The sequence below is a fragment of the uncultured Oceanisphaera sp. genome (assembly GCF_947495715.1).
Classification (GTDB): Bacteria; Pseudomonadota; Gammaproteobacteria; order Enterobacterales; family Aeromonadaceae; genus Oceanimonas; species Oceanimonas sediminis.
In genome coordinates this window covers 55,189-111,710 of the sequence record NZ_CANLZU010000003.1, presented here as the reverse complement: position 1 = coordinate 111,710, position 56,522 = coordinate 55,189, and the positions used below count along the sequence as shown (strand labels likewise).

Genomic DNA, 56,522 nt, shown 5'->3' with positions numbered 1-56,522 from the left:
TCCCTGGAGGCTCGGCCACGCCATCCGTGGCGCGGATGGTCGGCTGAGCAGATCCCTTCGTCCTCCTTGAAGCTCCGGCGTTGCCTGTAGGCGCCACCTGCGGGCAACTCGGTGTTCCAGAAGAGGCAACAGAGATTGACTCCCACGATCGTGAAATGCCAGGGACGGCATTTCCGAGCCCCCATGGATGGGTTTATGGCGTGTCGAGGGAGGCGGCTGTGTTGCCTCTGAGCTGAGGCCTTATATGACCAGATCATTACTGGGATTGGTATTAGCCACCTAACCGAGAATGATGTGGGGCAGATAGCGGGACAGATCCTGGGTGATGAGGCCGGTATCTTCCCGTACCGCGATGCCGGCGGGTTGATCGTCCACCAGCCAGCTACCGATCAGGGCATGGTTGTCGCCGAATTTCGGCAGCGGATGCCAGGCCTGCACGATAAAGCCTTCCTCGCCATAGGGGCCGTCCACTTCCGCAACCAGCTTGCCGTGACGCACCACACTGATGTTGGCGCCTTCGCGGGAAAACAGCGGTTTTTGCACATATTCCTGCAACGCGCTGCGTTTGGGGTCGTCGCCGAAATAAGCGGGCAACAGGTTGGGATGGTCGGGAAAATGCTGCCAGAGCAGGGGCAGCAGCGCCTTGTTGGACAGCACCGACTTCCATAACGGCTCCAGCCAGTTGACCCGGCTGGTCACCAGGTGGTCCGCATACTGTTCCCGGAACATGAACTCCCAGGGGTACAGCTTGAACATCCAGTCGATGGTATGGCTGTCGGTATCGGTCAGCCAGCCGCCTTCACCCAGACCGATGTCTTCGATATGCACGAAGGCGGTGTCCAGCCCCGCCTCCTGGGCACAGTCTTCCAGGTACTGCACCGTGCCCCTGTCTTCGATCGATTCCTTGCAGCAGGAAAAATGCAGCCGCTGGCCCGGATAACGGGCTGCCATGCTCGCAAAACGGGCCACCAGCCGTTCCTGCAGCAGGTTGAACTGATCCGCGTCCCGGCGCAGCCGGCCGGCATCCACATTGTCTTCCAGCCACAGCCATTGCCAGAAGGCGGTTTCAAACAGGCTGGTGGGGGTGTCGGCGTTGTTTTCGAGCAGCTTGGCGGGTCCCCGGCCGTTATAGGCCAGATCCAGCCGGGAATAGAGGCTGGGATCGCGCCGCTGCCAGGAGTCATGTATTCCCTGCCATTGGGCCTCGGGGATGCAAAAACGCCGTAGCCATTGTTCGTCACGCACCACCTTGTCTACCACTTCCAGGCACATCTGGTGCAGCTCGGCGGTGGGATCTTCGATATCCCGTTCTATCTGCGCCAGGGTGAACTGGTAATAGGCGGTTTCGTCCCAGTAGGGCTCGCCATACATGGTATGAAAACCAAACCCCAGCTGTTCGGCCTGAGTGCGCCAGTGCGGGCGTTCCCGGTGGCTGAGTCGCAGCATCAGCCGCCCCAGCCTCGGGAGCGGCTAGTACTTTTGCTGCTTTTCCAGCTGCTCTTGGCCTGGGCGGTCGAGCCGAAGCCGCCACGGGAAATGGTGCGGGTCACCTTGGGCTTGGGCGCCAGCGCCTCTTTGCCGACCGATATTCGCTTGCCGTAGCCGGCCTTGCCCAGTCGGTAGCCGTTGGCGGTGCTCCACTGGCCATAATAGGGCGAGTAGGGGTTGCGGGAGGTATAAACGGGAGTATGAGAGTAGCGGTTGCCGTCCAGCAGGCGGCCGAACATGAAGCCCGCCATCGCCGGCATGAACCAGTTGTTACCCTGATATTGATAGGGGGTGCAACTGCCGCCGCCGAAGTCGGCTTCACAATCGTTGCGGCTGTCGTACTTGGGCGCTGTTTCTGCCGACTCGGCCAGCGCCTGCTGATAGGCGGCCCGGCATTGTTCGGCCAGTTCGGGGTTGCTGTTGCGACAATCATCCTGCGATTGATAAACCTGCACTTCGGTTTCGTTCTGGCCGCAGGCACTGAGCATCACCGAGCCGGCAATGGCGGCACCCACCGGTTTGCCGATGCGATCGGCCATGCGGCTCAGCAACTGACGTTTGGAGCGTTTCATAAGGCCTCCTCAGTAGGTGATGCAGGCGGCGTTGAGCAGCCCCACGGCGACCGACAGACCACCGACCACGGCACCGGCCGAGACCTGACCGTCGTTGATGCGGGCGGCAATTTTGGGCAAAAACACCAGTCGCACCAGGGCAAAGGCCAGCAGCTGGGCCACCAGAGCGATAAGGCCCCAGACCGCAAAGTCGAGCAAGGATACCGAGTTGGCGGCGGCGCTGGCCACGGCCAGCGAGAAGCCGACAAAGGCACCGACCAGCGCGATGGCGGCGGCCAGGTTCTGCTCTTCCTTGATCAGTTTCCATTCGTCGTAGGGGGTGACCAGCACATAGAGCCACTTGAACAGCAGCAGCATCAGGATGGACAGGGAGAAATACAACAAAAAGGGCCCGAGGCCCGACAGTGAGGTAATTAAGGCTTCCATAGCTTTCCTTACGTTTGGTTCAGTATTCAGCATCGAGTGTGAGACAGGAGTCAGAATCCGATAAACAGACCCTCCGCGCCATGGATGGCGCGGCGGAGCCCCCATGGATGGGTTTACGGCGTGTCTGTGTTCGGAGCTGACTCCTGTCGGGCATCCTGGCTACTTGCACGCTAGCTGATAAATTTGAAGTCGGTGGGGCTGAGATCGACCCCGGTGCCGAGTATCAGGCTGTGTTCGGCGCGGTTATGCAGGATTTTTTCTTCCGCCGCCACCATCAGCACTTCCACGTCATCGGTGTCTGCCAGCGGCCGCTCGTAGATCATCACGAACTGATCGGTCTCGCTGCGGCTGTCATCGTGAAGCCAGGTGGTTTCGGTCATGGCCACCGGCCGGGTGTTATCCCAGGCCTTGGTGAAGATCTGACCATCCAGATCCCACTCCGGCTGCACCAGCTCACGGTCGAGCAGCCGGTTCCAGGCGGCATCGCCGTCTACCGGACGGGTCTGGTAAAAATACCAGAGCTTGACCTCGGCCACGCAGTCGTCGGAGGTGCCGCCGTCCAGCAAGACCTGTATAAAGCCGTCGTCGTCGGTGTAGAAGCGCAGCAGTTGATGGCTTTCATCGAGGATGATGCGGCCCACCGCCTGGATGAACTGGGTGCTGGCCGCGCCTTCGAAGGTAACCTGCCCCTCGAGCAGCGACAGCTTGAGTGCATCCAGCTCGAAGCCGCCGCCCAGCCGCAGCCCCAGTATTTCCGGGGCCGGCTCGGCCTGAACGGACGGCGGCTGCATTTTCTTCTTCAGCCAGTCGAACATGTTATTTACCCAGAATTCGGGCCAGTTCATCTTCGGCGCCGGCAGACTGGCTACCGGTAATGCCGGCGGACTTCAACTTTTGCTCCAGGGCATCCCCGCTCTCGCTGGCGGCACGCTCGGCGGCCACGTCCAGTTCGGCCTGGCGCTGGGTTTGCTTCTGCTTGATGCGATCCAGCGATTCCACCGCGGTTTTCATCTTGGTGTTGGCGCCGCTGTGACGGGACGACACCGCCGACTGGGCCTTTTGCACGCTCTCGGTGGCCTGTACCACGTCCAGCTGTTGCTCCAGCTGGCGCAACCGGCTCTTGGCGGTGCTGATGTTGTTTTTCAGGCTCTGCTCGGAGGCGGAAAACTGGTCGACGTAGCTTTGCTCGCCGTCTTGCTCGCCTTTCAGCTCGGCCACCCGCTGGGCACATTCCAGCGCCAGCTCCTTGTTGTCTTTGGTCATGGCGGCGCGGGCGTGGGCTTCGTATTCCTTGATGCTGGTCGCGATGGCATCCACTTTCTGCTGGGCCAGCTTGCGCTTGGCCATGATGCCGGTAAGGGCTTCATCGGAACGGCGCAGCTCCTGTTTGGCTTCGCGAATTTCCTGCTCCAGAATGCGCAGCGCCTGGCTGTCAGCCACGGCTTCGGCGGCTTCGGTCGCGCCACCCTTGATGGCGGTCACCAGTTTTTTCCATACGCTCATGCGGTTACTCCTTGCAGGTGATCCTGATACAGGTCGAGAAAGGCTTCGGTGTTGCGGAACAGGGTTTCCACTTCGATCTGCACGCTTTCTTCCTTCGAGCCGGCAGCCAGCGAGCCGAAGGCGATGTAATAGTCGTCACCGTTGATCTTGCTGATGGCAACCGTGGTCAGCGGAAACAGCTGATGGGTACGCAATATGGTGTCGTTCAGTGCGGTGCTGTCGGTCACCTGGGTGGCGGGAAACAGCAGGGTTTCGACGATGATTTGTTCGCCGGCCACTGCCAGATAGGCTTCCAGCCCCTCGGCATTGGTGATCAACAGGGAGTCGTCTTCGAGCTTGCATTGCCAGCCTTCGCGGCCGGAAAGCAGGCCATGCAGCTGTTCTAAAGTCCAGGACATGCGTGTACTCCAGTTGTATGAGGAAGAGTGTGAATGGGCAATAACTGCAGACAAGATAGAACAGAGTTGGTTGTGAAAGCCACCCTCATTCGCCCATCGAGTGTACAACTGAGTTCTAATTGGCACCACTTGATGAATGAATGAGCGGCTATGAGGCGCTCAGTCGCTCCCGGATGGGCGCCAGCAACAGGGGACTCAAATCGATGGCGTTGGAAGCATGGGCAATGGCGTTGGTGGTGATCAGCCGGCGCAGCCCGTTTTCGATCAGCTGTTGCTCTATATGGTCGGCAAAGAGGCCGTGAATGGCGGCGCAGTCGATCTTGTTCAGGCCCTGGGCGCGCAATGTCTGCAGGCAGCGCAGCACCGTCTGGCCGCTGGAGATCACATCGTCGATGATCACGGCGGTGTGCTGGTGCCAGGCGGACAAGTCAGGCAGCCGGACTGTCACCTCGCGGTCGCCACTGCGCACCTTGCTGCCCACCACATAATCGTGACCGCTTCGGGCGGCGATCTGTGCCACCCATTGTTCGCTCTCGGCATCCGGCCCCACCAGCAGCAGCGGCTCCTGCCGCTCTCCCAGCCAGTCGGCCAGCAAGGGGGCGGCCTGCACCACGGTGCTTGGCACGGTATAGATTTCGTCCAGGCGGTGATAACGATGCAGGTGCGGATCCACAGTGACCAGCCAGTCGACCTGCTGCGACAGCAGCCGGGCGAAGGTGCGCGACGTTATCGCCTCACCGGGATGAAAGCGACAGTCCTGGCGCATGTAACAGAGATAGGGGGCGATCAGGCCAATCTGGCTGGCGCCCAACTCTTTCAGGGTGTCACACAAAAAGCTCAGAGGCAGGAACTTGTCGTCGGGGTGGGACAGCTCTGCCAGCACCAGCACCGGGCGGTCTTTTACCTCGGCGTGAATGCGCAGGTAGCTTTCGCCATCCGGAAAGCGACGCCGTTCCAGCCGACCGGGGGCGGCGTGCAGTTCCCGACACAGAGGAGCGCGCAGCGGATGCTGGTCATCCAGAGAAAAGAGCAGGGGCGTCATGAGGATTCTCCAATCATGAACATATCGTGATTGTCGGCGTAATAGGCCGCCGCATAGTCCAGCTCGCCCCGGCTGTCGGCATACAGGGTCAGTAAGGGCTGTTTCTGCGCCAGCGCCTGTCCCAGCTTGATATGCAGGCGCAGACCGGCGGCCGGAGATATGGGGGCGCCGGCCAGCTTGGCCAGACGCGACAGGCGGCGATTATCCATGGCCAGCAGGGTGCCGCTGTGTCGGGCCCCCAGCTCGAGCTGGTGGGCGGCCTGTGGAATCTGCTTCATTCCGCCCTGGGCCTCGCAAATGCGCTTGAACTGTTCCCAGGCCTGACCCGAGGCCAGCAGATCTTGCGCCCGAGCCTGAGCGACCTCCAGGGTGCCGCCGCCCGCCAGATTCAGCAGGTTGGCGGCAAGAAACAAGGCCCGCTCGCGCAGGTCGGCGGGGGCCTGGGGCTCGTTGTTGAGCACGGCAAGAATGTCTTGCGCTTCCTGGGCCGGCCCTATGCCATAACCGATGGCTTCGGCACCGTCGGTGATCAGGCAACGCATCTTGAGTCCCAGCGCCTGGCCAACGGTGTCGAACAGTCCGGCCAGATGTTTGGCTTCGTGCTGGCTGCGTACCTTGGCGGTGGGCCCTACCGGAATATCGATCAGCGCATGGGTGGAGCCGGCGGCCAGCTTCTTGGACAGCACCGAGGCCACCAGCTGGCCGACACCGTCGATGTCCAGCGCGTGCTCGATGCGGATCAGCATGTCGTCGGCGGGGCTGAGGTTGACGGCACCGCCCCAGGCCAGGCAGGCATTGACCTGGCGCACCGTTTGCTGAATCTGCTCCAGGCTCAGGCGCACCCGGGTCAGTACTTCCATGGTATCGGCGGTACCCGAAGGGGAGGTGATGGCCCGGGACGAGGTCTTGGGCATGATCAGGCCGGCGGCGCTGGCAATGGCCACCACTATGGGCGTGGTTCTGTTGCCGGGCACGCCGCCGATGCAGTGCTTGTCGACCAGTTGCAGGGTGTCGGGCCAGCTCAGCCGTTTGCCGCTGGCCACCATGGCCTGGGTGAGGGCGATGATTTCCTGGGTGTTGAGACAGTCGACTCCGGCGGTGATGAAGCTGGCAATCTGCATGTCCGAATAACGGTGGGCGGTAATGTCCGCCACTATGTCGTGAATTTCCCGGGATGACAGGGTATGACCGTATATTTTCTTGCGTACCGCGCTCATGGAATGGAGCAGGGGCGCATGACTGATCTGCACCCGTTCCCCTCCCTTCAGCGCCATGCGTTGCCAGGCGATGTGAGAGAAGCCGATATGGTCGGGCGGCAGCACCTTTTCGGTGACCACGTTGAGGGTGGCGATGAGGGTGTTGTCTTCAAAGCCGATCTGGATACGGGTATTGGCGTTGAAGCCTTCGGCCCGACACACCTCGCAGTCGGCGCGCATGAACACCACCGGCTCCTGGTGGGTATCGATGCCCATTTCCATGGCAATCAGCGTATGTGAGGCAGGCATGGCACTGGTTTCCTGTTGTTGATGGGGCGCCGGATTGGCGGTTGGGAACCATTCAAGCTTAGCGCGTTCTGGCGGCACCTTCTGGCGACGTAACGGGATAGCACTTAGGCTTTTGTTACACCGCCGCCATGCACGAGTAGCCCGATGAATGAACCACTGGATGTTCGACTGCCCGCCTTTCGTACTCGGGATCTCACCCGGGTCTATGGCGAGGGGGCGGCGGTGGTGCATGCACTGCGCGGAGTAAACCTGGAGATTCCGTCCGGTGAGCTGGTGGTGCTGCTGGGGCCGTCCGGCAGCGGCAAGTCGACCCTGCTCAATCTGCTGGGCGGTCTGGATCGGGCCAGCGGCGGCCAGTTGTGGTTTTTCGACCGGGAATTGAGCGCCATGAACGAGGCGCAATTGACCCGTTATCGACGCCATCATGTCGGCTTTGTGTTTCAGTCCTACAACCTGATGCCCAGCCTCACCGCCCGTGAGAACGTGGAACTGGTGACCGAGCTGGCCGCCGAGCCGATGGCGGCAGACGAGGCGCTGGCGTTGATGGGGCTGGCCGAACGGGGCCATCATTTTCCTGCCCAGCTGTCCGGTGGCGAGCAGCAGCGGGTGGCCATCGCCCGCGCCATTGCCAAACGGCCCACCGTGCTGTTCTGCGACGAGCCGACCGGTGCGCTGGACAGCCACACCGGCCGTGGCGTGCTGCGGGCGCTTCAGGACGTCAATCGGCAACTGAATACCACGGTACTGATTGTCACCCACGCGGCGGCCACCGCCGCCATGGCTCACAGGGTGATCCACTTTGCCGATGGCCGCATTCGCGAGGTGGTGACGCACGACCACCGGCTCGATGCCGAGGCCATCGAATGGTAGGGGGAGCGCCATGACAAGCATGCTGAATCGCAAGTTGGCGCGGGATCTGTGGCGAGTAAAGGGGCAGGCGCTGGCCATCGGCCTGGTGATCGCCCTGGGGGTGATGCTGCTGGTGATGATGGACGGCCTGGTCAATTCGCTGAGTGACACCCGGCACAGTTATTATCAGCGTTACCGGCTGGCGGACATCTTCGTGCCGGTCAAGCGGGCGCCGGGTCGACTGCTGGCCGAGGTGGCGGCCCTGAATGGCGTCGCGGTGGCCGAAGGGCGCATCAACGGCGGCGCCCTGCTCAATCTGCCGGGGGTGGCGGCACCGATACGTGCCCGCATGTTGTCGTTGCCGGTGCGGCTGAATCAGCTGGCGTTATCGGCGGGGCGACTGCCCGATCCGACCCGGGGCGACGAAATTCTGCTGCTGAAGGGCTTCGCCCGGGCGCGCGGGCTGGCACCCGGCGATACCCTGCCGGCAACCATCAACGGCGGGCGCCAGCGCCTGACCATAGCGGGGCTGGTGCAGGCGCCGGAGTTTCTGTACACCACGGCCCCGGGCGAGCTGGTACCCGACGATGGCCGCTTTGCGGTGATCTGGATGCAGGAGTCGGTGCTGGCGGCGGCTTTCGACCTGGACGGTGCCGTCAACGAGATACTGATCACCCGGAGCCGGGGCGCTCGCGAGGCTGAGCTGATTGCCGCCCTGGATCGGCTGCTGGCGCCCTATGGTGCCCTGGGTGCCTATGGCCTGGCCGATCACCTCTCCAACCGCTTTATCGAGGAGGAAATCGCCGGACTGCGCGTGTCCAGCCGTACCGTACCGCCGGTGTTTCTGGGGGTGGCCGCCTTTTTGCTGTACATGGTGCTGTCGCGCATGGTGCAGGCGGAACGCGAGCAAATAGGCCTGCTCAAGGCCTTCGGTCATACCGGGTCCGAAGTGGCGGTCCACTATCTGAAGTTTGTGCTGGTGATCGCCCTGGGCGGCGCCTTGGTGGGGGTTGGGTTGGGTGTGTTGGCCGGACGGAGCATGAGCGGCCTCTATCAGCTGTATTACAAATTCCCGTATTTGCTGTTTCGGCTCGACCCGGCCGCCCTGATTATCGGAGTCACGATCAGCGTGCTGGCCGCTACCGCCGGTGCCTTGCTGGTGTTACGGCGGGTGCTGGCACTGGCGCCCGCCACCGCCATGCGCCCCCCTGCACCGCCGGACTTCAGCCATGGTCTGCGTCTTGGCCCCCGGCTCAACCGCTGGCTGGATCAACCCAGCCGCATGGTGTTGCGTAATCTGGTGCGGCGGCCCGGGCGAGCGTTGCTGACGGTGCTGGGCATCGGCCTGGGCATGGCGCTGCCGGTGGCCATGCTGAGCGTGATGAGCGGTTTCGATCGTGCGCTGGCGCTCAATTTCAACCACATCGACCGCAGCGATGCGACGGTCAGCTTTACCGAACCCAGAGGATCCCGCAGTCTGTTCGCCCTGGGGCAGCTGGACGGTGTGCTGGCGCTGGAGCCGTTTCGGTCGGTGCCGGTGATACTGCGCCATGGCCGGTATGACTATCGCGGCGCCATTACCGCCTTGGTGAGCGAGCCTCAACTTTACCGGGCGCTGGATCGGCAACGTCAGCCCCTGATGCTGCGTGCCGAGGGCATCATTCTGGCGCGGGCGCTGGCCGGTAAGCTGTCGATAGTGCCGGGCGAGATGCTGCGCGTCGAGGTGCGCGAAGGGCGCCGCCCGGTACTGAACATTCCGGTGGTGGGGCTGGCGGATACCCTGCTGGGGGCCCCCGCCTTCATGCAATTGGATGCGTTGAACCGGGCAATGAGGGAGCCGGGGCGGGTATCGGGCGTCCATCTGCGTATCGACGCGACCCGTAGCACCGAGCTGTACCAGAAGATGAAACTGATGCCGGTGGTGGCGGGCGTCAGCCTGCGACAGGAGCGCCGTGAAGCCTTTCGCAAGGTGATGGACAGCGGCGCCGGGGCCACCCGCTACCTGATGGCGGCCATTGCCGGCGTCATTACCTTCGGCATCGTCTATAACGGGGCGCGCATCGCCTTTGCCGAACGGGCACGGGAACTGGCGGGCCTGCGGATCCTGGGGTTGACCCGAGCCGAGGTAGGCTTTGTGCTGCTGGGCGAGCTGGGGCTGCTTACCCTGCTGGCGCTGCCGTTGGGCTCCCTGCTGGGATACGGGCTGTCGCTGGCGGTGGCGGCCGGCTTCAGTACCGACCTGTATCAGGTGCCGGTCGAACTGGTGCCCGCCAGCCATGGTCAGGCGGTACTGGCGGTGCTGGCGGCGGCCTTGCTGTCCGGCATCGAGGTGCAGCGCGATATTCAGCGGCTGGATCTGGTGGCGGCCCTCAACATTCGAGAATAACGAGATGGCATCGAGACAGTCACGCAAGGGAATCTTGCTCGTCGTTACGCTGTTACTGGCGGGCTTGTTCGGCTATGCCTTCTGGCCCCGGTCTATTCCGGTAGACACCGGCCTGGTGCGGCGGGGCAGCATGATGGTCACCATCGATGAAGAGGCGCGTACCCGGGTGCGCCAGCGCTATATGGTCAGCGCCCCGGTGGCCGGGCGCTTGTTGCGGGTGACGCTGGAGGCGGGCGATGCGGTGGCGGCGGGCGAAACCGAGCTGGCCCGGCTGGTGCCGGCACTGGTCTCACTGCTGGATGCTCGCGCGCGCGAGCAGGCCCAGGCGGCGGTAAAGGCGGCGGAGGCGGCACTTCAGTTCGCCCGGGCCGACGTGAACCGTGTCGAGGCCGCCAGTCAACTGGCCGATGCCGAGTGGGTGCGTAATCAGCGGCTGTATCGGCAAGGACATGTATCCGCCTCGGTGCGGGATCAGGCACGGCAATCGGCCCAGGCGGCCACCGCCACGCTGAAAGCGGCCAACGCCGCCGTGGTGCAGCGCCAGGCCGAGCTGGCCGCCGCCCGGGCACAACTGGGGCAGGGAACACCCGGTAGCGGGGAGGTCGGTATTCCGCTGCTGGCGCCGGTGTCGGGGCGGGTGTTGCAGCGGCTGGTGCAGAGCGAAACCGTGGTAGCTGCCGGCACGCCGATCATGGAGATTGGCGATCCCGAACGGGATCTGGAGGTGCTGGTCGAACTGCCTTCTGCCGAGGCGGTGCGGGTGGCGCCCGGCAACCGGGTGTTGATCGACCACTGGGGCGGGCCGCAAGCACTGGCCGGGGTGGTGGAACGGATTGAGCCACGCGGTTTCACCAAGTTTTCCGCCCTGGGAGTAGAAGAGCAGCGGGTCAATGTGCTGATCCGCTTCGATGGTGAGCCCGCAGCCCGGCGCGGCCTGGGCCACGGCTATCGGGTGGAAGTGCGGATTATTGTGTGGCAAGACGATAATGCGCTGATGGCGCCGTCCAGCGCCCTGTTTCGGGAAGGGGAGCAATGGGCGGTATTGGTCGTGCAAGGCAACCGGGCCCGGCTGACCCCGGTCATAGTCGGGCACGACAACGGCCGGCAGGCGCAGATACTGGCCGGGCTGAACGAGGGGCAGCAACTGGTGCTCTATCCCCCGCCGGAGCTGGCCGACGGGGCGCGAATAGCTCCGAACCCCGTCGACTGATACCAATTAGAACGGAGCTCAGAGGCAACACAGCCGCCTCCCACGACACGCCACTGGTAAATGACACTCACCGTTGCAGCCTACTGCGAACATTCACTGGATGTTCGGTCAGACTGCAACCGCTCGTCACGGCGAGACAAGCTCGCCCCCTGAGGGCTCGGGAAATGCCGTCTGATCGCCAGGGATGGCGGGAATGCCGGAACGGCAGGAGCATTTTCCGGCCATGGCATTTCACGGTCGTGGCAGTCGATCTCTGTTGCCTCTTCTCGAGCACCGAGCTGTCTGTAGACGGCGCAAACAGGCAACTCCCTGGCATCAGGGAGGATAAAGGGATCTGCTCCGCCGACCCTCCGCGCCAGGGATGGCGCGGCGGAGCCTACATGGAGGTATTCACGGCGTGTCGGCGGAGCTGGCCCTTTCTCCGACCTTTGCAGAACAGCCAAATAGGTCAGTTATTTAATCTGTTTGGTATGAAGACGCCGGTTTGGTCAGCTCTTCGCTGCGCAGTTTGTGGGTAACGATACCCTGCTCGTAGGCCATGGCGTGAGCCATCTTGGGCCCGGTCCATAGCACCGGCAATAGCAGCAGCGATACCGGAGCCGCGGTGATCACGATGAAAGACTGCAGCGCATTGATGCCGCCTTCACCCATTCGCAGCAGCACGGCCGCCACCACCCCCATGGTCAGGGCCCAGAAGATGCGATCCCGAGTACGTGGTGTATGGTCGCCGCTGATGGCCATGGCGATGGAATAGGCCATGGAATCACCGGTGGTGGCCACGAAGATCACCGTCAGTACCAGGAAGGCCGGCACCATCAGCGCCGCCAGGGGCAGTTGCTGGGTGACCGCCAGCAGCGCGGCCGGCAAGCCACCGTCCTGCAGCGGGCCGGAAACCACCCCAGACAGAGCCTGCTCATAGAAGATGCCGGCACCGCCGATGCTGGCAAACCAGAAGTTGGTGACCAGCGGGGCCATGATGGCGACGGCCATCACCAGCTCGCGCAGGGTGCGGCCGCGGGAGATACGGGCGATAAACAGCGCCATCATGGGGCCGTAACCGATGAACCAGCCCCAGAAGAACACGGTCCACCAACCCAGCCAGGCATCATCCTGCCGGTTCAGCGCCATCGGCATGAAGTCCTGCAGATACACCCCCATGCCGTTGAGGAAGGCGTCGACGACGAAGTTGCCGGGGCCAGCCAGCAGTATGACGGCCAGTAATATCACCGCCAGCACCACGTTGGCGCTGGACAGCCACTGAATGCCTTTTTCGATGCCGGTAGAGGCGGACAGGGTATAAATCGCGACCAGGCCGCCCAGTATGGCTAACTGCAAGGTGTAATTATTTTCCCAGCCCAACAGCGCTTCGAAGCTGAAGCCCAGCTGGGTAGCCAGGAAGCCGATGGGGCCTATGGTGCCTGCGGCCACCGCGATAATGGAGACCACGTCGGCCAGGGTACCCAGCCAGTGGGTTTCGATGCGTTCGCCCATCAGCGGGTAAAGCAGGGTACGCGGCCGCATGGCCAGCCCCTTGTGATAATGGGCATACACCACCACCACCGCCGACAGTGTGCCGAGCGCGGCCCATGCCAGAAAGCCCCAGTGCATGAAGCTCTGGGCCAGCGCCGCCGATACCGCAGACACGCCGGACTCGCTATCCGCGAAGATCGGCGGCGTGGTCACATAGTGATACATGGGTTCGGCCGCCGACCAGAAGACGCCGCCACCGGCCAGCAGGGTACACATGATCACCGCCAGCCAGCGAAAGGTCGAACTGTCGGGGCGTACATTGCCCCCCAGACGAATATCGCCGTAACGGGTGAAGCCCAGCACCAGGGCGATGACCAGGTTGGCCAGCATCCAGACCTGCCACAGAGGACCAAACAGATCGACCACCCAGGCAAAGCTGAGATTGATCCAGTGAGTCATTTGTTGCAGGTCGAAGAGGGCGAGTGCCACGAAGAGGAGCAGAAAGCCGCCGCTGAGGCTGGCGACGAGGCGTCGTTCGGAAGTTCGGGATTCAGGAGGTTTCATCAATTCACTTTGTTCAATGCATGAACGCGCCAATTGTACACAAACAGCACTAAAAAGTGAAGTTGGGCCAAAAATAGGCCAAAAGTGGTGTATTTCCGGCATAAAGCAGAAGGAAGAAGGGCAGCCGCTTCTGCTAAGATGGAATGACATTTTTCCGTCACGGCAGGATGTTCGATTATGCTTCGCCCCCGCGTCACGCCGCATCAACTGGTTCATCAGCATCAGCCGTTGGATGACAAGCTGCTGGGTATCATGTGCTGGAACGCCCAGAAGCTGACCCTGAGCCCCGAATTTCAGTTGTGCCTGACCCAGTTGCTGGCGCGGTTTCCGACCCGGTTGCTGCTGTTGCAGGAGGCCAAGCTGGCGCTGAGTCATCGGCTGCAGCTGGATGGCTGGTCTTATGCGGTGTCGCCCAACATTCAGACTCCGCTGCATCTATTCGGGGTGCTCACCGCCGGTCAGTGCGCCTTCGACGACATCACCACCCTGCTCAGTCACCGCCGTGAGCTGCGCTTCGCCACCCACAAAAGCCAGATCCTCACTCATCATCCCCTGAGTGGCGGCGACAGCCTGCTGGTGGCCAACATTCACGCCATCAACTTCGTGCGCCACGGGCATTTTCATCACGAAATTGCGATGCTCAGGCAGGCTTTGCTGCAGCACCAGGGGCCGCTGATCGTGGCCGGCGACTTCAATGTGTGGAGCCGTTCACGGCGCCTTTATCTGGCCCAGTTTTGCCGGGCCATGGGGTTGAAGCAGGCGATCATGGAAGACGCGCAGCACATCAAGAGTTACCTGCGCCAGCCGCTGGACTTTATTTTCTACCGGGATCTGACCCTGCACTCTGCCACCGCCATCAACACCCCTACGGTGTCGGATCACAACCCCATTTACGCCCGGTTTTCACGCTGACAGGCGTTCGGCCCCGGCTCTGATCCGCCAGAATGCCGGTTTTTAGGGGTGAAAGCGGATCTGCGGCAGGCATTACGCGGTGAGTCGGGCCCGGTATTCCCCGGAAGAAAGGGTGATCGCCACCAGATGGTCAAATAAGGATTCAAACGAAATTTTATTTGATTGATCCAGGTCAATAACGGCTTTCTGGAAGTGTGCTGTCATGCGCGGTCGTGACCTCGCATTATTGCTATCTTCTGCACTCGATACCATCCAGGACCCAGGGGGCCCTTTTTTTGATTACCCACCTTGTTGAAAATGCCGCCTTGCTGCTGTCGTTGTGCTGGCTGCAGATGCTCAATACCCGCTGCTGGGGCCGGCATGACAATGCCGAAAAATGGGCTTCCGGCCTGTTGTTCGGTGTTATCTGTGTCATGGGAATGATGATAGCGGTCGAGCCGGTGAGTGGATGGGTGTTCGATGGGCGCAGCGTGGTCTTGAGCATGGCCGCGCTGTTTGGCGGCCCGCTGGTTGCCGGTGTGGCGGGGCTGATCGCCGGTGGCTATCGCTTCTGGATGGGGGGCGCGGGCATGGGGGGCGGGGTGGCGGTTATTGTCATGTCGGTGCTGCTGGGATTGGCGTGCCGTGCCGTGCTTGCGCGGGGTAAGCGTGAAAAAAGCGTTTGGGCGTTCTTGCTCCTCGGATTGCTCGTTCATGCTCTGGTGCTGTTACTGTTTTATCTGATATCCGGCCCTCACATGGTATGGCAAGCCGGGGTGCTGATGCTGCTGGTGATGCCGGTTACCAGCGTTTTGCTGGGGTTGATGCTCAGAGATATCGAGCTGCGGGTCCGCAACGAGCAGGAGCTGCGCATTGCCGCCACCGCCCTGGAAACCCAGCAGGGGCTGTTGATCACCGACGCGAACAGCCGGATTCTGCGCGCCAATCGGGCATTCAGTGCCATCACCGGCTACCGCCAGGACGAGGTCATCGGCAAAAAAACCAGCTTGCTCAGTTCCGGGCGACACGATGCGGCCTTTTATCAGGCGATGTGGCGGCAACTGACGGAGGAGGATCGCTGGCAGGGCGAAATCTGGAACCGGCGCAAGAACGGTGAGATATACCCCGAATGGCTGTCGATCAGCGCGGTACGCACTCCCCAGGGGCAACTCACCCACTACGTGGCCTCGATAGACGACATTACCGAGCGCAAAGCCGCCGAGGCGCGTATTCGGCACCTCGCCTTCTTCGATGCACTGACCGGCCTGCCTAATCGCAGCCTGCTGCTCGACCGCATGCAACACGCCATGGAAACGGGTGCCCGCAGTGGCCAATATGTCGCCCTGTTGTTTCTCAATATCGACAGCTTCAAAAGTATCAACGACTTGCATAACCACCACACGGGCGATCAGTTGTTGTGCCTGGTCGCCCAACGCCTGAGCGGGGCGGCACGGGCCAGTGATACGGTGTCGCGGCTCGGCGCCGACGAATTTGTGGTGATGATTGAAAGCCTGGGGAACAATCGACATCAGGCCGCAACCCAGGCCGAGCAATGCGCCAATGCGCTGCTGGCCATTCTGGATAAGCCCTACCGGCTAAATGATGCGCTGACCCTGCACTGTCATGTCAGCATGGGGGTGACCTTGTTCAATGACACCGCCAATATAGCCAGTGATTTGATACAGCGCGCCGCTCTGGCCATGCACCAGGCCAAGGCGGCGGGCAAGCATGGCATTCGCTTTTTCGATCCCGCCATGCAGGAGGCGGTCAGTACGCGTCTGCTACTGGAGGAAGACATTCGCCGTGGACTGCAGGCCGAAGAGTTTATTCCCTATCTGCAGCCGCAGCTGGATGAAACCGGGCGCATTATTGGTGCCGAAGCCCTGGCCCGCTGGCAGCATCCTCAACGTGGTCTGCTCGGCCCGGGCGTTTTTATCGAAGTGGCCGAACAGGCCGGCATGGTCGAGCAGGTTGATATGCAGATGCTGCATCAGGCCTGCCATCGGCTGGCATTGTGGCGGCAAGATTCGGCCACCGCCTCGCTCAGCCTGGCGGTGAACCTCAGCGCCCGACTGCTGTACCAACCCGATTTCGTCGAAAAGCTGCTTCGGCTGCTGGCCCAGAGTGGTGCCGATCCGCACCGGCTCAAACTGGAGCTGACCGAAACCATGTTGCTTGACGACATGCCGGAAGCCATCACCCGCATGCACAAGCTGCGGGACCATGGCATTCGTTTTTCCATCGACGACTTTGGTACCGGCTACTCGTCACTTGCCTATCTGCAGAAGCTGCCGCTGGATCAATTGAAAATCGATCAGGCCTTCGTGCGCGATATGACGGTGGGCGATCACAGCCTGGCGATTATTCGGGCTATTTGTGCCCTGGCCGACAGCCTGCGGCTGGAGGTGATTGCCGAAGGCGTGGAGACGGAGGAGCAGTACCACCGGCTGCGGGACATGGGCTGCCGGCATTTTCAGGGCTACCTGTTTGGCCGGCCCATGCCGGTGGACGAGTTTGAACGGCGGCTGGCCACACAGGCGGAACTGCCGTTGAAGTGGTCGTCATGTCCAAATCAACCCGAGCGAAATATGGCCGACGACATGGTGCCCATGCGAGCCAGACGGTAAAGCATGCCGCTGCATGGCGGCAGCTCATTGATAATCGGCTCAGCTTGCGGCCGGGTTGGCGTTCTTGGCGGCAATCCACTGAGACATGTATTTGGTGCTCATCATGCTGTGATGACGCAACATGCTGCCGGTGAAGTTGTGTAACCGATGTTCTTCCAGACCGACAACCGTGGCGTCGATGCGTTCGATCAGTCGCTCGCCCAGTATTGCTCCGTTATAACGGCGGTGCAGCAGCTCGGTGCCCTGCTGCTGCGCCTGCTGCCAGGCGGTTTCGTCCTGATATAACGCCACCGCCGCCGCCGCGAACGCCTCGGCATTATCGGCAATCATGCCCGGCCAGGGCGCAGATCCGTGCATACCTTCACTGCCAATCGGGGTGGTGACACTCGGCGTTTGCATCATCATGGCATCCAGCAGCTTGCCCTTGATGCCGGCGCCGAAGCGCAGCGGCGCCAGACAGATGCGCGCCTGCTCCATCACCACAAAGGCATCATCCGCCCAGCCCTTGATCAGAAACCCGGTTTTGGGGTTGTGCAGCGCCGTGGCCTTGGGCGGCGGATAGGAGCCGTAGATGTGCAGTTCGGCCTCGGGCACTTGCTTGCGGATCAGCGGCCAGATCTGCTGTAAATAGAGCACCGCATCCCAGTTGGGGGCGTGGCGAAAATTGCCGATGGTCATGAAGTGCCGGCGGTTGGCATACGCGGCGGTGTGTGCCGGCAGCCGTGCCAGATCGACCATGAAGGGCAGGTGATGCAGCAGGCGGCCGTCTACCTTGAAGCTGTCCTGCAGCAGCGCCATTTCAAAGTCCGAGATGATCAGCGACAGGTCGCTGCGCAAGATGGCGGCAATTTCCCGCCGGGCGATGTCGTTGAACAGGTCGGCGGTGGTCATCTCGCGATTGGCTTTATGGGCCTGATGGCGCGCCTGACGCAGGCATTGCAGATCTTCGGTATCCAGTATTCTGAGCGCCTGAGGGCAGTTTTTCTCTACCCGCCAGCCGAACTGCTCTTCCATCATGAAACGATCGAACATGACGATATCCGGCGCGTATTCGACAATATAGGCATCGAAACTGTCGCAATTGAGCGCAATGCTTTGGCTGGATATACCCTCGGCGGCCAGATCGACCATGTGCTCGGTGCGCTGGGCCGGGGTGGCGAATTCCACCTGCCAGCCCTGCTGTTTATAGAGCCGCAAAATAGACAACATGTGGCTGCCGGCGGCGGAGGAATTAGGCTCGGGCCAGACATAGCCAATCACCAGTACTTTTTTCATGTCATTGTTTTCCTGTCGTCACCTATTAGGTGTTCGGATGTTATTTCTGCTTGGCTGTAGCTAAAGAGGAAACAGGGTTGCCTCCTCCGACCCGTTTTAGTGAAATGTCACTTATACCGATCCCGGACAAAGGGCCCGCTCCGCCGACTCGCTCAAGCACATCCATGTGACGCTCATCACATGGCATCCTTGCCATGTGATGGTCGGCGGAGCAGATCCCTTGGTCCTCCTTGATGCTGCAGAGTCGCCTGTTGGCGCTGTCTGTAGGCAGCTCGGTGCATCAGAAGAGGCAACAGAGATTGCCTCCCACGACCGTGAAATACCAGGGCCGGAAAATGCTCCTGCCGTTCCGGCATTCCCACCGTCCCTGGCGGTCAGATGGCATTTGCCGAGCGTCACATGGATGTGTTCGAAGCGTGTCGCGGGAGGCGGCTGTGTTGCCTCTTCTTAACGCCTAAACCGTCTGCTGGCGACACAGATAGGCAACGCCGGAGCGGGCTCTTTGGCAGCCTGCTTAACAATCACTCAACCCCTGCCATAACTGTCTTCAAAGCGGACTATGTCGTCTTCGCCCAGGTAGGTGCCGGACTGCACCTCTATCAGCTCCAGCGGTATTCTGCCCGGATTTTCCAGCGCATGCCGCTGGCCCAGCGGAATATAAACCGACTGATTCTCGCTGAGCAGCCGGACCTGTTCACCTTGAGTAACCCGGGCGGTGCCGCTGACCACCACCCAGTGCTCGGCCCTGTGATGATGCATCTGCAACGACAGGCGGGCGCCGGGATTCACGGTAATGCGCTTCACCTGATAACGGCTGCCGCTGTCGATGGCATCGAACTTGCCCCAGGGGCGATAGCATTCGCGGTGAATGATGTGCTCCCGGCGACCTTGCGCCTCGAGTTGCTCCACCAGCCGCTTTACGTCCTGCTCCTTGTCTTTGTGGGCCACCAGCACGGCGTCCTTGGTTTCTACTATCACCAGATTCGTGACCCCCAGGGCGGTGACCAGGCGGCTGTCGGCATGAATCAAACAGTGGTCGACCTGCTCGGTCAGCACGTCGCCGCAAAGGGTGTTGCCCCGTTCATCCTGCCCCAACTGCTCGGCCAGCGCCGACCAGGAGCCTACATCGCTCCAACCGGCCTTCAGCGGCACCATGGCGGCGGCGTCGGTATGCTCCATCACCCCATAGTCCACCGAAATAGCCGGACAGCGGGCAAAGGCCTCGGCATCCAGCCGAATAAAGTCGAGATCCCGCGTGCTGCCCGCCAGTGCCGCCCGGCAGGCAGCCAGCACCTCGGGCTGAAAGCGCGCCAACTCTTGCAGGTAGCGTGTGGCCGAAAACAGAAAGATGCCGCTGTTCCAGTCGTAATCGCCGGTGGCCAGATAAGCTTCGGCCCGCGCCTGATCCGGCTTTTCCACAAACTGCGCGACCTCAAAGCCGTCGGTACCCTCAATAGATGAACCCCGGTGCAGATAGCCATAACCGGTTTCCGCCCGAGTGGGCGCAATGCCGAAGGTGACCAGCTTGCCGGCCCGGGCCAGCGGCAGGGCCGCTTGCACGGCGGCCTGAAACGCCGGCACATCGCTCATGGCATGATCGGCGGGCAAGGCCAGCAACAGGGCGTCTTCTGCCTGTTCGCAAGTCTGTTCACCGACAAGCTGTTCGGCAGCGAACAGCGCCGCCAGCGCAATGGCCGGCGCCGTGTTGCGGCCCACCGGCTCCAGCATGATCTGTGCCTGCAAGCCGGACAGTTGACGCACCTGTTCGGCGGCCAGAAAACGATGCTGCTCGTTGCAAATCAGCAGCGGCGACGCCGTGTTCAGCCCGTCCAGCCGCATCAGGGTGGCCTGCAGCATGGACAGGGATTCATCCACCAGCGGCAGAAACTGCTTGGGATGTTGTTGGCGCGACAAGGGCCACAGGCGAGCGCCGTGGCCGCCGGCCATGATAACGGGAAACAGCATGGTCTTACTCTTCTGATGGCTGGGCAGCGCCCGGGTCAAGGCGGCGTACTTCATCAAAGGTCAGATGACGCCACTGGCCCGATTCCACATCCAGACGCAAACTACCTATTTGCTCACGGTGCAGGCTGATCACCCGGTTGCCGACGGCGGCAAACATGCGCTTGACCTGATGAAACCGACCTTCGGTAATGGTGAGCAGCACTTCTCTGGGGCCAACGACTTCCAGCCCGGCCGGCAGGGTCGGGGCACTTTCACCCTGCAACAGCAGCCCCTGCGCAAAGCGTTCGGCAACATTCTCGGCCAGCGGGTCTCGCAGGCCGACCCGATACACTTTTTTACATTGCTGCCGTGGCCGAATGATATTGAACGACCAGCGGCCGTCGTCGGTAAGCAGCACCAGCCCGGTGGTGTCGGCATCCAGCCGGCCGACGATGTGTAAATCATCGGCCCGCTCGATATTCAAGCGATGAAACAGCGACGGATACACACCGTCCACGTTGGAGCTGAGGGTGGCCGGCTGCTTGTTCATCATCAGGTAACGCGAGGGCCGGGCCACCAGCCGCTGCCCGCCAAGGGTAATGCAGTTGTTTTCATGCACCTGGGTCGCCTCTTCGATGATGGTCTCATCGTTGACCCTGATCTCGCCGGCATGAATGGCCGCTCTGGCCTGAACCCGGCTCAGCTCGGTACTTTTGCAGATGAATTTATCGAGGCGCATGGCAAACCCGGTGATGACAAAGAGCGCCATTATCGCACAGGCCGACGGCTTGGGTCAGTCGGCGCCATCCCCATTTCGTGGTGAACGGAACGGCGTATTCATTTGCTTATGCGAGAGCAGAGCGTGAAAAGCGGGTTAAAAAAGTTAAAAAATGTATCGAATGGAACCAGGTGACAGCTCCTGTCCCAGCATAATTCACTTTTCTGTCTTTTGGGTCAGGATTTTTATTCTGCCGACAGCGAGCTGGTATCGTCTGGAGACTCATGAGCGGCTGAGTGTCGCAGTTTGTGGTCGAATTTACATGTTGTGCACAATATTTAAGTTTATTGTATCCATAATTTCGAGGGAGTAGGCTTCATCTCGTTCGAGGGCATCGGTGAATAACGAACGCCGGCTCGAACCCTCTGGCTGGTGTGCATTAACAAGACACCAGGCCGAGCACGTATAAATAATTAAAAAGGAAAAGATAATGATGAACAAAACCAAATGGGTTATTTCCGCAGCCGCTCTGGTACTCGCCGCTTCCGCCAACGCCGGTTTCGGTGGCAACTACTCCTACAACAACAGCTACAGCAACGACTACGCCGATGTTGAAGTGAACAAGACCGTATCCGAAGACGGCTCCGTGTCTTTCACCAAGACCGTGACCAAGGCCAACGGCGAAACCTACAGCTACACCGTAGACAAGCAGGTCAACGAAGATGGCAGCGTCACCATCAACAAGAACGTTAACGGTCAGGACTACAGCTACAAGAACAACTTTTACCGTTAATCCCGACCGGTATTGAAATGACGGTCCAGGAGGGTGCTGTTTGCAGCACCCTTTTTCATGTTTACCCGGTGTGAGTGATGATGCGCCTAATACTTCCCCTTCTCTTGTTTTCCGGCTCGGCCATGGCGTTGACCTGGAGCACCGACGATCACCGGCAGGTGCTGGAACTTCACGGCAAGCTGCAACAGGAATTCGGTGTCCTGGGTTATCAGCAGAGTAGCCAACAGGGCTACCGGGCCGAGTCGTTTGGCGGTAACAGCCTGGCTTCGCTGGGGCTGTCCGGCGCCGGCCGGCTGAATGCGGATCTTGTCCTGATTGGTGAAATGAGCTGGGATCTGGTCAATGACTCCCGTTACGGGGATCAAATTTATTCAGACGAGGCCTGGTTGGGAGTACGCATCCGGGATGATCTGGAATTGACGGCCGGGCGCAGCGACAGCCCTTTTAACCAGTTACGGGATATGACCGACGTGTTCAACCTGTTCGGCGGCCATGGCTACATGACGGATACGGCCCTGGATGATCAGGTTAAGGTCACCTGGGCAAAAGACGGCCTGGATGTGCGTGCCGGCTATGCCTTTAATGACGCCAACAAACAGGATAACAACAGCGGCACCGAGGCCCAGTACGGCGCCTCCGCCGGTTACCAGGCCGATAACGGTCTGGGCGTGGTGCTGGCAGTCGAGAACAAGCAGTTGGGTGCACCCAATGGTGGTATTCGCAATATGGCGGCCGGTGTCAGTTATCGCACGACCGGCGGCTTTTACGCGGCCTTGACCCGGGGACGGGCCAATTATGATGATGTGTGCTGGGTAGGCCCCGAGTGCATCGACCGCTTTCGCTTCGACTATTGGGAAGGGGTGGTGTCGTACAGCTACAAGCAGGTTGCGTTCGGTCTTGGCTACAATCGCCTCAGCCTGCACGAACCGGCCCGTGAGCGCTGGGAAGACAAGATGATTTTCGCCACCGAATACTATCTGCTGCCCAAGGCCAAGTTGTATGCCGAATACCTGATGAACAGCGCCGAGAATGAAGACAACCTCTATGGAGTCGGGTTGCAGTACTATTTTTGATGGCGGCTCAGTGGCCTGATATTCACACCTCGGGCAAAGGACCCGCTCCGCCGACTCGCTCAAGCACCTCCATCTTCAGGTCAGTGATTTTTCCATGGCGAGATGCGGGATTCCCGCGTCCATGAACTCCTCGCCATAAGGCGTAAAGCCCAGCTTTGCATAGAAGTCGATGGCATGGGTCTGGGCGCCCAGATACACCCGCGGATACTTCAGGCGAGCAGCCTCATCCACCAGCGCCTGTACGACGTGGCCGCCCAGCCCCTGGCCCCGATAGGCCTGCAGAATGGCGATGCGACCGATATGGCCATCGTCCAGCATGCGCCCGGTGCCGACATAGTTACCGTCTACCGCCACCAGCACCTGCATGGCCGACGCATCCAGGCCATCGAATTCCAGCTCGGGGGGAACGCCCTGCTCCTGTATGAATACCGCCTCGCGAATGGCGCGGATGTGAGGCTGGTGTTCGTTGTCGTAGGCGACGATTTTCAAATCCGGCATCGTAATTCCTTGTGATGAAACAGGTTAAACACTCGACGTGATAGTGCTTACAGGTACGGCGCCATGTCAACCCGATACCTGTCTTATCACCGCTAGTAAGTGGGCCGGATGGGGCAAACGGCCCCTTTTTATGTATTCAGCTATTTTCAGCCGACAAAAAACGCATTTTGTACCGGCATAATGGTTTTGGTGTCCACGCCCAGGGTTTGGGCCGCATGGAAGGGCCAGTAGGGATCACGCAGCATCTCGCGGCCAAGCAGCACCAGATCGGCCTGACCAGAGGCGATGATGCTTTCCGCCTGCTCCGCTTCGGTCACGGCGCCGACCGCCATGGTCTTGATATCGGCTCCCTCCCGGATGCCGGCGGCCAGCCCTATCTGGTCGGCGTTGCGGCTGCCCAGTGAACTGCGTGAAGCCGGGCTGGCACCGCCCGCACTGCAGTCGACAATATCGACACCCAGTTCCCTGAGCCATTTCGCCATTTGAATGTTGTCCTGAACGGTTAACCCCTGGTCATCCCAGTCGGCGGCGGAAAGCCGGACCGCCAGCGGCAGATGTTCCGGCCACACATCCCTGATCCTCTTCGTGGTTTCCAGCAGCATCCGGGCCCTGTTTTCAAGGCTGCCCCCGTATTCATCCTGGCGGTTATTGGCCAGCGGCGTAAAGAAGCTGTGCAGCAAATAACCATGGGCCGCATGGATCTCCAGCAGTTTGTAACCTGCCCGCAAAGAACGCCGAGCGGCGGCGACGAAGGCGGCCTGGGTCTGCTCTATGTCGACGTGAGTCATCATGCGAGGTGTTTTCCAGAGGCGGACGCCGTCGCTGTCGAACGGCTCGCTGCCCGGGGCCATGATGTCGTAACCGCCTTCTTCGTTATTCAGGTGATGCCCTCCCTCCCAGGGGCGCGCGGCGCTGCCCTTGCGGCCGGCATGGGCTATCTGGATGCCGGGCACGGCGCCGTGCTGCTCGATAAAACGGGTGATGGGGATCAGTGCTTCCACTTGCTCATCATTCCAGATGCCGGCACAGCCCGGAGTGATACGGCCCTCGGGGGTGACGGCGGTGGCCTCCGACATGATCAGACCCGCACCGCCCACGGCCCGGGAGCCCAGGTGCACCAGATGCCAGTCGGTCGCGACCCCATCGACAGAGCTGTACTGGCACATGGCAGACACGCCGATGCGGTTTCTGAAGGTGACGTCTTTTATGGTTAAGGTTGAAAATAGTCGGGACATTATTGCTCCTCCGGTGTGAGTTTTTTGCCGGGTATGGGGTGAGGCTCTGTTTGAACAGGAAGATATTTCATGTCGTATCCCCATCTCTTCATTCCGGTGTGGTATCGCTGTATTGTGGCGATTTGCGCTGTCACGACAAACGATTTAACCTGCCTCATAAGATAGAAAATCTATTTTATGAGGGGCGCTGATGTGCCCAATGTGGTTCACGCCGTGTTTTCTGGAACGGCTTGCCGGGAGAGAATGAATGCATAAACCCATGCCGCCATTGCGGGCTCTGGTGGCCTTCGAGGCCTCGGTTCGGCATGCCAGCTTCAAGCTGGCCGCCAGGGAGTTGCACCTCACCCCGGGCGCGGTCTCGCAGCAGGTGCAGAAACTGGAACAATGGCTGGGATACCCGCTGTTTGTACGACTGGTGCGCCAGTTGCAGGTGACCGAGCGCGGCATGAGCTATTTCAGCCGTATCGCACCGGCGCTGGAACAGATCAGTGCCGCCAGCGAGGCCTGCCGGGAACCTTCATCGGATGCGGTGTCGTTATCCTTGTCGCAAACCCTGGCGGCCAAATGGCTGGGTCCCCGCCTGGGGGATTTCATGCGCCGATATCCCGACATCGAGGTCCATATCAATGCCTCCAACCATCCGGTTGATTTTCAGCGGGAAGCGGTTGATCTGGCGGTTCGTCATTTTGATGGGCGGGATCCGGCGCTCCATGTACAGGAAGTCTTCGACGATGCGGTGCGGTTGTTTTGTGCTCCTTCATATCGGGATGCCACCGCACTGCAGCATCCGGACCAGCTCGGCAATGTGACCCTGATTGTGGCCACGCCCTATCCCTTCTGGAATGACTGGCTGAGCCGGTTTACGACCATAGACCCCGAGGCGAGAAAGCGGATACCCGCCTTGTATTTCGACCAGACATTGCTGGCGATAGATGCGGCCAAGCGTGGGCAGGGAGTGGTGCTGAGCAACCAGCTGCTGGTGCGGGAAGAGCTGGAGCGAGGGGAGTTGATTGAGCCATTTGGGCTGTGGCTGCCCCTGAATAAAAGTTACTATCTGGTACATCCCAGGCGTCAGCCCCTCAGCCGGGCGGCCATGATCCTGAAAGACTGGCTGCTGGAGCAGTTTGCCCGCTAATACCAATTACATTAAAAAAATGATCTATTTCATTTCTGTATAAACGTCGGACAAAGGGTCTGCCCCACCGACCCGCTGCAAGCACATCCATGTGACGCTCAGCACATGACATCCTTGTCATGTGATGGTCGCTGGAGCTGATCCCTTTGCCCTCCTTGATGCCGCTGAGTCGCCTGTTGGCGCCGTCTACAGGAAACTCGGTGTTCCAGAAGAGGCAACAGAGAACGGCTCCCACGACCGTGAAATGCCATGGACGGCATTTCCGAGCCCCCATGGATGGGTTTATGGCGTGTCGAGGGGGGCGGCTGTGTTTCCTCTGATCTGGGGCCTCAACATGACCAGATCATTACTGGGATTGGTATAAGGCGTCCTGGGGCGGACCTTATGTTCACAGCCGCCCGCAGACGGAGCCGGCCCTTTGTCCTGCGGTTGCACATTGTTGTAAAACGACCCAATAGATCGGTTCTTCAATCCGTTCGGGATAAGACCCCGGCCAGCGCATCCATAAAGCGGTTGGCGCTGTGCAGCAGCCGTTTCAGCATGGGCATCATGCGCCGTGTGGCCCGACCATGCAGTATCCAGCCCATCAACAGACCGCCCAGGATAATCAGGACCACGATAATCGTTGCGATCATGGCTTCAATTCTCTCTGTTCAAGGGCCTCGATTTGGCGCGTCTGGATCCGAACCAGAGAAAATCCCTGGCTCAACTCTGGTTCAACTCCGATGCGGCTCCAACTGCAAGGTCAGCGCTCTGGCCAGCCGAAGCAGGTCGACGGCGTCGGTCAGCCCGTCAATAAAGCGTGTGGGAATGCCGGAAAGCCCGACTTGTGCACCGACCAGGGCGCCGGTGAGCATGGCTCTGGCCTGATTCTGGCCGCCACCGTTGATCGCGTGCAGCACGGCAGATTCGAAGTCGCCGGCAAAGCGCGCCGCCAGATAATAGACGGCAGGCAGCAGGTGATAGGCGGCACAGGGCATGCCGTACACCAGCGACACCTTGGATGCCGGCTCGATGCGAACTCCGGCATCGGCCGCCGCCTGCGCCATATAGGATGGGGTGAGCAGGGCATCGGGTGAAGCGAAGCGGCCGGCTCTGGATGGTTCGGCCCCTGCCGCCGGCGGGCGCAGCCCCGGTTGGGTAACCGCATGAAAGGGCAGTTCGCCGCGTTCAACCAGCTGCATCAATCGGCCCGAGAGTCGAGCATCCAGCGGCCGGCCCTGCACCAGTTGCCCCAGCACGGCGGCAAAGGCCACCGTCATGGCGACCAGGCTGTCGTCGTTCTGGGTCAGTACCGTGTTGGCGGCCACGGTCTCCGCCAATCGGGTGGGTTGCGTGGCGTAGCGCACCGCCAGTGCCAGGGTGCGCTCTATCGCCTCCGTGGTGTCGGCATGACCGCCGCATTCGTTCCAGGGCCGCTTCTGCTCCACTCTTTTATGCCAGGCGTCGCGTATCGACTGGCTGGTGTAACCACCGGGACCGGCGTTGGGGCTGCCGTCCAGCAGCGGCAGCAGCGCTTCGTCCATTCGGCGGCAGAAGTCGATGTGGTTGTAGCCGTTGCATTCAACCAGTGAACTCAGAGTCAGCTTGAGAATAAAGCCGGGCTGGGAGGAGTCTCCGGCCCGCAGTCCCTGGTGGTAGCGACCGGGCAGAGGCCTGGTGTAGCCGTCGATCCAGGAGCCGTGATCCCGGTGCAGGGCATCGAGGTCGTAATACCAGTGCGGGCCCACGCCCAGCGCCTCGCCGATAAAGGCACCCATGATGGCACCGGCAGCTCTGTCTTGCAGTGGAGTCATGGCGATGTCCTTGTGCCGAGAGCAGTGACTTCACTATAGACAGGCCCACCGAGCTTGCCGTGGCTCCGAAATGAAAAACGCGGGCAAGCCGCCCGCGTTTGAATTCGGTGATGAAACCGCCTTACTTTTTCTTCTGCAGGGCGGCGGCGAGGGCGGCGCCCATGGCACCTTGCGGGGCGGCTTGTTCCTTGCGGGCAGGGCGGTGGTTGCTCTGGCTCTTGTTGCCGTTACCGGCAGTACTGCGATTAGCCGCTGGCTTGCGCTCTTCCCGCCGTTGGCTGCTCTGATTGCCGCTGCCATGGTCGGCGGCGTTCTGTTCCAGTCTCATGGTGAGGGCGATGCGTTTGCGTTGCAGATCCACTTCCATCACCTTGACCTTGACGATATCGCCGGCCTTCACCACTTCGCGCGGATCCTTGATGAAACGGTCGGTCAGCGCAGAAATATGCACCAGGCCGTCTTGATGCACGCCGATATCCACGAAGGCGCCGAAGTTGGTGACGTTGGTGACCACGCCTTCCAGCACCATATCGGGGATCAGATCCGCAGGCTTCTCTACCCCTTCCATGAAGCGGGCGGCCTTGAATTCGGGGCGCGGATCCCGGCCCGGTTTTTCCAGCTCTTTCAGGATGTCCTGCACCGTGGGCAGACCAAAGTGCTGGTCGGTGTAGTCTTTCGGGTTCAGGGTGTTCAGCAGGCTGCCGTTGCCGATCAGGCTTTGCACCGGCTGCTGCAGACCCACCAGAATCCGTTTCACCACCGGGTAGGCTTCCGGGTGGACCGACGAGGCATCGAGCGGGTTCTTGCCGTCGCGAATACGCAGGAAGCCCGCGCACTGTTCAAACGCCTTGGGCCCCAGGCGCGGCACCTTGAGCAGTTGCTTGCGGTCGGTGAATACCCCCAGCTCGTCACGATAGGCGACAATATTCTGCGCCAGAGTCGGAGTCAGGCCGGATACCCGGGTCAGCAGCGGGGCCGAGGCCATGTTCACGTCCACGCCGACGGCGTTTACACAGTCTTCCACCACCGCATCCAGATTGCGGGCCAGCTGGCCCTGGGACACATCGTGCTGATACTGGCCCACCCCTATGCTCTTGGGGTCGATTTTCACCAGCTCGGCCAGCGGATCCTGCAGCCGGCGGGCGATGCTGACGGCGCCGCGCAGCGACACGTCCAGATCCGGAAACTCGTTGGCAGCCAGTTCGGAGGCGGAATACACCGAGGCGCCGGCTTCGCTCACCACTACTTTTTGCAGTTTCAGCTCCGGGCTTTGCTTGATCAGGGTTTCTACCAGCCGCTCGGTTTCACGCGAGGCGGTGCCGTTACCGATGCTCACCAGGCTGACGTTGTACCGGCGGCACAGCTCATCCAGAGTGCGCAGGCTCTGCTCCACCTTCTTGAAGGGTTCAAACGGATAAACGGTGTCCTTGGCCAGCAGCTTGCCGGTGCCGTCGACCACCACCACCTTGACCCCGGTACGAATGCCCGGATCCAGCCCCATGGTGACGCGGGCACCGGCGGGGGCGGCCATCAGCAAGTCCTGCAGGTTGAGGGCGAATACCTTGATGGCCTCGGCTTCGGCCAGTTCGCGGGCCTGACCCAGCAGCTCGGTTTCCATCTGCAGCGACAGCTTGACCCGCCAGGTCCAGCTCACTACACCGGCCAGCCAGCTGTCGGCGGCGCGGCCTTTATTCTGCCAGCCCAGATGGCGGGCGATAATGGCCTCGCACGGGTGGCTGTCGGCGTCGGTTTCCACCACCAGATTCAGGCTCAGCACGCCTTCGTTGCGGCCGCGCAGCATGGCCAGCAATCGATGCGACGGCACCTTGCCGATGGGCTCCTGATGTTCGAAGTAGTCCTTGAACTTGGCGCCGCTCTGCTCTTGTCCGGCCACGACCCGGGCCTGCAACTGGCCGTGCTGGCTGAGGTGACGGCGCACCGCCTCCAGCAGATCTGCCTGTTCGGCAAAGCGTTCCATCAGTATGTATTTGGCGCCGTCCAGCGCGGCTTTCACGTCGGCTACGCCTTCGTCCGGCTTGATAAAACCGGCGGCCAGCAACTGCGGGTCCTGGTTCGGGTCGTCGAACAATTGATCGGCCAGCGGTTGCAGTCCGGCCTCGATGGCCATCTGGCCCTTGGTACGGCGCTTGGGCTTGTAGGGCAGGTAGAGATCTTCCAGCCGGGTCTTGGTGTCGGCGCTCAGCAGCTCTTTCTTGAGCGCGTCGCTCAGCTTGCCCTGCTCGGAAATGGAGTTGAGGATCACCGCGCGTCTGTCTTCCAGCTCGCGCAAATAACCGAGTCGGCTGTGCAGGTTACGCAGTTGGGTGTCGTCCAGGCCGCCGGTTGCTTCCTTACGGTAGCGGGCAATAAAGGGCACTGTGGCGCCTTCGTCCAGCAGGCGCACGGCGGCGTCTACCTGGTGTTGCGATACGGCCAGCTCGGTGGCCAGGGTGTGATTGATTTGGGTCATAGGTTCCGGACTCCGGGCAGGAAAACAGAATGCGTCCTGCCGATAACAGAAAATAGGAGAGCGATGAAGAAACAGCAGTCAGGGCCAAACGCAGACACGCCGTAACCCCCTCCCTGGGGGCTCCACTGCGCCGTCCCTGGCGCAGAGGGTCTGCTATTGGCTCCTGGCTACTGTTCGACATGCGACAGCTTTTAAAGCCGATTACTCAAAGGGTGTGTACTGGATTTTGTTGATGTACCACTCTTTCAGACCGGACGGGGTTTGTACCTGTATCTCGTCGTCCACCTGCTTGCCGATCAGTGCCCGGGCCACGGGCGAATTGATGGTGATGTAGTGGTTTTTGGTGTCGATTTCGTCGGTGCCGACGATGCGGTAACGCACTATGTCACCGTCTTCGTTTTCCAGCTCCACCCAGGCGCCGAAGAATACCTTGCCGTCCTGACGCGGATCGTAATCGACGATTTTCAGGGCTTCCAGCCGCTTCATCAAAAAGCGCACCCGGCGGTCTATTTCACGCAGTCGTTTCTTGCCGTAGATGTACTCGGCGTTCTCGCTGCGGTCGCCGAGGGCGGCGGCTTCCGACACCGACTGGGTGACGGCGGGGCGCTCTACCTTCCACAGATGCTTGAGTTCTTCGTCCAGCTTGTGCCAGCCGGCGCGGGTGATCAGGTTGGTTTTCATACGGATATGTTCAATGGCCTGACAAGTGTCGGCTATTGTGTCCCAGCCGTATGGAAGAAGAAAGCCCCTGGCGGAGCCGGGGGCTTTGATTAGGGTTATGCGGGTGAGGTGTCTAGCGTGCTTTTCGGCTTTTTAATCTTGTGCTGCTTCCTGGCTGCGCTTACCAAAGGAGATCGCATAGGCGGGGGAGCGGGCCTGCAGTATGGGATCGTCCGAGGGCTTGACGCCGTTCGACAGCCGCAACGGGTCGAAGTTGATTGAGCGGCAGTCGGCATCGGCCTCTGTGTCCACAGCTTGCAGTCGCAGGGTGCCGGCAGTGATCACCTGATGGGGGCCGGTCCAGGGCTGGCTGGGATCGGTCAGTTGGTCATCCTTGTTGGCCAGAGTGACTTCCATACGCCAGTGAATGTCACCGGAGCCGAGCGTTGCCTGCAATCGGTCCTGCAGATAGTCGGTGCCGAGCGATTCGGCCTGCTCGGTATTCAGATAGGCTGGCTTGTCTTCTGTGGGGATAAAGGCCCAGCGTACCGGCGTGCTCTTGCCGTCGGCAGTTTCCAGAATAAAGGTGTTGATGCTGTTGTAGCTCAGCCGGTGATAGCCGGCAGGGACGCGGGACTGGCCCGCCAGCGCCTGCTTGAGTCGTTGGGTTTCGGGAAAGGCCTGGGTAAACGCCTGTATCCTGGCGGGGTCCGGTTTACCGGTAGCCGGATCCGGGGTGGTGGCCAGCTGTTTTTGCAGGAAACCTTCGGGCGTGGCCACATCGAAGAAGGGAATATCGAGCATGGCCATCTGGTGCAGCTGACCATCGGGCAGGGTAAAGCGCAGCGCCATGCCGTGGGCATTGGGTTTGTTGTCGGGGGCATGCAGGTTGCCACCCGCCTGGGAAAAACGGCCGATAACGGGAATGGCATCGCCCTGGAACAGCAGGCTGCGGCTCAGAGCGGCGGCTTCTGCCGAGGCCTGAAACTCGCCGCTGAAGCAAATGCCCTTGGTGTGATTGCGGCGTTCACCCGGGTAGACGCCGAACTTGTTTTCCAGTGTCGACACGATTTGACTGGGGGTGGCTTCGGCATTGACGCTGAGTGTGTAGCCGCTACACAGTGCCGCGACAGCCAAACACAATACGGGTTTCTTCATGATCTTCCTTTATCTGATAACCAAACGGGACTGAAGAGATCCAGTGGAAGTAAATTAAATTACAATTTAATGTTAATTCTTTGTGTGTGTTTCTGTCCGGATGCCAGACGGCGCTGGTGAACAGGTTGATTTTCATGCAGGGATGTTCAAGGGAGTGAGCGGTGTCGGTTATGTGTGTCCCAGCGCCACAGAAGATGAAAGCCCCTGGGGGCAGGGGAAAGATCGAGAACAGAATGAAGCCTGCTGGGATGAATAGTTCCTCGCCGTTGCTTACTGGCTAGCCGTGCTTGTTTTGCTCGCCGAGCTTTGTAGGCTGTATGAGATGAAAAAACAATGGCCGAAGCAATCAGGTATTAACCCAGCTTGCTCCGGCCATTAATTTTATGAATGAGCCATTCAATCAGAACAATAGTCCTGCTTTTTATTCAAAGATATATTTTTTCTCTACTTCACGCTTGGCAAGAATATATTCGCTGTTGTCGATGGTGCCGGTCTCCAGCTGTTCATCCAGCTTTGAAATTTCTTTTTCTTTGTCTTTTCGCAGTTTTTGTTTGGTGATCGAGTAGTTGATTTCCTTGGAGCCTTCGTAGCCACTGATAGGATCCCACAATATGGACAGAGGCCAGAACAGCAGGTTCACGACGCCGAGACCGGGTTCACGGGCATAGAAAGAACCGCCGCCTGGAAGGATGCCAAGAACGGCACCGGTAGCCGGGTTTTTCTCCTGCACCAGCACATTGTTGTGCTCAAAGGTGCGATATTCCCGCTTTTCGACAGAGTTCAGGCCGGAGGCACATCCGGTGGTGAGTGAGGCGAGTACGGCTGCCATTGCCAATGATTTTATTTTCATTCGTTTTTATCCCAAAGAAAGTGATTGCATAACATTAATTAAGGCAAGCATGCACTTTCCAGAAGTAATGACGAGACAAGAATACATCACATATAAATGCTCATGCCGAATTGGCAGTGCAGGTAAATGGATCTTGTCTGATCGTTTTGCCTTCCGTGTGCGGGGATAATATTACACAAAGGATTCAATATGATCCATGCTGCCTTGTGTCAAAAAATGTCGTCTTTACTTCCCTGTCCGCCGCCTTACAATGCGGCGCTTTGTGTTGAAAAAGGAAGCAAAGCGTATGCAGTCCCTTCATTGCGCCCATGCGGGCGGTTTCAGTCTGGCGGCCCGGCCGCTGTTGTGTGTTGCCACCGGTGAATACAACGAAAAAGGGTGGTTTACCTGATGACCGCCCAGATCGAACGCCGGCGGGTTGCCGCCCAAACCTATCCCCTGTTCAAACAGATCAAACATACCTTCATTCGTGAGGCCAGCCACCTCAAACGAGGACACTGGACCCTGAATCACCTGCTGGACTACACCCGGCTGCGCGGTGAATTCACCGACTATCTCTGGCTCGATCCCGACTGGCTGGATCGACTTTCTCTGCATTTAATGGACTGGCATCATCCCGAGCACCAGCCCCTGTTCGAACATTTTCGCCATCAGGCGCTGCACGAACATCAAGATGTGTATGCTCCTCGCCCGCTGTTCTGGGGAGAAACCCGCCCCGCGCGTGCCGACACCGCGCCCCGCATTCATGACTATGGGCTTTCGTATCGCTGCAACCTGGCACTGCTGGAGCACGACGGTGACGAGGCCACCATGGTCGGCAACTGGGTGCTGAATTTTGCCGCCGATGTTCCTGCCGAGCGGCCGTCTCCGGCGCTGGAAATGACCCTGAACAGCCTGTACCTGCTGCCCGAATGGCGCGGTTATGGCGTAGGCTCGGCGGTTAACCGGGTGCTGAGCGAGCTGGTGTGCAAGGTGTTGTCACCGCCGCTGAAAGAGGCCTTGCCCGATGAGCTACCGGCCCCGCCGGCAATACAGTTCGACGCCGACTATACCAGCCGCAACGGCCTGCGCATGGGGCAGCAGATTGCCCGTCGCCTGGCACCGCTGGCCCGGCAGCATGGCCTTTTGTATTACGACAGCAGCGACTTCTGTACTCAGGGCACGGCCAGAAACCTGGTTTAACCATCAGGGGGTGTTGGTCAGCACAATCGATGTGCCGTATGACAACACTCTCTTAGTCGAAGTTAACGGTGGTGAAGTGCGGATTGGACTGTGCTGCGGTCATACGGGTCAGGCTTTCCAGGGGTAACAGCCGCACTTCGTCGCCTGCGCGAATTTTCAGGCATTCGGCACCCTTATCATTACGGGCGGTGTCGAGGGCGACGCCTTCCATCTGCTCGCCCGACACCAGAACCAGGCTCACCGGGTAATGATAAAGACAGGCTATCTCTATGTAGTCGTGTTGCTCGCAGCTCATCATCACAGACCTCCCTTGTATCCCACTCTGGCTCTTTGCTTGCAGATATTTGCGTTAAAACCGGGCCATTACGACGGGACTGTTCTTTATGTTGAGTATAAAGGGTGAGTTATTGCTTAAAAAGACGAATCTAGCTTGTTATTTGCAACCACTCGCCCCGGCGTAACAGATAAGATGGTTTCACCTTCAGGGAACAGACAGACCGATACCCTCGGCACCTGTCGCAAACCGGGATACCACACCGGTAAGCACCACAAACGCCACACCTCAACCGGGTGCAGAGCGGGGGCAGGGAGCCACAAGCTCCATGCAGGGCACAAAAAGCCAGCCTTCGGGGCTGGCTTTGGTGTTTTCGGCCCTCGGCGATCGAGCTCAAACTTTTATACTGCAACACTCTGTTTACCTGTGACCGAATGCTAAAGTCGCGGCCTTACAGGATGTCTAAAATCTATCGGGAATGAGTATGAAGATTAAGCCGCTGCCGCCGCTGAACAGTTTGATCGCCTTTGAGGCTGCAGCCCGCCACCTCAGCTTTACGCTGGCCGCCAATGAATTGAGCGTGACCCAGGGCGCCATCAGTCGGCAGATCCGCCAGCTTGAAGAGTACCTCGGCAAGGAGTTGTTTGTGCGGGCCAGTCGCAACATCTCTCTCACCGCCACCGGCCTGCAGTATTATCAAACCATTTACAGTGCTCTGCTCGATGTGGCTCAGGCCACCGGCGAAATCAAGAAGTGGCAGGGTGAACAGCAGATCACGGTGGCGACCACCAGTGCCATGGCGGCGCTGTGGCTGCTGCCGAAGGTGGCGGTGTTTCAGCAACAGCATGACGATATCGATCTGCGTATTCTGGCGTCCGACAATGTGACCGATCTGCGCCGTCTGGATTGCGACATTGCCTTGTTCTACTGTCGGCTGCCCCCTGCCGAGATGAAGGTGACCACCCTGTTTCCGGAGGAAGTGTTCCCGGTCTGCAGCCCCTCCTATCAGGCCCGTATTCAGGATTGCGACACGCCGGAGCAACTGTTTGGCAAGACGCTGCTTTATCTGGATGAATCGCAGCGCGACTGGGTCAGCTGGCAGGAATGGTTTGAACAGGTTGGCCTGCCGCCGATTACTCCTCGCAACCGGGTCAATATCAACAATTATCCCATGCTGCTGCAGGCGGCGATCAATGGCCAGGGCATTGCGCTGGCCTGGGGATCGCTGGTGGACGAGTATCTGGAGAGCGGCGCCCTGGTCAGGCCTACGGATACGGTATTACGCACACCGGCTACTTTCTGCATGCTTGAGCCGTTAAACCGTGGTGTGGTGCCGGCCAGTGTGAAGCGGTTTCGCAGCTGGTTGCTGGAACAGTTGCCCGGGCAGGTTGGCGAGAAAGGACTGAGCTGAGCCAGTAGATGGAGATGCAGAATAGAAAAAGCCGGGCGAACCCGGCTTTTTTGTCAAGAGCAGTTACTTGTCGAGTATGGGCTCGGCTTCCCAGCCGGCAGCCGGTGGCTGAACAGAGGGTGATTCCGTAACGGTCTCGGTTAACGGATTGACCGGGCCGTCCAGCTTGGCCGCTTCCGGCCGCACGTGATCCGGCAGCATGGCCCAGGGCTTGGGTTCGCGGCGAATGCTGTGGAACAGGGTCAGCGTCATCACCGCAATAAAGATGGCGATGGGAAAGCCGGCAATGATGGACGCGGTCTGCATGGCCTTGAGACCACCCGCATAGAGCAGCACGCCGGCGATCAAGGCGATCATGACGCCCCACAGTATCCGGATGGAGGTCGGTGGCTCACTGGCCCCGGCCGCATCCAGGGTGCAAAGCACCAGGGTACCGGAGTCGGCCGAGGTGATGAAATAGGTGCCCAGCAGCAGACACGCCAGCACGCTCAGCAGCTTGCCCATGCCGCCCGTATCGAGGTTCTCGAACAGGGTGAACAGTGCCTTGGTGGTATCGGCCTTGGTGGCTTCCAGTATGGGGCCGCCGGCAAAGGGGGCTTGCGCCGGTTCACCGGCTTCGGCCAGCACCACCGCCTGCTGTTCATAGGCGATACGGGTATCCTGCTCTATTTTGAGCGCGGCGCCGCCGAACACCGACATCCACAAAAAGGTGATCAGGGTGGGCACGATCAGGGCGCCGCCGATCAGTTCGCGAATGGTGCGTCCCTTTGAAATACGGGCCACAAACATGCCGACAAAGGGTGCCCAGGTCATCCACCAGGGCCAGTAATAGGCCGTCCACCAGTTCTGCCAGCCCGAGTCATTCTGGGCGTCGCTCCAGAAGCTCATGCCAACGATGTTCTGGGCATAGCTGCCGGTGCTTTCGAGCAGGGTGTTGAGAATATAGCGGGTGGGACCCACATACAGCACGATCAACACCAGCAACAGCGACAGCAGCATGTTCCATTCCGACAGTCGGCGAATGCCCTTGCCTACGCCCGACAGCACCGACGCCACCGCACAGGTACAGAGCACCACTATGATCAACAGCTGTACACCCAGGCTGATACCGGTGCCAAACACCAGGTTCAGGCCGGTATTGATCTGAATGACACCCATGCCCAGGGTCTGGGAAATGCCGAAGGCGGTAATGGCCACGGTCAGAATGTCTACCGCGTGGCCGATGGGGCCATAGATGCGATCACCAATCAGGGGGTAAAGAATGGATCTCAGGGTAAAGGGCAGATTCTTGCGGTAGGAGAAATAAGACAGCGCCAGCGCGACGATGATGAACACCGACCAGGGATGCAGGCCCCAGTGAAAAAACGCCAGCTTCATGGCGGTGCCCGCCGCTTCTTTGCTGAGCCCCTCGGTAAAGGGGTTGTCGGCGTAATGCCACATCGGCTCGGCCACCGACCAGAAAATCAGCCCGATGCCCATGCCGCCCGAAAACAGCATCGAAATCCATGACAGGTAATGAAACTCGGGCTTTTCATCGTCCTTGCCCAGGCGTATATGGCCATAACGGCTGACCATCAGGTACAGCAGAAAACCGACCACCAGAGACACCAGCCCCAGATAAAACCATTTCATGTTTTGTAATAAAACACCGGAGATGGTCTCGAAATATTGTCCGGCCTGATTGGCCAGAATTGCACAGAACAACACAAACCCGATGACCAGTACCTTGGAGGCAATGGTCACGGTGGGGTTCAGTCCCTTCAGAATCCCGGATGTAGCACGCATAACTCCTCCCTCTGCGTAATACGCTTAATGGTTAACCAGTTGTTAACTTGGCGTGAAGGTTAGGGGGATGTGATATCGCGCTCAACTGATTTTTTCTCATCCATCGGTGAGCTTTGGTAATGAAAATCCCTGCTTGTATAAGGCTTATTAAGGAGTTGGAATCAACTGGAACTCGGATGACAAAAGCTCATCCATACCCGGCTAAAAAGTCGTTTGTTTGTTGCTGCCTTGTTAACGAGAATCCTCCCCATCGGCACCCAGCGTGCCCGTTGCCAACTTCAGCGCAGGGAGCACTGCGTTACCATGGGAGAAATCACAATGAGCAATGCCAACCAGACCATCATTCCAATTCGGCAGGTAGAAAGCGTGCTGAATCCGATCACCGAAGCCAGCGGCATGCCGAACACCGCCTACACCAGCCAGGAATATTTCGCCTTCGAGCGGGATCAGGTGATCGGCAAAACCTGGGCCTGTGTCGGTTTTGCCTCCGATCTGGTCAAGAACGGCTACGTCAAACCGGTCAGCTTCATGGATCTGCCCCTGCTGATGATGCGCAACAAGGATGGCGAGGTGCAGGTGTTCCACAACGTGTGCAGCCACCGCGGCATGCAGCTGGTGCACGAAGCCGGTGAAGTGCAGGGCATGATTCGCTGCCCCTACCATTCCTGGACCTACGATCTGAACGGCAACCTCAAGGGCACCCCACACGTGGGCGGCATTGCCAAGCACAAGGACGACCGCTTCAAGTGCGAAAAGCACGGCCTCAAGGCGCTGCGCTCCGCCATCTGGATGGACATGGTATTCGTCAATCTGTCCGGTGATGCGCCTTCATTTGAAGAACACATAGCGCCGCTGGAAACCCGCTGGAACGCCTTTCTGGGCAACGACGGCATGGGCCTGCTGCGCCGGGTCAACATGGGCGGCCATCTGGAAATTGAAGTGGCGAGCAACTGGAAGCTGACGGTAGAAAACTACTGCGAAGCCTACCATCTGCCCTGGGTACACCCCAGCCTGAACACCTATTCCAAGCTGGAAGACCACTACAACATCATGTTTGACGACCGCTTCGCCGGTCAGGGCAGCATGGCCTACAACCTGTCGGATACCGCCGGTACCCACCTGCCCAAGTTCCCGAGCTGGCCGGCCGACAAGCTGCGTCATGCCGAATATGTGGCCCTGTTCCCCAATGTGCTGCTCGGCATTCAGGCCGACCACGCCTTCGCCATGATGATCGACCCCATTCATGCGGAAAAGACAGTGGAAAACCTGCGCCTCTACTACGTGGGTGACGAGGCGCTGAAGGATGAATACGCCGCCTGCCGCACCGCCACGCTGGAATCCTGGCGTGTGGTGTTCAGCGAAGACATCGGTGCGGTAGAAGGCATGCAGAAAGGGCGTCATTCCCCCGGTTTCGGTGGCGGCGTCTTCTCTCCCGAAATGGACCTGCCGACCCACTTCTTCCAGAAGTGGCTGGCCACCCAAACCAAAGCGGCGCTGGAGGCATAATCAATGCAGCATTATCTCAACTATATCGACGGCCAGTGGCGGGATGCGTCCCGCCAGCTTACGGTGATGAACCCGGGCACCGGTGAGCCCTACGCCACCATCGCCCAGGCGAGTATCGAGGATGCGGATTCGGCGATGGCCGCCGCCCGCCGTTGTGCCGAAAGCGGCGCCCTGAGCGACGTCCGTCCGGCCCAGCGCACCAGCTGGATGCTGAAGGCCGCCGATGCCATTCGTGCCATCGCCGACCAAGGCGGCCTGGTGGCCTGTCGTGAAAACGGCAAGAGCCTGAACGACGCCCGCGACGAGTTTCTGGAAGCGGCCCGTTACTTCGAATACTACGCCGGCATGGCCGACAAGATTGAAGGCATCTCGGTGCCGCTCGGCAAGGACTACATGGATTTCACCCAGTACGTGCCCTTCGGTGTGTCGGTGCAAATCGTGCCCTGGAACTTCCCGGTGTCCATCTGCGCCCGTTCGCTGGCGCCGGCGCTGGCCGCCGGCAATGCGGTGGTGATCAAGTCACCGGAGATTTCTCCGCTGGCCATGACCCTGCTGGTTCAGGCCATCGAACAGGCCGGTTTCCCGAAAGGGGCGGTGAACCTGCTGTGCGGCAAGGGCTCGGAAGTGGGCAGTCATCTGGTCAGGCATCAGGACACCAACCAGATAGTGTTTACCGGCTCGGTGCCCACCGGTCAGCGCATCCTCAGGGATGCGGCCGAGCGCGCCACCCCCTCGGTGATGGAACTGGGCGGCAAGTCCGCCGCCATCGCATTGAGTGACGTCAATCTCGACACCCTGCTGGCCAGCGTGAAGGTCGGCATCTTCTTCAACGCCGGTCAGGTGTGCTCGGCCATGTCGCGGCTGCTGGTGCAGCGTGATCGTTATGAAGAAGTGAAAGCCGCCGTGGTGGCGCTGGCCGAGAGCCTGACTATCGGGCAGGGCGAAGCCAATCCGGATCTGACGCCGGTGGTGTCGCAGGATCAGCAACAGCGGGTACTGGCGATGATCGAACAGGCCCGGGCCGAGGGCGCCAACATTCTTGCCGGCGGTGCGGCACCGGACCTGTCTGGTTACTTTGTGGCGCCGACGGTAATCGAGGCGACCCCCGAGATGACCATAGCGCGAGAAGAAGTGTTCGGCCCCGTGCTGGTCATCATGCCCTTCGACAGCGAAGACGACGCCGTGGCCTTGGCCAACGGCACCGACTTCGGTCTGGTAGCCGGGGTGTTTGGTGAAGGCCTGAGCCAGACCCTGCGCATCGCCAACCGGCTGCGCGGCGGCCAGGTGTTCATCAACGAATGGTTTGCCGGCGGCATCGAAACGCCGTTCGGCGGCGTGGGCCTGTCGGGCTTCGGTCGCGAGAAGGGACAGGAAGCCATCTACAGCTATGTCCAGACCCGCAATATCGGCATCCGTCTGAGTCAGGGTTAAGTAATAAATAGCGATCTTCATCGCACGCCAGAGGTCAGAAACGAACGCAGACACGCCATCAACCCATCCATGGGGGCTCCGCCGCGTCGTCCCTGACGCGGAGGGTCTGCTTATCGCAACCTGACCTCTGTCTGACGGAGTGCGGTGTAACAACCGTTATTTAGCAGTAAACAGGGTAGTGGGGAGAAACAAGATGAAAAAGTGGTTATGCATCATCTGCGGACTGATTTACGACGAGGCCAAAGGCTGGCCCGCCGACGGCATCGCCCCGGGTACCGCCTGGGAAGATGTGCCGGATGACTGGCTTTGCCCCGACTGCCTGGTCGGCAAGGCCGATTTCGAGATGCTCGAGATCACCGACGAAGAGCCGGCTCCGCTGGCGGTGGTGGCCGAGCTCAGCACCCCGCTGACCGAAACGGCACTCGAGCCTGTGGTGATCATCGGTACCGGTCACGGCGGCTATCAGCTGGCGGCGGCGTTGCGTGCCCAGTCACCGCATCTGCCCATTACCCTGTTTACTGCCGACGACGGCGCCCTGTACAGCAAGCCGGCCCTTTCCAACGCCCTGGCGCTGGGCAAGGATGGCGACAGCCTGGTCAGCGAACCTGCGCTGGCGTGGGAGCAGCGACTCGGGGTGCGGGTTTATCCTCATACCCGGGTCGAAAAAATCGACCGTGACAACAAGCAGCTGCACACCAATATCGGCGTTTATCCCTACGGCCGTCTGGTGCTGGCCACCGGTGCCTCGCCCATCGTGATCCCGGTGGAAGGCGAGCAGAGCGCCATGCTCAGCGTCAACGATCTGGCTGATTATCGTCGTTTTCGCCGGCAACTGGTGGGCAAGCAACACGTCACCATTCTGGGCGATGGCCTCATCGGCTGCGAGTTTGCCAACGATCTGGCGGCGCAAGGCGTGGCGGTGACCGTGGTGGGTCTGGGCCAGTGGCCGATGGAGCGACTGATCCCGCAACCGCTCGGCGAGGCGTTGCAACAGGCGCTGTCGGGTCTGGGCGTAGACTGGGCGCTGCAGGACAGCATCGGCCGCATCGACCGTGACGGCGAAGGCTATGCTCTGCAGTTGCAAAGCGGCCGGGTGCTGAATACCGATCTGGTACTGAGCGCCGTGGGCCTGCGGCCCAGTGCCGGTCTGGCCCAGGCCGCCGGACTGGCCACCGGCCGGGGCATCAGTGTCGATATCTGCCATCAGACCTCGGATCCCCATATTTTTGCGCTGGGTGACTGTGCCGAGGTCGAAGGCCAGTGGGCGCCCTATATCGCGCCCGTCAATCAGGCCATGCCGGCGTTGGTCAACAGCCTGCTCGGCACCCTGACCCCGGCGGTGCTCAAGCCGGCACCGGTGCTGGTCAAGACGCCGGTGCTGCCCTTGTCGGTGATGCCGGCCAGCGGCGAAGGCGAGTGGCGGGTAGAAGGCAGTGGCCAGGAACTGGCGGCGGGTTTCTACAACCCCGCCGGCGAGTTGACCGGTTTTGCCCTGCTGGGCAGCACACAACAGGGACTGCGCAGCCAGTGGCTGGAACACCTGACCACAAATCGCCACGCGGCCTGAGGAACAGAAGATGATCAACTTACCCAAAGATGACCACAGCTGCGGCTGGTATCAGGCTCTGCCGCCGGCCACACCGGTGACCCGGCTCAAGGGCGTGCAGCAGGCCGACTATGCGGTGCTAGGCGCGGGCTTTGCCGGCCTGGCGGCGGCCCGTCGCCTGGCCGAGCATTACCCACAGGCACGCATCGTGCTGGTGGATGCCCAGCGGGCGGCCGAAGGGGCCTCCGGACGGAATTCCGGCTTCGTCATCGACCTGCCGCACAAGTTTGCACTGGAGCATCCGGACCCGGCCCACAAGCAGAAGCTGCTGGGGCTGAACCGCTCTGCCATCGCCCAGCTGGATAGTCTGGTGCAGCGTCACGGCATCGACTGCCAGTGGTCGGCGGTCGGCAAATATCAAGGCGCGGTGGGCGAGCGGGGCGAGGCCTTTCTCGATCACTTCGAGCACCTGATGAAAGATTTGGGCGAGCCCTATCGCAAGGTGGATCACGGCGAGTTGAGCGCGGTGCTGGGCACCTCTTATTACAGCCGTGCCATCTTTACCCCCGGTGGTTATCTGATGCAGCCGGCGGCGCTGGTACGCGGCATGGCCGACAACCTGCCGGACAATGTCGAGCTGCTCGAGCAGTCGCCGATCTGCTCCCTGCAAAAAGAGGACGGCAAGTGGCGCCTGCTGGGCGATGAAGGCGAAATTCAGGCGCCAAAACTGCTGCTGGGCACCAGTATCTTCACCCGCGAGTTCGGTTACCTCAAAAACCGGTTGTTGCCGGTGATGACCTTTGCCAGCTGGACCCGGCCACTGACCGACGCCGAGCTGGCGCGTTACGGCGGCAAGCTGAACTGGGGCCTGACCCCGGCCGATCATGCGGGCACCACGCTGCGGATGACTGCCGACCGGCGCATTCTGATCCGCAACAGCTACAAGCATGTGCCCCAGTATGGCGGCAGTACCAGTGACGGCATGCGCCGGCGCATTCAGGCGGATCATCGCCAGGCGTTTCTGGCCCGTTATCCGGATCTGGCCGAGGTGCCGTTCACCCATACCTGGGGCGGGACTTATGCCATCTCCCGTAATTTCACCAATTTCTTCGGGCAGCTGGAAGAGGGCGTCTATGCCAGCGCCTGTGACAACGGCGTGGGGGCGGCCTGGGGCACTATTTCCGGCACCTTGCTGGCCGATTTGGCGGTGGGGGCGGACTCCGCCCAGCTGCGTGATATTCAGCAGGTGACCGGCATGCCGAGCATCAACCCGCCCGAACCTTTTCTGGGGCTGGGGGTAAGAAGTCGTATTGCCCTGGCCAAATGGCAGAGCCGGAGCGAATTATGAGTGAAGTCAGAGTGATCGACAGCAAGGAGCTGGAGTTCAGCTTTCGTGGTGGCCCGCCGGGTGCCGCCTATGTGGCCCGGGCGCTGAGCCCCGAGGTTTCCCCGAACATCGGGGTGGGCTTCGCCCGCTGGGAAGGGGCCGAAGTGGCCTGGACCGTGCTGTATGACGAAGTGGTGTTCGTGATTGAAGGCTGCTTCGAACTGACCGCCAACGGCAAGAAGCACGAAGTGCGCCCCGGCCAGATGCTGTGGATCCCCGAAGGCACCGAACTGGTGTATGGCGGCCATGCCCTGTTCGGTTATGTGGTTCACCCGGGCAACTGGAAGGAGTTGCACGGACTGGCCTGATGGAAGTACGTCTCCAGGCACTACTTTGCCGGCCCACTCGGGCCGGTTTTTTTATGCCAGGGGCCGATTCTTAGCAGGGAATCATACCAATGTGAATAAACATCTGATTATTTTCAATCCCGAGTTTAGAGGCAACACAGCCGCCTCCCACGACACGCCATGAACCCATCCATGGGGGCTCGGAAATGCCGTCCCTGGCATTTCACGGTCGTGGTAGTCGATCTCTGCTGCCTCTTCAGGAGTACCGAGTTGCCCGTAGAATGGCGCCTACAGGCAACGCCGGAGCTTCAAGGAGGACGAAGGGATCTGCTCCGCCGACCCTCCGCGCCAAGGATGGCGCGGCGGAGCCTACATGGAGGTATTCACGGCGTGTCGGCGGAGCTGGCCATTTGTCCGACCTTTTCAGAGCAACCAAATAGATCAGTTATTTAATTTTTTAGTATCAGGCTTCGGGAATGGCGGCGATGACCGAGATTTCAACCAGCAGTTCGGGGTTGGCCATGGCGGCTTCCACACAGGCGCGGGCCGGGGCGTGACCGGCGGGCACCCAGGCGTCCCATACCTGGTTCATCTCGGCGAACAGACTCATGTCCTTCACGTAGATGGTGGCGCTCAGCAGATGCCGGCGGTCGCTGCCGACTTCGTTCAGCAGGGTGTCGACCTTGGCCAGCATGGTGCGGGTCTGCTCGGCAATGCCTTGAGTACGGTCTTCGGCCACCTGGCCGCAGAGGTAAACGGTGTTGTTGTGAATGACGGTGCGGCTCATGCGCGCGCTGGTGTGATGGCGTACTAGGGTCATGGTGTCTCCTGAAAAGGTTGCAGCCGCCGAACTTGAGGCTCGGCGGCCGGTGTTGCGTTGGGTGGTATTCGTTGGCTTATTTCGAGTCGTTATCGCCCAAGCTGGCCAGTTCCTGCAGAGTCAGCGGCTTGATCGGCGAGCGAATACGGTAATAGCCCACGTCGGCCGGGGTGGTCTGGCGGGTATCGGCGATAATCTGCGCCACCGTCAGGCCGCACATGCGGCCCTGGCAGGGGCCCATGCCGACCCGGCTGAACGCCTTGGTCTGGTTGGGGCCGGTGCAGCCCTGCAGGGCAAAGCGGCGAATGTCACCGGCGGTGACCTCTTCGCAGCGGCACACCAGGGTCTCGTCGGCCGGAGTGAGAAACTCTCCGGCGGGCTGGTAGAGCACATCGAGGAAGGGGCGAATCGCCAGTGTCGGGGCCAGGGTGCGGCGCACCGGCTCGGCCAGCCTGTCTCTATCGCCCGGGCTGTGTTTGCCCAGCTGATGGGCAATCTGCCAGGCGGCCAGCCGACCGGCCTGTTCGGCGGCCACGGCGCCACCGATACCTGCGCCGTCACCGGCGATGAAGATACCCGAAATATCGGTCTCGCCCCAGCTATCGGTAACAGGACGCCAGCATAACTGCTGCTGGTCCCACTGGTGGTCGATGCCGATGGCCCGGCTCAGTTGCACATTGGGCACTACGCCCTGGTGTACCAGCAGGCTGGTGGCGTTCAGCGTCTGCTCTTTGCCCTTGTGGGTGAAGCGCACTCGGGCCAGCTTGCCGTGTTCATCGGCTTCGGCCTTCAGCCCGCTCACCCGGCTCAGGCAGCGTACGCCCGAGCCCTTGAGTCGGGCCATGTAGTCGAGCCCCTTGAGCAGCATTCTCCAGCCGCGCAGGGCACCACCGACATGACGGCCGGCCTTGAGGTAGTTCTCTTTGGGAGTGGTGTCGAGCACGGCGGCAATCTCTACTTCGGCTCTGTGCAGCTGCAATGCGATCAACAGCAACAGCGGGCCGCTGCCGGCCAGCACCAGGGGGGCCGGCGGCGTCAGACCACTGGTCTTGAGCATGATCTGGGCGGCGCCACAGCTCATCACCCCGGGCAGCTGCCAGCCGGGGAAAGGCACCGGACGCTCCTGGGCGCCGGTGGCCAGCAGTATTTTTCCCGCCTGCAGGGTGCGGGCCTGGCCTTGTGCCGATAGCCGGACTTCCCGCTCGCGGGTGATTTCCCACACGGTGGCGGACGGAATGTAGTCTATCCCGGCCTGGTTGAACGGCGCCAGCAGCTGGCGGCCTTGGTAGTAGTCCGGCCCCAGTATCTTTTCATCCTGCGGCGCGGGCGCCGAGATGGCGCGGTATATCTGGCCACCGGGAGCGGCCTGTTCGTCCAGCACGGCGACGGTCAGACCCTGCTCGGCGGCGGCGGTGGCCGCCGCCATGCCCGCCGGACCGGCACCGACGATCACCAGATCATACTGCTTCATGGAAATCTCCCTCTGTCAGTTCTCGGGCCCCGGACTGGCGGCGTACCTGCATGCCGTCGGTCACCTGCACCATGCAGCCCTGCACGTTGGCCAGGCCATCGACTTCGACCAGGCATTCGAAACAGACCCCCATCATGCAGTAGGGTGCGCGGGGGCTGGCTGACACCGGTGTGGTACGCGACGGCACGGCACCGGCGGCTAGCAGGGCGGCGGCGACCGAGTCGCCCTCGCGGGCGGTAAAGGACTGGCCGTCGATCTCTATGGTGACGGCCCCGGCAGGGGCGGTGGCCAGGCGGTTAAAGGGGGAATCGATCTGCACTGAACGCCTCCAGGGAAATATCTGTGTCTTTGCCAAGCAGCCAGTCGACCAGAGGGCCGGCATGCACGGCACCCAGGGTCACGCCGCTGTGGCAGGTCACCACATAGGCGCCGGGATAGCGGGCCGACTGCTGATAAATGGGATAACCGTCCGGAGTCATCACCCGCAGGGCGCCCCAGGCGCGGATCAGCCGCACCTTTTCCAGCACCGGATACATGCGGATGGCGCGGGCGGCAATCTTGCCGAGCTCCTCGGCGGTGGTACCGGTATCCAGGCCAACGTCTTCCTTGGAGTCACCCAGTTGCACAGTGCCTTCGCCGGTCTGGCGCACATGGCCGGTGGGGTAGCTGATAAAGGGCTTGAGTCGCTCGGTGATCAGCACCTGACCGCGATTGGGCTCAACCGGCGCATGCAGACCCAGCTGAGGGGCCAGCGCCTTGTTGCCGAGTCCGGCGGCCAGCACGACCTTTTGGGCCTGCCAGCGGCTGTCATCCAGCCGGATGTCGAAACCGCCCTGCTGCCGGGGTTGGATATGCTGCACCGGCTGGCCGTTAATCAGGCTTCCGCCGTGCAGTTCAAAGGCCTGATGCAGGGCCCGGAACAACAGCAGCGGGTTGAGGTGACCGTCCATCGGCGACCAGGTGGCGCCGGCGATATCGGGCCCCAGTGCCGGTTCCTTTTTCCGGGCCTGCTCGGCGTTCAGTACCTCGAAGGGATAGTCGCCGTCGGCGTCCTGTTGCATCCTGGCCAGCATGTCGGCCCGCTGCTGCAGGCTTTGCTGGTCGAGGCAGACATAGAGGCCGCCGCCTTGCTGCAGCTCGATATCGATGCCGGTATCCTGCTGCAGGTTGGCGGCAAGCTCCGGCCAGAGCCGGGCCGACAGCCGGGACAGCCGGGCATACTCGGGGCAGGTGTCACCCTTGCCCTGTACCCAGACCAGACCGAAGTTGCCGCGAGAGGCCCGCAGCGCCTGATCGCCCTCGTCGAAGACGGTGACCGTTTTGCCCTGGCGCAACAGGCCGTAGGCCAGGGACATGCCCACCAGACCGCCGCCGATGATGGCCACATCGGTCTCGTTGCGGCTGGCATGGTTGCGAACCGACATCATGTTCTCCTTTGGCAAAATGGAGTAAATAACCTTTCCCGAATTGGTTACAGCAGTCAGGCCCGAATGCAGACTCGCCATAAACCCATCCCTGGGGGCTCCACTACGCCATCCCTGGCGTAGAGGGTCTGCTTATCGGCTCCTGACTCCTGTCTTGCTGCGAGAAAGTGCAGTTGAAGCGGATTTACTTGAATGAAGCCAGAACCTGCTCGGCCCAGTCGGTGCCGATGTCTTTCATGATCTCGGGCCAGATCTGTTCACGGGCCACATCGGCATAGGCGTCGATATCGGCATCGGTCACCGCAACGATGTTGGCGCCGGCATCGGCCAGACGCTGCTCGTAGGCGGCCTGATCGGCCTGAGCGGAGTCCCAGCGACGCTGTTCAAAGGCCTGGGCGGCCTGATCCAGAGCGGCGCGCTCGGCATCATCCAGATCCGCATAGCGTTCGGCGTTGATCTGCAGGAACCACACTTCGAAGTGGGTGTTGAGCGGCACATAGGACTTGGTGACGTCGCGGAAGGAGGCGTAGTAGCCTTCGGCACCCGAGCCCATAACGCCGTCTACTACCCCGGTCTGTACCGCGGTAAAGGCTTCGGAGAAGGGCAGGGGCGAGCCGATAAAGCCGGTGTTGTCGGCCAGCAGCTGGAACGACTTCATCGGCGGCACCCGCAGCTTCACGCCCTTGTCATGGCTCGGATCGGCGACCTGTTCCACGTCCCGGTTGAGGGCGATGCCGCCGAAGTACACCGGCCAGGCGGCCAGTACCTTGATGTCCTGCGCCTGATACAGCTCGTTGATGGTGTTGCGCAGCGGTGAACCCGGAGTGTAGGCCTCGCGGGCATCGGTCCAGTTTTTCACCATGTAAGGCATGTAGATGACCTGAAAGCGCTTGTCGGCGCCGGCAGAAGGCGGCTGCACCGCCATATCGATGGCGCCCAGACTGACCCGCTCCTGTACCACCGTATAGTCGCCGAGGGCGTTGGCCGGATAGACCTTGAGCTTGAGATCGCCATCGGTGGCGGCCTTCAGCTCGTCGGACAGCTGACGCACGTCCTGGTCGATGGCGGTACCCTGGGGCCGCACGTGGGAAATTTTCAGGGTGGCCGCCTCGGCGACGGTGCCGGCCAGGGTCAGCGACAACAGCAGGCTCTTGGCCAGGGTGGTGTATTCAATCCGTTTTTTCATGGTGTTCTCCTTGAGGATCAGTAGCCAAACAGGGCTGGTATATATTCAGACAGATCCGGCCATACCGAGACCAGCACCACTACCGGCAGGTAGCCGAACAGCAGCAGTATCATGGCGGGCTTGATCAATTGGGTGAAGGGCACCTTGCCAATGCGCGCACCCATGTAAAGGATGCTGGCATAGGGCGGGGTCACGCCCCCCATGGCGGTGTTGACGCCCATGATGGCGGCAAACTGGATGGGGGTGACACCCAGAGCAGACATCAGCGGCAGCAGCAGGGGCGCCGTGAGTATGATGGCGGTGACGTCGTTGACCACCATGCCAATCAGGAACAGGAACAGGTTGACCATGATCAGCAGCAGCACCTTGTCGGTGGTGATGTCGAAGATGGCATCTACCAGCGCCTGGGGAATGTCTTCCATCACGTAGATCTGGCTGAGCATCAGGCTGAACAGCACCATGATCAGGATGGCGCCAACCGCGGTGGCGGACTCCTTGCCGGACTCGATAAAGCTGCGCCAGGTCAGCCCCTTGTAGATCATGAAGCCGACCGGAATGGCATAGATAACGGCGATGGCCGCCGCCTCGGTGGGGGTCATGATGCCGCCGTAGATACCGCCCAGTATGATTACCGGCATCAGCAGCGCCGGCAGGGCGTGTACGGTGCGGGCGGCGCCTTCGCGAATGGCTTCGTTGAACGGCTTGGGATCGTCCAGTACCAGCGGGAACTTGCGCGCCATGAACAGGTTGACCAGGGCGAAGTTGAACATGATCAGCAGGCCCGGCCCCAGGGTGGCGAGAAAGCTGGCCAGAATCGAGGTTTCGGTAACCCAGCCGTAGACGATCATGGTGACGCTGGGCGGGATAAGCAGGCCCAGAATGGACGAGTTGGCAATCAGTGCGGTGGCGTAGGCGCGGGGATAGCCCTGACGCTCCATCTCCGGGATCAGCAGCGGTCCGATGGCGGCGATGCCGGTGAGGCCACTGCCGGAAATGGCGCCGATAATGGCGCAACTGACCGACGCCACCACGCCCAGACCGCCACGAATGCGGCCGACGAACAGGTTGACGAACTTGAGCAGACTGCCGGCGATGCCGCTGACACTCATCAGGGTACCGGCAAACACGAACAGGGGGACCGCCAGCAGCACCGGGGTGGCCAGTTGGTTAAAGCCCCACAGCATGGTGCCTTTCATGGTGGCGTCTCCCACCAGGCTCATCACCATCAGACCTGCGCCGAAGCAATAGGGCAGCGGCACGCCGATGGTGAGCAAAATCACCAGCACGGCAAAGGCCAGAATCGCAATTTCAACCATGGAACTTCTCTCCTTTCTGTTCTTCCGTGAGCAGCTTGAACTCGGTCACCTCGGCCGGTTCGGGAATGGTGTCGACCCGGTGGGCCTCACCGCCCGCCAGCAGGGTGCGCAGGTGTTTCAGCAGGTGCCAGCCTACATAGAGGGTCATCACCATCAGGCCCAGAAACAGCGCGGCTTCGTAGATGATGGTGGGAATGTAGAGGGTCGGGCTTTCTTTCCAGACCCGATTGGCATACTTGAAGTAGTCCCAGGCCCACCAGGTCAGCCAGCCAGAGATGGCAAGGCTGATGGTTTCGGAGAACACCGCCAGCCAGTGACGGGCTCTGTCGGTCTTGAGAAAGACGTCCAGCACATTGGCGCGAATCTGGGTGTCTTCGCGAGAAGCGTTGACCGCCCCCAGTATGTAGAGCCACATGGTGGGGATCAGCGCCATTTCTTCCAGCCCCATCATGGGTGTTTCAAACACGTAGCGCGAAATCACCTGTACGGCCTGAAAACCGGCCACCGTGGTGATCAGCAGCGTCAGTGTGTACTTGAATACCGTTTCCATATTCTTGTCCTTGTGCGGTTCACCTGCAGAAATCGGTGCTTGCCACCTTGTCTACCTGTTGTTCATTTTGCATTCACAAAATGATAACAACAAATCGTTTTAAGTGGCCTTTGTATAACATAATGTTATCTTGTTGGCAGGGCAGTATTCAGGGAACAGACCATGGCCAAGTTAAGTTATCGACAGGTAGAAGCCTTTCGGGCGGTAATGATCGCCGGCACCACCACGGGAGCGGCGGAGCTGCTCTATATTTCGCAGCCGGCGGTGAGCCGGCTGCTCAACGACTTCGAGGCGGCGGTAAAGATCAAGCTGTTCGAGCGTCATCACAAACGGCTGGCGCCGACGCCCGAAGCCTTGTTGCTGTTTGAAGAGGTGGAACGCTCTTTCATCGGTATCGACCGGCTGGCGAACATGGCGGAAGAGCTGCGCGACTTTCAGCGTGGCAGCCTCAAGGTGGCGGCCATGCCGGCCATTGCGCTGGGTTTTCTGCCCCGGGTCATGCAGCAGTTCAGCCAGCGTCACCAGGGGGTGAATCTGACGCTGCAGGTGCGCAGCTCCCAGCAGGTGGCCGACTGGATTGCGACCCAGCATTTTGATGTCGGTATCGGCGCCATCAATGTGGCCGATCCGGCGCTGGCGGTGGAGGTATTGGGGGAGGCGGCCCTGGTCTGTGCCTTGCCGGCGAGTCACCCGCTGGCAGAAAAGCAGGTCATAGTGCCGGAAGATTTGCGGGATCAGCCGTTTATTTCACTGGGGCCGGAGCAGAGCGTGCGTTACAAGGTGGACGAAGCGTTTGAACAGGCCAGGGTCAGCCGACAGCTGGTGTTCGATACCCAGCTGTCGCACGTGGCCTGCTCCTTTGTTGATGCCGGCTCGGGAGTGGCGCTGGTCGACCCGATTACCGCGCTGCATTTTTCGTCTGCCAACTTGGTATTTCGCCCCTTCGAGCCCTGGGTGTCGTTTTCCTATCATCTGTTGTATCCGGCCCACCGGGCGCGCTCCCGGGCGACCGAGGAATTCAGCCAGCTGCTGAAGCAGGAACTGGCGTTGCTGGTGGAACGTGCCGATGGCCTGCTGCGGCTGAAGAATGTATCGGCGAGCTGACTATTCGGCTTGGGGCAGATTTCAGACCGCTCTTATTTACCCCAGATGCTCCAGCGGCAGGGCGGTTTCGTGCTTGATTCGGCGCAGTACGAAGCTGGATCGTACCCCGGTCACGCCATCCAGCCGGGTCAGTTTGCCCAGCAGAAACTGCTGGTAGTGTTCCATGTCGCGCACTATCACCTTGAGTTGATAATCGGCCTCGGTGCCGGTGATCAGATCGCATTCCAGCACCTCGGAAAAGCCGTTGATGGCCGCATCGAAGCTTTCGAATCGTTCCGGGGTGTGCCGGTCCAGCGAGATATGAATGTAGGCCAGCAGGCTCAGGCCCAGCTTGTTGGCGTTAAGCAGGGTGACGTGATCGGCGATAAGGCCGGCTTCTTCCAGTGCCTTGACCCGGCGCGAGCAGGGCGAGGGCGACAGCCCGATACGCTCGGCCAGCTCCAGGTTGCTGATACGGCCGTGGCGCTGCATCAGTTCCAGAATCCGTCTGTCGGTACGATCCAGTTGTAGTGGGTTGCTCAAAATGTTCACCTGATGAAATAACTGCTCTCCATATAGAGTACACGGGGTGAGTTATTGCTTAAAGAATTGAATTTGACCTTTCATTCGCAACCACTCGCCCCGGATTAGGCGATAAGATGGTTTCACCTTCTGGAAACAGACAGACCGATACCCTCGGCCCCTGTCGCAAACCGGGATACCACACCGGTAAGCACCACAAAGGCCACACTCGATGCGAGTGAAAGGCCGGGAGCCAGGGCCACAAGCCCAAGCAGGACACAGAAAGCCAGCCGCCAGGGCTGGCTTTGGTGTTTCTGGGATTCGGGATCGGAAATGCCATCTGACCGCCAGGGAGGGAGGGAATGCCGGAACGGCAGGAGCATTTTCCGGCCTTGGTATTTCACGGTCGTGGGAGCCTGTCTCTGTTACCTCTTTTTGAATGCCGAGTTGCCGGTAGGTGGCGCCAACTAGTGGCACCGAGGTAGCAGGAGGACAAAGGGATCTGCTTCGCCGACCCTCCGCGCCAGGGAGGGCGCGGCGGAGCCCCCAGGGATGGGGTTACGGCGAGTCGGTGAAACGGGCCCTTTGGCCGATGAGTCAAAGACTGAAAGCACCGGGATGGTAGTTCAAATAATCCGCGGTGCGTCCTGCTTGCGGATCAGTATCGGAATCGACTTGGAAGTGGGTGTATCACTGCCGTCGCCCACGCTGTGTAGCGGCACCAGGGGGTTGGTTTCCGGATAATAGGCCGCCACGTCGCCGGGCGGAATATCGTAGGCCACCACCTTGAAGCCACCGACCTTGCGCTCGACATCGTCCAGCCACACGCCGATCAGCTCGACCCAGTCTCCCTCCTGCAGGCCGCGGCGCTTGATCTCGTCCGGGTGCATGAAGAGCACCATGCGCTGGCCGTACACGCCTCGGTAACGGTCGTCCATGCCGTAGATGGTGGTGTTGTACTGATCGTGCGAACGCAGGGTCTGCAGGGTTGAGAGCATGCCCTGGGCCTTGGCGGTCACGGCCTCCGGGATCAGGCTGGCAGGCAGCGGGTCGGAACCGAAGTTGGCCTTGCCGTTGCCGGTTTGCCATTGATAACGGGCGGCGCTGTTACCCAGATAGAAGCCACCGGGTTGCTGCAGCCGTTCATTGAACTGCTCGAAGCCGGGCAGGGTGGCGGCGATATGATCCCGGATAAGATCGTAATTGTTGGCCAACGCCTGCCAGTCGACCGGTTTATTGCCCAGCACTGCCTGAGCCATGCCGGCGATGATGGCGGTTTCCGAGCGCTGGTGCGGGCTCTTGGGGTTGGCCACGCCCTGAGAAGCGTGCACCATGCTGAAGGAGTCTTCCACCGTAATGAACTGGGGGCCACTGGCCTGCACATCTTCTTCGGTGCGGCCCAGGCAGGGCAAAATCAGCGCCTCTTTACCGGCCATGACATGGCTGCGGTTGAGCTTGGTGCTGATCTGTACCGTCAGCGTGCAATTGGCCAATGCCCGGGCGGTGGCGGGCGTGTCGGGGGCGGCGGCGGCGATGTTGCCGCCCAGCGCAATAAATACCCTGGCTTTGCCATCCAGCATGGCCTGAATGGCCGCGACCGCATTATGACCCGGCCGGCGAGGCATGGGCTGTTGGAAGTGTTGTTGCAGCCGGTCGAGAAAGGCGGCGTCGGGCTGTTCATTTATCCCCACGGTGCGGTTGCCCTGCACGTTGCTGTGGCCTCGCACCGGGCACAAACCGGCACCGGGTCGGCCCAGCTGGCCGCGCAGCAGCTGCAGATTGGTGATCTCCCGAATGGTGGCCACCGAATGCTTGTGCTGGGTAATGCCCATGGCCCAGGTGCAGATCACCCGCTCGGCACCGGCGTAAACTTCGGCCGCCTGGCGCAGTTCGGCCCGGCTAAGACCCGATTGCGCTTCTATCTGTTGCCAGGAGGTGTCGGCCACCGTCGCCATGTAGTCTTCCAGCCCGTGAGTGTGTTGCGCGATAAAGTCCCGGTCAAGCAGCCCCGGCTTGCCTCGCCTCAGCGCCTCGGCGTCCCATTCCAGCACCAGTTTGGCCATGCCGCGCACCGCCGCCATGTCGCCACCCAGTCGCGGGCATAAATAGTGGCTGGAGATACGCGAGTCTTTCGGGGTCAGCATTTCCAGCGGGCTTTGCGGATCGGCAAAGCGCTCCAGCCCGCGTTCCTTGAGGTTGTTGAAGCTGACGATGGCGGTGCCGTTGCGGGCGGCATTGCGCAGGCTGTGCAGCATGCGCGGATGATTGGTGCCCGGGTTCTGGCCGAACACCAGGATGGCGTCGGCCCGTTCAAAATCACTCAGGGTCACTGTGCCCTTGCCCACCCCGATCGCCTGGGTCAGGGCGACGCCGCTGGCCTCGTGGCAGAGGTTGGAGCAGTCGGGAAAATTGTTGGTGCCAAAGGAACGACCGAACAACTGATACAGATAGGCGGCCTCGTTGCTGGCCCGCCCCGAGGTATACAGCTCCAGCTGATCCGGGTGATCCAGCCCGTTGAGGTGGCGGGCGATCAGCGCGAAGGCATTCTCCCAGGAGATGGGCTCATAGTGACCACGTTCCCGGTTCAGGTACATCGGCTGTTCGAGTCGGCCCTGATACTCGAGAAAATAGTCGCTCTGGCGCTGCAGCTTGCCGACGCTGTGGGCGCGAAAGAAGGCGGGTGTCACCTGTTTGGTGGTGGCTTCCCAGCTGATGGCCTTGGCGCCGTTTTCGCAGAAGGAGAAATGCTTGCCCTGCTCGTCGCCCCAGGCACAGCCGGGGCAGTCGAAGCCCTTGACCTGATTGGCCCTGAGCAGATTGCGGATGTTGGCTGCCGGTTGCTTGCTGCCGAACACGAAACGGGTGGTGGCAGACAGGGCGCCCCAGCCGCCGGCCGGGCCCTGATAGGGTTTGATTTTTCTAGTCATGATGAGGCTCGGTTTCTGAAGTGGAATAAACTCGCGGGCCCTGTTGGCGCGACAGATGCAGCAGGTTGAGGCCGGCTCGCCGGGCCTGGCGCACCGCCAGTTCGGTGGGGGCGGCCAGGGTGACCAGAGTAGACAGCCCGGCGCGGGCCATTTTCTGCACCAGCTCTATGCTGCAGCGGCTGGTCATCAGCACCATGCCGGCGGCGAGCGGTGGTTTCTGATGCAACAGGGTGCCAATGAGTTTGTCGAGGGCGTTATGCCGGCCCACGTCTTCGCAGCCATGCAGAATCTGGCCGTCCAGGCTGGCAAAAAAAGCCCCATGCAGGGCACCACACTCCCGACCCAGTGGCTGCCAGTCCGGCAACTGCCGGCCGAGTTGCAAGAGGGCGGATGCTGGCGGCAGCGGTGCGGCAGGCAGACGGGGTAACTCGGGCAGCGCCTGAGCCAGCGATTCGATGCCGCACAGGCCACAGCCGGTACGGCCGGCCAGGCTGCGGCGGTGCTCTTTCCAGCGGTAATGGGCGCCATTACCCAGGGTGACGCGGGCTTCAAGTGCCTGATCTTGCCGGTGGAATTCCAGATCGTGGATTTCTCGTGAGTGCTTGATGACGCCTTCGCTGACCAGAAAACCGGTGATGAATTCATCCAGTTGGCAGGGGGTGACCATCATCACCGCGTGGCTGATGCCGTTGAGCAGAATAGCCAACGGCACCTCGCTGGCCAGGGCATGGGATTCACCGTCGGTGGTGGCCACATACTGATAACCTGGCAGGGCATCGGGCTGGCAAAAGGACATGGTCACAGAACTCGTTAAAGGCAGTTAACGCCAGTGTAGTGAGCGGCCGGAGCGTGATCTAATCGAAAGATTCGATATTGTGATATAGGTAATCTATCAATTATTGCTTCATTCATGTTTTTTAATAATAAAACAGACAGGTTAATCATGGACATCAAGCAGCTTTACTACCTCTGTGCCCTGGAGCGGGAACGGCACTTCGGCCGGGCGGCCCGGGCCTGCTGCATTACCCAGCCGACGCTGTCGATGCGCATCAAGCAGCTGGAAAGCGAGCTGGGGATGCCCCTGGTGCGCCGGGGCAAGCAGTTCGAGGGTTTTACGCCCGAAGGCGAACGGGTACTGGAGCGGGCCCGCACTCTGCTGAGCCACTATGACAACCTCAAACTGGAGGTGGAGGCGATGAAGGGGCGTCTCACCGGCACGGTAAGACTGGGGCTGGTGCCACTGAGTTGCATGGATCTGAGTCCGGTGCTGGCGCGGTTGCGGCAGCGCTACCCCGGCCTGGGGTTCGAGATTGACGACATGACCGCCGATGCCATAGTGCAGGGGCTGGAAAAGAACCGTCTGGATATTGGCGGTGGTTTTTTTGAACCCGAGGTCCTGGCGCAACTGAACAGTCTGGCGTTGCCGGAGCAGGGGGTGGTGCTGGCGTGCGGGCCTGAATGGCGAGAGCGGCTGTCGACGGCGCCCACACTGCAGGAATTGGCGGCCTTGCCGCTGTGCCTGCCCAAGGCGGGCATGTATTTTCGCGGCTATCTGGAAACGGTATTTGCCCGGCAAGGCGTCAGGCTGCAGCCGATGCTGGAGTCCGACTCGGTTTACCGGCTGATGCGGGCGGTGCATGCCGGCCTGGGCTGTGCCTTGATTCCGGCCGGTAGCGTGCTTTTTTCCGAGTTGCCGGGGGTAGAGTGTCGGCCGCTGGTATTACCCGCCATGGCCCGCATCGGAGCCCTGGTGATGCGCAACGACGATCAGGCCAGCCCATTGGCCAGGGGTTTTTTCGAGGTGGCAAAGGAGTTGTGGCATCCCCTTGCACAGGCCGCGGTATAAGTGGCGATGTTCTATGATTAGTAGTCTCATCA

At 60.7% G+C, this 56,522-nt stretch carries 49 protein-coding genes and 1 pseudogene; 18 read left to right on the top strand and 32 right to left on the bottom strand.

Annotation, left to right across the window (positions count from 1 at the left end; genetic code table 11):
* Nucleotides 1-279: 279 nt before the first annotated feature.
* The 8 genes from Q0753_RS02915 to Q0753_RS02880 form a co-directional block, all read right to left on the bottom strand.
* Nucleotides 280-1,446, bottom strand: coding sequence for a glutathionylspermidine synthase family protein (locus tag Q0753_RS02915; protein WP_298716986.1), 1,167 nt, complete (start codon nt 1,444-1,446; stop codon nt 280-282).
* Nucleotides 1,446-2,060 carry a DUF1190 domain-containing protein gene (locus Q0753_RS02910; protein WP_298716983.1) on the bottom strand — a complete coding sequence of 205 codons (615 nt, stop codon included), beginning with the start codon at nt 2,058-2,060 and terminating at the stop codon, nt 1,446-1,448. Before Q0753_RS02910 ends, Q0753_RS02915 begins: the two co-directional genes overlap by 1 nt.
* A gap of 9 nt (nt 2,061-2,069) precedes the next feature.
* Complete coding sequence (locus Q0753_RS02905; RefSeq protein ID WP_298716980.1) at nt 2,070-2,486, bottom strand: DUF350 domain-containing protein; 417 nt, start codon at nt 2,484-2,486, stop codon at nt 2,070-2,072.
* A gap of 170 nt (nt 2,487-2,656) precedes the next feature.
* Nucleotides 2,657-3,331, bottom strand: a complete 675-nt coding sequence (locus Q0753_RS02900; RefSeq protein ID WP_298716977.1) for a YjfK family protein — start codon at nt 3,329-3,331, stop codon at nt 2,657-2,659.
* Nucleotides 3,303-3,989, bottom strand: a complete 687-nt coding sequence (locus tag Q0753_RS02895; RefSeq protein WP_298716973.1) for a PspA/IM30 family protein — start codon at nt 3,987-3,989, stop codon at nt 3,303-3,305. Before Q0753_RS02895 ends, Q0753_RS02900 begins: the two co-directional genes overlap by 29 nt.
* Nucleotides 3,986-4,387 carry a DUF2170 family protein gene (locus tag Q0753_RS02890; protein ID WP_298716971.1) on the bottom strand — a complete coding sequence of 134 codons (402 nt, stop codon included), beginning with the start codon at nt 4,385-4,387 and terminating at the stop codon, nt 3,986-3,988. Before Q0753_RS02890 ends, Q0753_RS02895 begins: the two co-directional genes overlap by 4 nt.
* Nucleotides 4,388-4,535: 148 nt before the next feature.
* Complete coding sequence (locus tag Q0753_RS02885) at nt 4,536-5,429, bottom strand: ribose-phosphate pyrophosphokinase (RefSeq protein WP_298716968.1); 894 nt, start codon at nt 5,427-5,429, stop codon at nt 4,536-4,538.
* A complete protein-coding gene (locus Q0753_RS02880) occupies nt 5,426-6,934 on the bottom strand; it encodes a thymidine phosphorylase family protein (protein ID WP_298716965.1) in 1,509 nt (502 codons plus the stop codon). The genes Q0753_RS02885 and Q0753_RS02880 overlap by 4 nt, the downstream gene beginning before the upstream one ends.
* 144 nt (nt 6,935-7,078) lie before the next feature.
* Between Q0753_RS02880 and Q0753_RS02875 the strand changes: the two genes are divergently transcribed.
* From Q0753_RS02875 to Q0753_RS02865, 3 genes are read left to right on the top strand one after another with little or no spacing between them, the layout of a single operon-like run.
* Nucleotides 7,079-7,804, top strand: coding sequence for an ABC transporter ATP-binding protein (locus Q0753_RS02875; RefSeq protein ID WP_298716962.1), 726 nt, complete (start codon nt 7,079-7,081; stop codon nt 7,802-7,804).
* 10 nt (nt 7,805-7,814) lie between these two features.
* Complete coding sequence (locus tag Q0753_RS02870; RefSeq protein ID WP_298716957.1) at nt 7,815-10,169, top strand: FtsX-like permease family protein; 2,355 nt, start codon at nt 7,815-7,817, stop codon at nt 10,167-10,169.
* 4 nt (nt 10,170-10,173) lie between these two features.
* Nucleotides 10,174-11,379, top strand: a complete 1,206-nt coding sequence (locus Q0753_RS02865) for an efflux RND transporter periplasmic adaptor subunit (RefSeq protein ID WP_298716954.1) — start codon at nt 10,174-10,176, stop codon at nt 11,377-11,379.
* A 456-nt stretch (nt 11,380-11,835) separates the two neighbouring features.
* On the opposite strand, the gene Q0753_RS02860 is transcribed toward Q0753_RS02865, so the two are convergent.
* Nucleotides 11,836-13,413, bottom strand: coding sequence for a BCCT family transporter (locus Q0753_RS02860; protein WP_298716951.1), 1,578 nt, complete (start codon nt 13,411-13,413; stop codon nt 11,836-11,838).
* A 177-nt stretch (nt 13,414-13,590) separates the two neighbouring features.
* Between Q0753_RS02860 and Q0753_RS02855 the strand changes: the two genes are divergently transcribed.
* Nucleotides 13,591-14,325, top strand: a complete 735-nt coding sequence (locus Q0753_RS02855; protein WP_298716948.1) for an endonuclease/exonuclease/phosphatase family protein — start codon at nt 13,591-13,593, stop codon at nt 14,323-14,325.
* A gap of 275 nt (nt 14,326-14,600) precedes the next feature.
* A complete protein-coding gene (locus Q0753_RS02850; RefSeq protein WP_298716941.1) occupies nt 14,601-16,931 on the top strand; it encodes an EAL domain-containing protein in 2,331 nt (776 codons plus the stop codon).
* A gap of 39 nt (nt 16,932-16,970) precedes the next feature.
* On the opposite strand, the gene Q0753_RS02845 is transcribed toward Q0753_RS02850, so the two are convergent.
* The 3 genes from Q0753_RS02845 to Q0753_RS02835 form a co-directional block, all read right to left on the bottom strand.
* On the bottom strand, nt 16,971-18,206 hold the full coding sequence (locus tag Q0753_RS02845) for a glycosyltransferase (protein ID WP_298716938.1): 1,236 nt from the start codon (nt 18,204-18,206) through the stop codon (nt 16,971-16,973).
* A gap of 525 nt (nt 18,207-18,731) precedes the next feature.
* Nucleotides 18,732-20,171 carry a mannose-1-phosphate guanylyltransferase/mannose-6-phosphate isomerase gene (locus Q0753_RS02840; protein ID WP_298716935.1) on the bottom strand — a complete coding sequence of 480 codons (1,440 nt, stop codon included), beginning with the start codon at nt 20,169-20,171 and terminating at the stop codon, nt 18,732-18,734.
* Between the two features lie 4 nt (nt 20,172-20,175).
* On the bottom strand, nt 20,176-20,919 hold the full coding sequence (locus Q0753_RS02835; RefSeq protein WP_298716932.1) for a pseudouridine synthase: 744 nt from the start codon (nt 20,917-20,919) through the stop codon (nt 20,176-20,178).
* A 439-nt stretch (nt 20,920-21,358) separates the two neighbouring features.
* Between Q0753_RS02835 and Q0753_RS02830 the strand changes: the two genes are divergently transcribed.
* Both Q0753_RS02830 and Q0753_RS02825 read left to right on the top strand, forming a co-directional pair.
* Entirely contained in the window at nt 21,359-21,661 is a 303-nt protein-coding gene (locus Q0753_RS02830) for a hypothetical protein (RefSeq protein ID WP_298716929.1), read from the top strand.
* Between the two features lie 122 nt (nt 21,662-21,783).
* A complete protein-coding gene (locus Q0753_RS02825) occupies nt 21,784-22,734 on the top strand; it encodes a porin (RefSeq protein WP_298716927.1) in 951 nt (316 codons plus the stop codon).
* 75 nt (nt 22,735-22,809) lie between these two features.
* Here the strand turns inward: Q0753_RS02825 and Q0753_RS02820 are convergent, their stop codons facing one another.
* Both Q0753_RS02820 and Q0753_RS02815 read right to left on the bottom strand, forming a co-directional pair.
* Nucleotides 22,810-23,232, bottom strand: a complete 423-nt coding sequence (locus Q0753_RS02820) for a GNAT family N-acetyltransferase (protein WP_298716924.1) — start codon at nt 23,230-23,232, stop codon at nt 22,810-22,812.
* Nucleotides 23,233-23,378: 146 nt separating this feature from the next.
* A complete protein-coding gene (locus Q0753_RS02815; RefSeq protein WP_298716919.1) occupies nt 23,379-24,467 on the bottom strand; it encodes an NADH:flavin oxidoreductase/NADH oxidase in 1,089 nt (362 codons plus the stop codon).
* 247 nt (nt 24,468-24,714) lie between these two features.
* On the opposite strand from Q0753_RS02815, the gene Q0753_RS02810 reads away from it, so the two are divergent.
* Nucleotides 24,715-25,602, top strand: coding sequence for a LysR substrate-binding domain-containing protein (locus Q0753_RS02810; protein WP_298716916.1), 888 nt, complete (start codon nt 24,715-24,717; stop codon nt 25,600-25,602).
* Between the two features lie 467 nt (nt 25,603-26,069).
* Here the strand turns inward: Q0753_RS02810 and Q0753_RS02805 are convergent, their stop codons facing one another.
* The 6 genes from Q0753_RS02805 to Q0753_RS02780 all read right to left on the bottom strand — a co-directional run bounded on the left by Q0753_RS02805 (nt 26,070) and on the right by Q0753_RS02780 (nt 32,536).
* Entirely contained in the window at nt 26,070-26,237 is a 168-nt protein-coding gene (locus Q0753_RS02805) for a hypothetical protein (RefSeq protein ID WP_298716913.1), read from the bottom strand.
* 81 nt (nt 26,238-26,318) lie between these two features.
* The gene (locus Q0753_RS02800; RefSeq protein ID WP_298716911.1) at nt 26,319-27,398 is read right to left on the bottom strand and encodes an ADP-ribosylglycohydrolase family protein; all 1,080 of its coding nucleotides are present in this window, start codon (nt 27,396-27,398) and stop codon (nt 26,319-26,321) included.
* Nucleotides 27,399-27,519: 121 nt separating this feature from the next.
* Nucleotides 27,520-29,868, bottom strand: a complete 2,349-nt coding sequence (locus tag Q0753_RS02795) for a Tex family protein (RefSeq protein WP_298716909.1) — start codon at nt 29,866-29,868, stop codon at nt 27,520-27,522.
* Between the two features lie 201 nt (nt 29,869-30,069).
* Nucleotides 30,070-30,549, bottom strand: a complete 480-nt coding sequence (gene greB, locus Q0753_RS02790) for a transcription elongation factor GreB (RefSeq protein WP_298716906.1) — start codon at nt 30,547-30,549, stop codon at nt 30,070-30,072.
* A gap of 132 nt (nt 30,550-30,681) precedes the next feature.
* Nucleotides 30,682-31,686, bottom strand: a complete 1,005-nt coding sequence (locus Q0753_RS02785) for a catalase family peroxidase (RefSeq protein WP_298716904.1) — start codon at nt 31,684-31,686, stop codon at nt 30,682-30,684.
* A 421-nt stretch (nt 31,687-32,107) separates the two neighbouring features.
* Complete coding sequence (locus tag Q0753_RS02780; protein WP_298716901.1) at nt 32,108-32,536, bottom strand: hypothetical protein; 429 nt, start codon at nt 32,534-32,536, stop codon at nt 32,108-32,110.
* A 390-nt stretch (nt 32,537-32,926) separates the two neighbouring features.
* Here Q0753_RS02780 and Q0753_RS02775 point away from each other — a divergent pair, with 390 nt between their 5' ends.
* Nucleotides 32,927-33,718, top strand: a complete 792-nt coding sequence (locus Q0753_RS02775; protein WP_298716898.1) for a hypothetical protein — start codon at nt 32,927-32,929, stop codon at nt 33,716-33,718.
* Nucleotides 33,719-33,770: 52 nt separating this feature from the next.
* On the opposite strand, the gene Q0753_RS02770 is transcribed toward Q0753_RS02775, so the two are convergent.
* Nucleotides 33,771-34,016, bottom strand: coding sequence for a Rho-binding antiterminator (locus Q0753_RS02770; protein ID WP_298716895.1), 246 nt, complete (start codon nt 34,014-34,016; stop codon nt 33,771-33,773).
* A gap of 460 nt (nt 34,017-34,476) precedes the next feature.
* Here Q0753_RS02770 and Q0753_RS02765 point away from each other — a divergent pair, with 460 nt between their 5' ends.
* Nucleotides 34,477-35,403 (top strand): LysR substrate-binding domain-containing protein, encoded by a 927-nt coding sequence (locus Q0753_RS02765; RefSeq protein WP_298716892.1) that lies wholly within the window; start codon nt 34,477-34,479, stop codon nt 35,401-35,403.
* 63 nt (nt 35,404-35,466) lie between these two features.
* Here Q0753_RS02765 and Q0753_RS02760 read toward each other — a convergent pair whose 3' ends face one another.
* Nucleotides 35,467-37,188 (bottom strand): BCCT family transporter, encoded by a 1,722-nt coding sequence (locus tag Q0753_RS02760; RefSeq protein WP_298716889.1) that lies wholly within the window; start codon nt 37,186-37,188, stop codon nt 35,467-35,469.
* Between the two features lie 303 nt (nt 37,189-37,491).
* On the opposite strand from Q0753_RS02760, the gene Q0753_RS02755 reads away from it, so the two are divergent.
* The 6 genes and pseudogenes from Q0753_RS02755 (at nt 37,492) to Q0753_RS02730 (ending at nt 43,366) form a co-directional block, all read left to right on the top strand.
* Complete coding sequence (locus tag Q0753_RS02755; RefSeq protein WP_298716886.1) at nt 37,492-38,694, top strand: aromatic ring-hydroxylating dioxygenase subunit alpha; 1,203 nt, start codon at nt 37,492-37,494, stop codon at nt 38,692-38,694.
* Nucleotides 38,695-38,697: 3 nt separating this feature from the next.
* A complete protein-coding gene (locus Q0753_RS02750) occupies nt 38,698-40,125 on the top strand; it encodes an aldehyde dehydrogenase family protein (RefSeq protein WP_298716883.1) in 1,428 nt (475 codons plus the stop codon).
* A gap of 193 nt (nt 40,126-40,318) precedes the next feature.
* A pseudogene (locus tag Q0753_RS02745) lies at nt 40,319-40,480 on the top strand (rubredoxin); the annotation flags it as partial.
* Complete coding sequence (locus Q0753_RS02740) at nt 40,469-41,692, top strand: FAD-dependent oxidoreductase (protein ID WP_298717254.1); 1,224 nt, start codon at nt 40,469-40,471, stop codon at nt 41,690-41,692. The pseudogene Q0753_RS02745 and the gene Q0753_RS02740, both read left to right, overlap by 12 nt.
* 10 nt (nt 41,693-41,702) lie before the next feature.
* Nucleotides 41,703-43,019: an FAD-binding oxidoreductase gene (locus tag Q0753_RS02735; protein ID WP_298716880.1), complete on the top strand. Its 1,317-nt coding sequence runs from the start codon at nt 41,703-41,705 to the stop codon at nt 43,017-43,019.
* Nucleotides 43,016-43,366, top strand: a complete 351-nt coding sequence (locus Q0753_RS02730; RefSeq protein WP_298716877.1) for a cupin domain-containing protein — start codon at nt 43,016-43,018, stop codon at nt 43,364-43,366. The genes Q0753_RS02735 and Q0753_RS02730 overlap by 4 nt, the downstream gene beginning before the upstream one ends.
* A gap of 442 nt (nt 43,367-43,808) precedes the next feature.
* Here the strand turns inward: Q0753_RS02730 and Q0753_RS02725 are convergent, their stop codons facing one another.
* The 7 genes from Q0753_RS02725 to Q0753_RS02695 form a co-directional block, all read right to left on the bottom strand.
* Entirely contained in the window at nt 43,809-44,165 is a 357-nt protein-coding gene (locus Q0753_RS02725; RefSeq protein WP_298716874.1) for a RidA family protein, read from the bottom strand.
* A gap of 76 nt (nt 44,166-44,241) precedes the next feature.
* Complete coding sequence (locus Q0753_RS02720) at nt 44,242-45,636, bottom strand: FAD-dependent oxidoreductase (protein ID WP_298716871.1); 1,395 nt, start codon at nt 45,634-45,636, stop codon at nt 44,242-44,244.
* Nucleotides 45,623-45,955 carry a (2Fe-2S)-binding protein gene (locus Q0753_RS02715; protein ID WP_298716868.1) on the bottom strand — a complete coding sequence of 111 codons (333 nt, stop codon included), beginning with the start codon at nt 45,953-45,955 and terminating at the stop codon, nt 45,623-45,625. Before Q0753_RS02715 ends, Q0753_RS02720 begins: the two co-directional genes overlap by 14 nt.
* Nucleotides 45,933-47,063 carry an FAD-binding oxidoreductase gene (locus Q0753_RS02710; protein WP_298716864.1) on the bottom strand — a complete coding sequence of 377 codons (1,131 nt, stop codon included), beginning with the start codon at nt 47,061-47,063 and terminating at the stop codon, nt 45,933-45,935. Before Q0753_RS02710 ends, Q0753_RS02715 begins: the two co-directional genes overlap by 23 nt.
* A 181-nt stretch (nt 47,064-47,244) precedes the next feature.
* Nucleotides 47,245-48,246 carry a TRAP transporter substrate-binding protein DctP gene (gene dctP, locus Q0753_RS02705; protein ID WP_298716862.1) on the bottom strand — a complete coding sequence of 334 codons (1,002 nt, stop codon included), beginning with the start codon at nt 48,244-48,246 and terminating at the stop codon, nt 47,245-47,247.
* 17 nt (nt 48,247-48,263) lie between these two features.
* Nucleotides 48,264-49,562 carry a TRAP transporter large permease gene (locus tag Q0753_RS02700; RefSeq protein ID WP_298716859.1) on the bottom strand — a complete coding sequence of 433 codons (1,299 nt, stop codon included), beginning with the start codon at nt 49,560-49,562 and terminating at the stop codon, nt 48,264-48,266.
* On the bottom strand, nt 49,555-50,112 hold the full coding sequence (locus Q0753_RS02695) for a TRAP transporter small permease (RefSeq protein ID WP_298716856.1): 558 nt from the start codon (nt 50,110-50,112) through the stop codon (nt 49,555-49,557). Before Q0753_RS02695 ends, Q0753_RS02700 begins: the two co-directional genes overlap by 8 nt.
* Before the next feature lie 162 nt (nt 50,113-50,274).
* Here Q0753_RS02695 and Q0753_RS02690 point away from each other — a divergent pair, with 162 nt between their 5' ends.
* Nucleotides 50,275-51,216: a LysR family transcriptional regulator gene (locus tag Q0753_RS02690; RefSeq protein ID WP_298716854.1), complete on the top strand. Its 942-nt coding sequence runs from the start codon at nt 50,275-50,277 to the stop codon at nt 51,214-51,216.
* 36 nt (nt 51,217-51,252) lie between these two features.
* Here Q0753_RS02690 and Q0753_RS02685 read toward each other — a convergent pair whose 3' ends face one another.
* From Q0753_RS02685 to fdhD, 3 genes are all read right to left on the bottom strand, one after another.
* Entirely contained in the window at nt 51,253-51,738 is a 486-nt protein-coding gene (locus Q0753_RS02685; RefSeq protein WP_298716852.1) for an Lrp/AsnC family transcriptional regulator, read from the bottom strand.
* A gap of 605 nt (nt 51,739-52,343) precedes the next feature.
* A complete protein-coding gene (locus tag Q0753_RS02680; RefSeq protein WP_298716850.1) occupies nt 52,344-54,644 on the bottom strand; it encodes an FdhF/YdeP family oxidoreductase in 2,301 nt (766 codons plus the stop codon).
* Entirely contained in the window at nt 54,637-55,440 is an 804-nt protein-coding gene (gene fdhD, locus Q0753_RS02675) for a formate dehydrogenase accessory sulfurtransferase FdhD (RefSeq protein ID WP_298716849.1), read from the bottom strand. The genes Q0753_RS02680 and fdhD overlap by 8 nt, the downstream gene beginning before the upstream one ends.
* 147 nt (nt 55,441-55,587) lie before the next feature.
* Here fdhD and Q0753_RS02670 point away from each other — a divergent pair, with 147 nt between their 5' ends.
* Nucleotides 55,588-56,490 (top strand): LysR family transcriptional regulator, encoded by a 903-nt coding sequence (locus Q0753_RS02670; protein WP_298716846.1) that lies wholly within the window; start codon nt 55,588-55,590, stop codon nt 56,488-56,490.
* The last annotated feature ends 32 nt before the right edge of the window (nt 56,491-56,522 follow it).

What these genes read in the sequence shown, in the direction of transcription:
- Q0753_RS02915 (WP_298716986.1), bottom strand. Translation starts at nt 1,446, where the DNA reads ATGCTGCGACTCAGCCACCGGGAACGCCCGCACTGGCGCACTCAGGCC.
- Q0753_RS02910 (WP_298716983.1), bottom strand. Translation starts at nt 2,060, where the DNA reads ATGAAACGCTCCAAACGTCAGTTGCTGAGCCGCATGGCCGATCGCATC.
- Q0753_RS02905 (WP_298716980.1), bottom strand. Translation starts at nt 2,486, where the DNA reads ATGGAAGCCTTAATTACCTCACTGTCGGGCCTCGGGCCCTTTTTGTTG.
- Q0753_RS02900 (WP_298716977.1), bottom strand. Translation starts at nt 3,331, where the DNA reads ATGAACTGGCCCGAATTCTGGGTAAATAACATGTTCGACTGGCTGAAG.
- Q0753_RS02895 (WP_298716973.1), bottom strand. Translation starts at nt 3,989, where the DNA reads ATGAGCGTATGGAAAAAACTGGTGACCGCCATCAAGGGTGGCGCGACC.
- Q0753_RS02890 (WP_298716971.1), bottom strand. Translation starts at nt 4,387, where the DNA reads ATGTCCTGGACTTTAGAACAGCTGCATGGCCTGCTTTCCGGCCGCGAA.
- Q0753_RS02885 (WP_298716968.1), bottom strand. Translation starts at nt 5,429, where the DNA reads ATGACGCCCCTGCTCTTTTCTCTGGATGACCAGCATCCGCTGCGCGCT.
- Q0753_RS02880 (WP_298716965.1), bottom strand. Translation starts at nt 6,934, where the DNA reads ATGCCTGCCTCACATACGCTGATTGCCATGGAAATGGGCATCGATACC.
- Q0753_RS02875 (WP_298716962.1), top strand. Translation starts at nt 7,079, where the DNA reads ATGAATGAACCACTGGATGTTCGACTGCCCGCCTTTCGTACTCGGGAT.
- Q0753_RS02870 (WP_298716957.1), top strand. Translation starts at nt 7,815, where the DNA reads ATGACAAGCATGCTGAATCGCAAGTTGGCGCGGGATCTGTGGCGAGTA.
- Q0753_RS02865 (WP_298716954.1), top strand. Translation starts at nt 10,174, where the DNA reads ATGGCATCGAGACAGTCACGCAAGGGAATCTTGCTCGTCGTTACGCTG.
- Q0753_RS02860 (WP_298716951.1), bottom strand. Translation starts at nt 13,413, where the DNA reads ATGAAACCTCCTGAATCCCGAACTTCCGAACGACGCCTCGTCGCCAGC.
- Q0753_RS02855 (WP_298716948.1), top strand. Translation starts at nt 13,591, where the DNA reads ATGCTTCGCCCCCGCGTCACGCCGCATCAACTGGTTCATCAGCATCAG.
- Q0753_RS02845 (WP_298716938.1), bottom strand. Translation starts at nt 18,206, where the DNA reads ATGAAAAAAGTACTGGTGATTGGCTATGTCTGGCCCGAGCCTAATTCC.
- Q0753_RS02840 (WP_298716935.1), bottom strand. Translation starts at nt 20,171, where the DNA reads ATGCTGTTTCCCGTTATCATGGCCGGCGGCCACGGCGCTCGCCTGTGG.
- Q0753_RS02835 (WP_298716932.1), bottom strand. Translation starts at nt 20,919, where the DNA reads ATGGCGCTCTTTGTCATCACCGGGTTTGCCATGCGCCTCGATAAATTC.
- Q0753_RS02830 (WP_298716929.1), top strand. Translation starts at nt 21,359, where the DNA reads ATGATGAACAAAACCAAATGGGTTATTTCCGCAGCCGCTCTGGTACTC.
- Q0753_RS02825 (WP_298716927.1), top strand. Translation starts at nt 21,784, where the DNA reads ATGGCGTTGACCTGGAGCACCGACGATCACCGGCAGGTGCTGGAACTT.
- Q0753_RS02820 (WP_298716924.1), bottom strand. Translation starts at nt 23,232, where the DNA reads ATGCCGGATTTGAAAATCGTCGCCTACGACAACGAACACCAGCCTCAC.
- Q0753_RS02815 (WP_298716919.1), bottom strand. Translation starts at nt 24,467, where the DNA reads ATGTCCCGACTATTTTCAACCTTAACCATAAAAGACGTCACCTTCAGA.
- Q0753_RS02810 (WP_298716916.1), top strand. Translation starts at nt 24,715, where the DNA reads ATGCATAAACCCATGCCGCCATTGCGGGCTCTGGTGGCCTTCGAGGCC.
- Q0753_RS02805 (WP_298716913.1), bottom strand. Translation starts at nt 26,237, where the DNA reads ATGATCGCAACGATTATCGTGGTCCTGATTATCCTGGGCGGTCTGTTG.
- Q0753_RS02800 (WP_298716911.1), bottom strand. Translation starts at nt 27,398, where the DNA reads ATGACTCCACTGCAAGACAGAGCTGCCGGTGCCATCATGGGTGCCTTT.
- Q0753_RS02795 (WP_298716909.1), bottom strand. Translation starts at nt 29,868, where the DNA reads ATGACCCAAATCAATCACACCCTGGCCACCGAGCTGGCCGTATCGCAA.
- greB (WP_298716906.1), bottom strand. Translation starts at nt 30,549, where the DNA reads ATGAAAACCAACCTGATCACCCGCGCCGGCTGGCACAAGCTGGACGAA.
- Q0753_RS02785 (WP_298716904.1), bottom strand. Translation starts at nt 31,686, where the DNA reads ATGAAGAAACCCGTATTGTGTTTGGCTGTCGCGGCACTGTGTAGCGGC.
- Q0753_RS02780 (WP_298716901.1), bottom strand. Translation starts at nt 32,536, where the DNA reads ATGAAAATAAAATCATTGGCAATGGCAGCCGTACTCGCCTCACTCACC.
- Q0753_RS02775 (WP_298716898.1), top strand. Translation starts at nt 32,927, where the DNA reads ATGACCGCCCAGATCGAACGCCGGCGGGTTGCCGCCCAAACCTATCCC.
- Q0753_RS02770 (WP_298716895.1), bottom strand. Translation starts at nt 34,016, where the DNA reads ATGATGAGCTGCGAGCAACACGACTACATAGAGATAGCCTGTCTTTAT.
- Q0753_RS02765 (WP_298716892.1), top strand. Translation starts at nt 34,477, where the DNA reads ATGAAGATTAAGCCGCTGCCGCCGCTGAACAGTTTGATCGCCTTTGAG.
- Q0753_RS02760 (WP_298716889.1), bottom strand. Translation starts at nt 37,188, where the DNA reads ATGCGTGCTACATCCGGGATTCTGAAGGGACTGAACCCCACCGTGACC.
- Q0753_RS02755 (WP_298716886.1), top strand. Translation starts at nt 37,492, where the DNA reads ATGGGAGAAATCACAATGAGCAATGCCAACCAGACCATCATTCCAATT.
- Q0753_RS02750 (WP_298716883.1), top strand. Translation starts at nt 38,698, where the DNA reads ATGCAGCATTATCTCAACTATATCGACGGCCAGTGGCGGGATGCGTCC.
- Q0753_RS02740 (WP_298717254.1), top strand. Translation starts at nt 40,469, where the DNA reads ATGCTCGAGATCACCGACGAAGAGCCGGCTCCGCTGGCGGTGGTGGCC.
- Q0753_RS02735 (WP_298716880.1), top strand. Translation starts at nt 41,703, where the DNA reads ATGATCAACTTACCCAAAGATGACCACAGCTGCGGCTGGTATCAGGCT.
- Q0753_RS02730 (WP_298716877.1), top strand. Translation starts at nt 43,016, where the DNA reads ATGAGTGAAGTCAGAGTGATCGACAGCAAGGAGCTGGAGTTCAGCTTT.
- Q0753_RS02725 (WP_298716874.1), bottom strand. Translation starts at nt 44,165, where the DNA reads ATGACCCTAGTACGCCATCACACCAGCGCGCGCATGAGCCGCACCGTC.
- Q0753_RS02720 (WP_298716871.1), bottom strand. Translation starts at nt 45,636, where the DNA reads ATGAAGCAGTATGATCTGGTGATCGTCGGTGCCGGTCCGGCGGGCATG.
- Q0753_RS02710 (WP_298716864.1), bottom strand. Translation starts at nt 47,063, where the DNA reads ATGATGTCGGTTCGCAACCATGCCAGCCGCAACGAGACCGATGTGGCC.
- dctP (WP_298716862.1), bottom strand. Translation starts at nt 48,246, where the DNA reads ATGAAAAAACGGATTGAATACACCACCCTGGCCAAGAGCCTGCTGTTG.
- Q0753_RS02700 (WP_298716859.1), bottom strand. Translation starts at nt 49,562, where the DNA reads ATGGTTGAAATTGCGATTCTGGCCTTTGCCGTGCTGGTGATTTTGCTC.
- Q0753_RS02695 (WP_298716856.1), bottom strand. Translation starts at nt 50,112, where the DNA reads ATGGAAACGGTATTCAAGTACACACTGACGCTGCTGATCACCACGGTG.
- Q0753_RS02690 (WP_298716854.1), top strand. Translation starts at nt 50,275, where the DNA reads ATGGCCAAGTTAAGTTATCGACAGGTAGAAGCCTTTCGGGCGGTAATG.
- Q0753_RS02680 (WP_298716850.1), bottom strand. Translation starts at nt 54,644, where the DNA reads ATGACTAGAAAAATCAAACCCTATCAGGGCCCGGCCGGCGGCTGGGGC.
- fdhD (WP_298716849.1), bottom strand. Translation starts at nt 55,440, where the DNA reads ATGTCCTTTTGCCAGCCCGATGCCCTGCCAGGTTATCAGTATGTGGCC.
- Q0753_RS02670 (WP_298716846.1), top strand. Translation starts at nt 55,588, where the DNA reads ATGGACATCAAGCAGCTTTACTACCTCTGTGCCCTGGAGCGGGAACGG.